At 70.9% G+C, this 54,801-nt stretch carries 51 protein-coding genes and 1 riboswitch; of the genes, 31 read left to right on the top strand and 20 right to left on the bottom strand.

The window, feature by feature from the left end:
- Positions 1-104: 104 nt before the first annotated feature.
- The 4 genes from metH to ABTU92_RS24670 form a co-directional block, all read right to left on the bottom strand.
- The gene (gene metH, locus ABTU92_RS24685) at positions 105-3,860 is read right to left on the bottom strand and encodes a methionine synthase (RefSeq protein WP_408094262.1); all 3,756 of its coding nucleotides are present in this window, start codon (positions 3,858-3,860) and stop codon (positions 105-107) included.
- A 67-nt stretch (positions 3,861-3,927) separates the two neighbouring features.
- A complete protein-coding gene (locus tag ABTU92_RS24680; protein WP_408094261.1) occupies positions 3,928-4,200 on the bottom strand; it encodes a hypothetical protein in 273 nt (90 codons plus the stop codon).
- Positions 4,201-4,255: 55 nt separating this feature from the next.
- A complete protein-coding gene (gene metF, locus ABTU92_RS24675) occupies positions 4,256-5,200 on the bottom strand; it encodes a methylenetetrahydrofolate reductase [NAD(P)H] (RefSeq protein ID WP_408094260.1) in 945 nt (314 codons plus the stop codon).
- Complete coding sequence (locus tag ABTU92_RS24670; RefSeq protein WP_408094259.1) at positions 5,200-6,195, bottom strand: ArsR/SmtB family transcription factor; 996 nt, start codon at positions 6,193-6,195, stop codon at positions 5,200-5,202. Before ABTU92_RS24670 ends, metF begins: the two co-directional genes overlap by 1 nt.
- Positions 6,196-6,481: 286 nt before the next feature.
- On the opposite strand from ABTU92_RS24670, the gene tsaA reads away from it, so the two are divergent.
- From tsaA to ABTU92_RS24640, 6 genes are all read left to right on the top strand, one after another.
- Positions 6,482-7,030: a tRNA (N6-threonylcarbamoyladenosine(37)-N6)-methyltransferase TrmO gene (tsaA, locus tag ABTU92_RS24665; protein ID WP_408094258.1), complete on the top strand. Its 549-nt coding sequence runs from the start codon at positions 6,482-6,484 to the stop codon at positions 7,028-7,030.
- Between the two features lie 437 nt (positions 7,031-7,467).
- Positions 7,468-8,181, top strand: a complete 714-nt coding sequence (locus tag ABTU92_RS24660; RefSeq protein WP_408094257.1) for a L,D-transpeptidase — start codon at positions 7,468-7,470, stop codon at positions 8,179-8,181.
- Between the two features lie 321 nt (positions 8,182-8,502).
- Positions 8,503-11,205, top strand: coding sequence for an EAL domain-containing protein (locus ABTU92_RS24655; RefSeq protein WP_408094265.1), 2,703 nt, complete (start codon positions 8,503-8,505; stop codon positions 11,203-11,205).
- A gap of 262 nt (positions 11,206-11,467) precedes the next feature.
- Positions 11,468-14,179, top strand: a complete 2,712-nt coding sequence (locus ABTU92_RS24650) for an EAL domain-containing protein (protein WP_408094256.1) — start codon at positions 11,468-11,470, stop codon at positions 14,177-14,179.
- A gap of 28 nt (positions 14,180-14,207) precedes the next feature.
- Positions 14,208-14,376, top strand: a riboswitch (TPP riboswitch).
- Between the two features lie 44 nt (positions 14,377-14,420).
- Positions 14,421-16,334: a phosphomethylpyrimidine synthase ThiC gene (gene thiC, locus ABTU92_RS24645; protein WP_408094255.1), complete on the top strand. Its 1,914-nt coding sequence runs from the start codon at positions 14,421-14,423 to the stop codon at positions 16,332-16,334.
- A 236-nt stretch (positions 16,335-16,570) separates the two neighbouring features.
- Positions 16,571-17,053 (top strand): DoxX family protein, encoded by a 483-nt coding sequence (locus ABTU92_RS24640; protein ID WP_408094254.1) that lies wholly within the window; start codon positions 16,571-16,573, stop codon positions 17,051-17,053.
- Here the strand turns inward: ABTU92_RS24640 and ABTU92_RS24635 are convergent.
- Positions 17,025-17,471, bottom strand: coding sequence for a hypothetical protein (locus ABTU92_RS24635; RefSeq protein ID WP_408094253.1), 447 nt, complete (start codon positions 17,469-17,471; stop codon positions 17,025-17,027). The two genes, ABTU92_RS24640 and ABTU92_RS24635, sit on opposite strands and share 29 nt — an antisense overlap.
- 364 nt (positions 17,472-17,835) lie before the next feature.
- Here ABTU92_RS24635 and ABTU92_RS24630 point away from each other — a divergent pair, with 364 nt between their 5' ends.
- From ABTU92_RS24630 to ABTU92_RS24590, 9 genes are all read left to right on the top strand, one after another.
- Complete coding sequence (locus ABTU92_RS24630) at positions 17,836-18,180, top strand: hypothetical protein (protein ID WP_408094252.1); 345 nt, start codon at positions 17,836-17,838, stop codon at positions 18,178-18,180.
- 121 nt (positions 18,181-18,301) lie between these two features.
- Positions 18,302-18,640, top strand: coding sequence for a hypothetical protein (locus ABTU92_RS24625; RefSeq protein ID WP_408094251.1), 339 nt, complete (start codon positions 18,302-18,304; stop codon positions 18,638-18,640).
- 183 nt (positions 18,641-18,823) lie between these two features.
- The gene (locus ABTU92_RS24620; RefSeq protein WP_408094250.1) at positions 18,824-19,363 is read left to right on the top strand and encodes a CvpA family protein; all 540 of its coding nucleotides are present in this window, start codon (positions 18,824-18,826) and stop codon (positions 19,361-19,363) included.
- 100 nt (positions 19,364-19,463) lie between these two features.
- Complete coding sequence (locus ABTU92_RS24615; protein ID WP_408094249.1) at positions 19,464-19,997, top strand: NUDIX hydrolase; 534 nt, start codon at positions 19,464-19,466, stop codon at positions 19,995-19,997.
- Positions 19,998-20,087: 90 nt separating this feature from the next.
- Positions 20,088-20,330: a hypothetical protein gene (locus tag ABTU92_RS24610; RefSeq protein ID WP_408094248.1), complete on the top strand. Its 243-nt coding sequence runs from the start codon at positions 20,088-20,090 to the stop codon at positions 20,328-20,330.
- A gap of 91 nt (positions 20,331-20,421) precedes the next feature.
- Positions 20,422-21,144 (top strand): phosphatase PAP2 family protein, encoded by a 723-nt coding sequence (locus tag ABTU92_RS24605; protein WP_408094264.1) that lies wholly within the window; start codon positions 20,422-20,424, stop codon positions 21,142-21,144.
- A gap of 22 nt (positions 21,145-21,166) precedes the next feature.
- Positions 21,167-21,757 (top strand): NAD(P)H-dependent oxidoreductase, encoded by a 591-nt coding sequence (locus tag ABTU92_RS24600; RefSeq protein ID WP_408094247.1) that lies wholly within the window; start codon positions 21,167-21,169, stop codon positions 21,755-21,757.
- Between the two features lie 69 nt (positions 21,758-21,826).
- On the top strand, positions 21,827-23,554 hold the full coding sequence (locus ABTU92_RS24595) for a thiamine pyrophosphate-binding protein (protein WP_408094246.1): 1,728 nt from the start codon (positions 21,827-21,829) through the stop codon (positions 23,552-23,554).
- An 8-nt stretch (positions 23,555-23,562) separates the two neighbouring features.
- On the top strand, positions 23,563-24,099 hold the full coding sequence (locus ABTU92_RS24590; RefSeq protein ID WP_408094245.1) for a carboxymuconolactone decarboxylase family protein: 537 nt from the start codon (positions 23,563-23,565) through the stop codon (positions 24,097-24,099).
- Between the two features lie 22 nt (positions 24,100-24,121).
- Here the strand turns inward: ABTU92_RS24590 and ABTU92_RS24585 are convergent, their stop codons facing one another.
- Positions 24,122-25,117, bottom strand: a complete 996-nt coding sequence (locus ABTU92_RS24585; RefSeq protein WP_408094244.1) for an NAD(P)/FAD-dependent oxidoreductase — start codon at positions 25,115-25,117, stop codon at positions 24,122-24,124.
- Positions 25,118-25,160: 43 nt separating this feature from the next.
- Positions 25,161-25,379, bottom strand: coding sequence for a DUF1328 family protein (locus ABTU92_RS24580; protein ID WP_111359315.1), 219 nt, complete (start codon positions 25,377-25,379; stop codon positions 25,161-25,163).
- A 213-nt stretch (positions 25,380-25,592) separates the two neighbouring features.
- On the opposite strand from ABTU92_RS24580, the gene ABTU92_RS24575 reads away from it, so the two are divergent.
- Positions 25,593-26,207 (top strand): hypothetical protein, encoded by a 615-nt coding sequence (locus ABTU92_RS24575; protein ID WP_408094243.1) that lies wholly within the window; start codon positions 25,593-25,595, stop codon positions 26,205-26,207.
- Positions 26,208-26,238: 31 nt separating this feature from the next.
- Complete coding sequence (locus ABTU92_RS24570; protein WP_408094242.1) at positions 26,239-26,715, top strand: hypothetical protein; 477 nt, start codon at positions 26,239-26,241, stop codon at positions 26,713-26,715.
- 24 nt (positions 26,716-26,739) lie between these two features.
- Here ABTU92_RS24570 and ABTU92_RS24565 read toward each other — a convergent pair whose 3' ends face one another.
- The gene (locus ABTU92_RS24565; RefSeq protein WP_408094241.1) at positions 26,740-27,135 is read right to left on the bottom strand and encodes a VOC family protein; all 396 of its coding nucleotides are present in this window, start codon (positions 27,133-27,135) and stop codon (positions 26,740-26,742) included.
- A gap of 254 nt (positions 27,136-27,389) precedes the next feature.
- Positions 27,390-28,118, bottom strand: a complete 729-nt coding sequence (locus ABTU92_RS24560; RefSeq protein ID WP_408094240.1) for a hypothetical protein — start codon at positions 28,116-28,118, stop codon at positions 27,390-27,392.
- Between the two features lie 247 nt (positions 28,119-28,365).
- On the opposite strand from ABTU92_RS24560, the gene ABTU92_RS24555 reads away from it, so the two are divergent.
- Entirely contained in the window at positions 28,366-29,112 is a 747-nt protein-coding gene (locus ABTU92_RS24555) for a hypothetical protein (protein WP_408094239.1), read from the top strand.
- A gap of 9 nt (positions 29,113-29,121) precedes the next feature.
- On the opposite strand, the gene ABTU92_RS24550 is transcribed toward ABTU92_RS24555, so the two are convergent.
- Positions 29,122-30,894 (bottom strand): diguanylate cyclase, encoded by a 1,773-nt coding sequence (locus tag ABTU92_RS24550; RefSeq protein WP_408094238.1) that lies wholly within the window; start codon positions 30,892-30,894, stop codon positions 29,122-29,124.
- Between the two features lie 133 nt (positions 30,895-31,027).
- Here ABTU92_RS24550 and ABTU92_RS24545 point away from each other — a divergent pair, with 133 nt between their 5' ends.
- Together ABTU92_RS24545 and ABTU92_RS24540 are read left to right on the top strand one after the other, a co-directional pair.
- Positions 31,028-32,146, top strand: a complete 1,119-nt coding sequence (locus tag ABTU92_RS24545) for an ATP-dependent RecD-like DNA helicase (RefSeq protein ID WP_408094237.1) — start codon at positions 31,028-31,030, stop codon at positions 32,144-32,146.
- A gap of 92 nt (positions 32,147-32,238) precedes the next feature.
- Positions 32,239-32,595 carry a hypothetical protein gene (locus ABTU92_RS24540; RefSeq protein WP_408094236.1) on the top strand — a complete coding sequence of 119 codons (357 nt, stop codon included), beginning with the start codon at positions 32,239-32,241 and terminating at the stop codon, positions 32,593-32,595.
- Positions 32,596-32,657: 62 nt separating this feature from the next.
- Here ABTU92_RS24540 and ABTU92_RS24535 read toward each other — a convergent pair whose 3' ends face one another.
- Both ABTU92_RS24535 and ABTU92_RS24530 read right to left on the bottom strand, forming a co-directional pair.
- On the bottom strand, positions 32,658-35,444 hold the full coding sequence (locus ABTU92_RS24535) for an ATP-binding protein (protein ID WP_408094235.1): 2,787 nt from the start codon (positions 35,442-35,444) through the stop codon (positions 32,658-32,660).
- Positions 35,441-35,770: a PepSY domain-containing protein gene (locus tag ABTU92_RS24530; RefSeq protein ID WP_408094234.1), complete on the bottom strand. Its 330-nt coding sequence runs from the start codon at positions 35,768-35,770 to the stop codon at positions 35,441-35,443. The genes ABTU92_RS24535 and ABTU92_RS24530 overlap by 4 nt, the downstream gene beginning before the upstream one ends.
- 191 nt (positions 35,771-35,961) lie before the next feature.
- On the opposite strand from ABTU92_RS24530, the gene ABTU92_RS24525 reads away from it, so the two are divergent.
- Both ABTU92_RS24525 and ABTU92_RS24520 read left to right on the top strand, forming a co-directional pair.
- A complete protein-coding gene (locus tag ABTU92_RS24525) occupies positions 35,962-36,258 on the top strand; it encodes a hypothetical protein (RefSeq protein WP_408094233.1) in 297 nt (98 codons plus the stop codon).
- Positions 36,259-36,445: 187 nt separating this feature from the next.
- On the top strand, positions 36,446-36,844 hold the full coding sequence (locus ABTU92_RS24520) for a hypothetical protein (protein WP_408094232.1): 399 nt from the start codon (positions 36,446-36,448) through the stop codon (positions 36,842-36,844).
- Between the two features lie 94 nt (positions 36,845-36,938).
- Here ABTU92_RS24520 and ABTU92_RS24515 read toward each other — a convergent pair whose 3' ends face one another.
- On the bottom strand, positions 36,939-38,168 hold the full coding sequence (locus ABTU92_RS24515; RefSeq protein WP_408094263.1) for a lytic murein transglycosylase: 1,230 nt from the start codon (positions 38,166-38,168) through the stop codon (positions 36,939-36,941).
- Positions 38,169-38,589: 421 nt separating this feature from the next.
- On the opposite strand from ABTU92_RS24515, the gene ABTU92_RS24510 reads away from it, so the two are divergent.
- Positions 38,590-39,372, top strand: coding sequence for a M15 family metallopeptidase (locus tag ABTU92_RS24510; protein WP_408094231.1), 783 nt, complete (start codon positions 38,590-38,592; stop codon positions 39,370-39,372).
- A gap of 215 nt (positions 39,373-39,587) precedes the next feature.
- Here ABTU92_RS24510 and ABTU92_RS24505 read toward each other — a convergent pair whose 3' ends face one another.
- A complete protein-coding gene (locus tag ABTU92_RS24505; protein ID WP_408094230.1) occupies positions 39,588-40,814 on the bottom strand; it encodes a CaiB/BaiF CoA transferase family protein in 1,227 nt (408 codons plus the stop codon).
- 266 nt (positions 40,815-41,080) lie between these two features.
- On the opposite strand from ABTU92_RS24505, the gene ABTU92_RS24500 reads away from it, so the two are divergent.
- From ABTU92_RS24500 to ABTU92_RS24475, 6 genes are all read left to right on the top strand, one after another.
- Positions 41,081-41,350 carry a hypothetical protein gene (locus ABTU92_RS24500; protein ID WP_408094229.1) on the top strand — a complete coding sequence of 90 codons (270 nt, stop codon included), beginning with the start codon at positions 41,081-41,083 and terminating at the stop codon, positions 41,348-41,350.
- Between the two features lie 140 nt (positions 41,351-41,490).
- Positions 41,491-41,928, top strand: a complete 438-nt coding sequence (locus ABTU92_RS24495; RefSeq protein WP_408094228.1) for a DUF305 domain-containing protein — start codon at positions 41,491-41,493, stop codon at positions 41,926-41,928.
- Positions 41,929-41,938: 10 nt separating this feature from the next.
- A complete protein-coding gene (locus tag ABTU92_RS24490; protein ID WP_408094227.1) occupies positions 41,939-43,420 on the top strand; it encodes a YncE family protein in 1,482 nt (493 codons plus the stop codon).
- 79 nt (positions 43,421-43,499) lie between these two features.
- Entirely contained in the window at positions 43,500-44,024 is a 525-nt protein-coding gene (locus ABTU92_RS24485; RefSeq protein WP_408094226.1) for a sigma-70 family RNA polymerase sigma factor, read from the top strand.
- Positions 44,021-44,797 carry an anti-sigma factor family protein gene (locus ABTU92_RS24480; RefSeq protein ID WP_408094225.1) on the top strand — a complete coding sequence of 259 codons (777 nt, stop codon included), beginning with the start codon at positions 44,021-44,023 and terminating at the stop codon, positions 44,795-44,797. Before ABTU92_RS24485 ends, ABTU92_RS24480 begins: the two co-directional genes overlap by 4 nt.
- Positions 44,798-45,015: 218 nt before the next feature.
- Positions 45,016-46,548 (top strand): MFS transporter, encoded by a 1,533-nt coding sequence (locus ABTU92_RS24475; RefSeq protein WP_408094224.1) that lies wholly within the window; start codon positions 45,016-45,018, stop codon positions 46,546-46,548.
- A gap of 124 nt (positions 46,549-46,672) precedes the next feature.
- On the opposite strand, the gene ABTU92_RS24470 is transcribed toward ABTU92_RS24475, so the two are convergent.
- Entirely contained in the window at positions 46,673-47,242 is a 570-nt protein-coding gene (locus ABTU92_RS24470) for a TIGR00645 family protein (RefSeq protein WP_408094223.1), read from the bottom strand.
- 331 nt (positions 47,243-47,573) lie between these two features.
- On the opposite strand from ABTU92_RS24470, the gene ABTU92_RS24465 reads away from it, so the two are divergent.
- Positions 47,574-48,680 carry a Rieske 2Fe-2S domain-containing protein gene (locus ABTU92_RS24465; protein WP_408094222.1) on the top strand — a complete coding sequence of 369 codons (1,107 nt, stop codon included), beginning with the start codon at positions 47,574-47,576 and terminating at the stop codon, positions 48,678-48,680.
- A gap of 4 nt (positions 48,681-48,684) precedes the next feature.
- Positions 48,685-49,656 (top strand): PDR/VanB family oxidoreductase, encoded by a 972-nt coding sequence (locus ABTU92_RS24460; protein WP_408094221.1) that lies wholly within the window; start codon positions 48,685-48,687, stop codon positions 49,654-49,656.
- A 179-nt stretch (positions 49,657-49,835) separates the two neighbouring features.
- Here ABTU92_RS24460 and ABTU92_RS24455 read toward each other — a convergent pair whose 3' ends face one another.
- The 5 genes from ABTU92_RS24455 to ABTU92_RS24435 form a co-directional block, all read right to left on the bottom strand.
- On the bottom strand, positions 49,836-50,726 hold the full coding sequence (locus ABTU92_RS24455) for a polysaccharide deacetylase family protein (protein ID WP_408094220.1): 891 nt from the start codon (positions 50,724-50,726) through the stop codon (positions 49,836-49,838).
- 252 nt (positions 50,727-50,978) lie between these two features.
- Positions 50,979-52,358 carry a sensor histidine kinase gene (locus ABTU92_RS24450; RefSeq protein ID WP_408094219.1) on the bottom strand — a complete coding sequence of 460 codons (1,380 nt, stop codon included), beginning with the start codon at positions 52,356-52,358 and terminating at the stop codon, positions 50,979-50,981.
- Positions 52,359-52,506: 148 nt separating this feature from the next.
- Positions 52,507-53,181 carry a response regulator transcription factor gene (locus ABTU92_RS24445; RefSeq protein ID WP_378476614.1) on the bottom strand — a complete coding sequence of 225 codons (675 nt, stop codon included), beginning with the start codon at positions 53,179-53,181 and terminating at the stop codon, positions 52,507-52,509.
- 150 nt (positions 53,182-53,331) lie between these two features.
- Complete coding sequence (locus ABTU92_RS24440) at positions 53,332-53,886, bottom strand: PepSY domain-containing protein (protein WP_408094218.1); 555 nt, start codon at positions 53,884-53,886, stop codon at positions 53,332-53,334.
- Between the two features lie 209 nt (positions 53,887-54,095).
- Positions 54,096-54,710: a 3TM-type holin gene (locus ABTU92_RS24435; protein WP_408094217.1), complete on the bottom strand. Its 615-nt coding sequence runs from the start codon at positions 54,708-54,710 to the stop codon at positions 54,096-54,098.
- Positions 54,711-54,801: the final 91 nt, after the last annotated feature.

The raw sequence follows: 54,801 nt of genomic DNA, 5'->3' as shown, positions 1-54,801 counted from the left end.
ACTCGCGGAGGCGCCCCCTCACCCGACGTCCGCGCCAAACGCGCGAACGTCGACCTCTCCGCGCGTGCGGGGAGAGGTGACGCGCTGCGTTCGCCGAGATCGCCCTACTCCGCCGCCACGGACGCCGCCTGCGCCTCGTCCGACAACGACCGCGGGTCGTAGTTGAGGATCGGGGCGAGCCAGCGCTCGGCCTCGCCGACACTCCACCCCTTGCGGGCCGCGTAGTCCTCCACCTGGTCGCGCTCGATCTTGCCGACCCCGAAGTAATGCGCCTCGGGGTGGCTGAAGTAGAGACCCGACACCGAGGCGCCCGGCCACATGGCGAAGCTCTCGGTGAGCCGGACGCCGATGTCCCCGCCGCCGAGCAGGCCGAACAGCGTGCCCTTCTCGGTGTGGTCGGGCTGCGCCGGATAGCCGGGCGCCGGCCGGATGCCGTGATACTTTTCCGCGATCAGATCCTCGGCGGAAAAATGCTCGTTCGCGGCGTAGCCCCACAGCTCGCGGCGCACGCGCTCGTGCATGCGCTCGGCGAAGGCCTCGGCCAGCCGGTCGGCCAGCGCCTTGACCATGATGGACGAGTAGTCGTCGTTGGCGCCCTTGAAGCGGTCGGCGATGGCGTCCTCGCCGAGCCCGGCCGTGACGATGAAGCCGCCGACGTGATCGGCCAGGTCGCTCGCGACCGGCGCGACGAAGTCGGCGAGCGCCACATTGGCGCGGCCCTCGCGGCGCGTGAGCTGCTGGCGCAGCGTGTGCAGCACGGCGAGCCGCTCGCGCCGCGTCTCGTCGGTGAAGAGGACGATGTCGTCGCCCTCGGACGCTGCCGGCCAGAAGCCGACCACGGCCGCCGCCTGGAACCAGTTCTCCCGCCGGATCGTCTCCAGCATCGTCTGGGCATCGGCGAACAGGGCGCGCGCCGCCTCGCCGACCACCTCGTCCTTGAGGATCGCCGGATACTTGCCGGTCAGCTCCCAGGTCGAGAAAAACGGCGACCAGTCGATGTAGGGGATCAGCTCGGCGATGTCGTAGGTCTCGAACACGCGCCGGCCGACGAAGCTCGGGCGCGGCGGCTGGTAGGCGCCCGACCAGTCGAGCGCCAGCGCGTTCTTGCGCGCCGCCGCCAACGTGAGCCGCTTCTTCTGCTCCTCGCCGCGCGCATGCGCGGCCGAGAGCTTGGCGTATTCGCGCCGGATCTCGTCGATATAGGCGACCTTGTCCTTGGACAGGAGCGACGCCATCACGCCGACGGCGCGGCTCGCGTCGTTGACGTAGACGGCCTGGCCGCGCCGGTAGTTCGGATCGATCTTCACGGCCGTGTGGACACGGCTCGTCGTCGCGCCGCCGATCAGCAGCGGCACGTCGAAGCCCTGGCGCTCCATCTCGGCGGCGACGTGGCACATTTCGTCGAGCGACGGCGTGATCAGGCCCGACAGGCCGACGATGTCGGCCTGCTCGGCCTTGGCGGCCTCGAGGATCTTCGCGGCCGGCACCATCACGCCGAGATCGACGACCTCGTAGTTGTTGCACTGGAGCACGACGCCGACGATGTTCTTGCCGATGTCGTGGACGTCGCCCTTCACGGTCGCGAGCACGATCTTGCCGGCGGCGCTCTTGCCCGTGTCGCCGCTCTTCGCCTTCTCCTCCTCCATGAACGGCATCAGATAGGCGACCGCCTGCTTCATCACGCGGGCCGACTTCACCACCTGCGGCAGGAACATTTTTCCGGCGCCGAACAGGTCGCCGACCACGTTCATGCCGGCCATCAGCGGGCCTTCGATCACGTCGAGCGGCCGCGTCGACGCGAGCCGCGCCTCCTCGACGTCCTGCGCGATGAAGTCCGTGATGCCGTGGACGAGCGCGTGGGACAGCCGCTTCTCGACCGGCCACGAGCGCCATTCGAGCACCGCCTCGCTCGTCTCGCGGGTCTGGCCACGATACCGCTCGGCGACGGCGAGCAGCCGTTCGCCGGCGTCCTTGCGGCGCGCCAGAATCACGTCCTCGCAAGCCTCGCGCAGCTCGGGATCGAGATCGTCGTAGACGGCCATCTGGCCGGCGTTGACGATGCCCATGTCCATGCCGGCCTGGATGGCGTGATAGAGGAAGACCGAATGCATCGCCTCGCGCACCGGCTCGTTGCCGCGAAACGAGAACGACAGGTTCGACACGCCGCCCGAGACGTGCGCGCCGGGCAGGTTCTGGCGGATCCACCGCGTCGCCTCGATGAAGGCGAGGCCGTAGCCGTCGTGCTCCTCGATGCCGGTCGCCACCGCGAAGACGTTCGGATCGAACACGATGTCCTCGGGCGGGAAGCCGACCTGATCGACGAGAATGTCGTAGGCGCGCTTGCAGATGGCGATCTTGCGCTCGACCGTGTCGGCCTGGCCCTGCTCGTCGAAGGCCATCACGACGGCGGCGGCGCCGTAGCGCCGCACCAGGCGGGCCTGGCGCACGAACGCCTCCTCGCCCTCCTTCATCGAGATCGAGTTGACGATGGGCTTGCCCTGGATGCACTTCAGGCCGGCCTCGATCACGTCGAACTTGGAGGAGTCGACCATCACCGGAACCTTGGCGATGTCGGGTTCCGAGGCGACCAGATTGAGGAAGGTCGTCATCGCCGCGACGGCGTCGAGCAGGCCCTCGTCCATGTTGACGTCGATGACCTGGGCGCCGTTCTCGACCTGATCACGTGCGACCGACAGCGCGGCCGCGTAGTCGCCGGCCTTGATCAGCTTGCGGAACTTGGCCGAGCCGGTAACGTTCGTCCGCTCGCCCACGTTGACGAACGGGATCTCCGGCGTCAGCGTGAACGGCTCGAGACCGGCGAGCCTCAGAAAGGGCTTCGGCTGCGCCACCTCCCGGGGCCGCTTGCCTGCGACGGCCTTCGCGATCGCGCGGATGTGGGCCGGCGTCGTGCCGCAGCAGCCGCCGACGACGTTGACGAGGCCGGCGTCGGCGAACTCGGCCAGCAGGCCGGCCATGAACTCCGGGCTCTCGTCGTAGAGTCCGAACTCGTTCGGCAGGCCGGCATTCGGATAGGCACACACGAGCGTGTCGGCGACGCGCGACAGCTCCGCGATGTGAGCGCGCATCTCCTTGGCGCCGAGCGCGCAGTTGAGGCCGATGGTGAGCGGCCGCGCGTGCCGCAGCGCGTTCCAGAACGCCTCCGGCGTCTGGCCCGAGAGGGTGCGGCCCGACATGTCCGTGATGGTGCCGGAGATCATCACCGGCACCAAGCGGCCGAGTTCCTCCAGCACCTCCTCGATGGCGAACACGGCCGCCTTGGCGTTGAGCGTGTCGAACACCGTCTCGATCAGCAGCAGGTCGGCGCCGCCGGCGAGGAGCCCCCGCACCTGCTCGGCGTAAGCGATGCGCAGCTCGTCGAACGTGATGGCGCGGAAGCTCGGGTTCGACACGTCCGGCGAGATCGAGGCGGTGCGGTTGGTCGGGCCGATCGCGCCGGCGACGAAGCGGCGGCGACCGTCCTCCTGCTCGGCGATCACGGCGGCCTCGCGGGCGAGCCGCGCGCCGGCCTCGTTCAACTCGAAGGCGATCGCCTCGAGCCCGTAATCGGCCTGCGCAATGGTGGTCGAGGAGAACGTGTTGGTCTCGACGATGTCGGCGCCGGCGCGAAAGTAGGCGAGGTGGATGTCGCGCACCGCGTCCGGCTTGGTCAGCACCAGGAGGTCGTTGTTGCCGCGCAGATCGTGCGGGAAGTCGGCGAAGCGCTCGCCACGGAAGGCGGCCTCGTCGAGCTTCAGCTCCTGGATCTGCGTCCCCATGGCGCCGTCGAGCACCAGGATTTTTTCACGCGCCAACGCCCGCAGGGCGATCTCGGTCTCGGACGGAGCAAGGGGCTTGGTCATCGTCGTCTTTCTCTCCCGCGCGGGAGCATTCTCGAAGGTTCGTGAGTTGGCGAGCAGACCGCGTCGATCAGGCGCGCTTTTCCAGCGCTGCGAGGCGCGCTTCCAGCTCGACGAGTCTCTGCTCGACGTCCACGACGGCGTACCGCCCCAGGATCGATTCAGCGAAGGCGGCTTGCTTGATAGTGTCGATCTTCTTCTCGAGCGCGGCGAAACGGGCATCGTGCTCGTCGAACCGCGTATCGTGCTCGCCGAGCTTTCGATCGATCGCGTCGAACCGCGTCTCCATGCGGCTCCGCAGTTCGCGGAGCAGGACCAAAGTCATATTCTCGGGCTCGGCCATGACGCTCTCCTGAAATCCGTCCCTCTATAAATAGGCATCGCGCGTCGGCACCGCCTCACGCCGCCGCCTCGGCGGCCGCGGCCGGCGTGGTCGCCGGCGGGCGCAGGCCGAGGAGATGGCAGACCGCGTAGACGAGGTCGGCGCGGTTCATCGTGTAGAAGTGGAACTCGGTGACGCCGCGGTCGACGAGATCGAGCACCTGCTCGGCCGCGACGGCGGCGGCGATCAGTTTTCGCGTCGCCGGATCGTCGTCGAGCCCGTCGAAGCGGTCGGCGAGCCAGCCCGGGATCGAGGCCCCGGCCTTGCCGGCGAACGCGCGGGCGAGCTTGAAGTTCTGAACGGGGAGGATGCCCGGCACGATCGGGATCGTGATGCCGCGGGCGCGGACACGATCGAGGTACCGAAGGTACAGGTCGTTGTCGAAGAAGAACTGGGTGATGGCGCGACTCGCCCCGGCGTCCACCTTGGCGGCCAGCATGTCGAGGTCGACAGCGTCCGACGGGCTCTCGGGATGACGCTCCGGATAAGCCGAGACCGACACCTCGATGTCGGTCTTCTCGGCTTCCGCCAGCCGCTTGATGCCGCCGACCAGATCGGCGGCGTTGACGTAGCCGCCGGGATGCGGCGCGTAGGCGGTGCCGATGCCGGCGACCGGATCGCCGCGCAACGCCACGATGTGGCGGACGCCGGCGGCCAGATACTCGCGCACCACGTCATCGACCTCGTCGCGGGTCGCGGCCACGCAGGTGAGATGCGCGGCCGGGGTCAGCGCCGTCTCGTCGAGGATGCGCTTGACGGTGGCGTGGGTGCGCTCGCGCGTCGACCCTCCCGCCCCGTATGTGACGGAGACGAAGTCGGGGCGCAGCGGCGCCAGCCGCTCGATCGACTCCCAAAGAGTCTTCTCCATCTCCTCGGTCTTCGGCGGGAAGAACTCGAAGGAGACGCGCAGGCTCTCACGGGGCTGCGGCACGCGGCTGGCGCGCGGCTCGGACGGCGACATCAGGCGACCTCGCGGGTTTGCTCGGCGACGACGATCCGCGGATCGCGGCCGAGCCAGAGGGTGACGGCGAGCCCCCCGTCCGGGCCGGGCCCGGGCGGCAGGACGCGGTGCAGGCCGGGCGCGAGGCCCGCCTGCTCCAGCCATTGGGTGATGGTCTCACGCGAGAAGCCGAGCCGCCGATGGGCGTGCTTCTCGCGCAGGAACTCGAGATCGTGCGGGGCGAAGTCGACGATCAGCAGCCGGCCCTGCGGCCGCAGCACGCGCGCCGCCTCGCGGATGGCGCGGCCGCCGTCGTCGAGGAAGTGCAGCACCTGGTGCAGGATCACGACGTCGAAGCTGTCGGGCGGCATCGCGAGGTCGAACAGGTCGCCGTGGCGCACCGAGCAGTGCTTCAGCCCGGCGCGGTCGAGCCGGGCGCGGGCGAGCGCCAGCATGTCGCGGGAGAGGTCGATGCCGAGCCCACGCTCGAGCTCCGGCCCGAACAGCTCCAGCATCCGCCCCGTGCCGGTGCCGAGATCGAGGAGCGAGCGGAACGGCCGGTCGGCGAGCGCCTCGACGATCGCCTGCTCGACCGCCTCGTCGCTCGCATGCAGGCGGCGGATGCGGTCCCATTCGGCGGCGTGGCGCGTGAAGTAGTCCTGGGCGGCCTGGTTGCGGGCGGCCCGCACGGCGACGAGCCGCTCGCGGTCGCGCCCGATGGTGCGGTCGGCCGGATCGAGCCGCGCCAGCAGCGCCCGCACCAGCGCGGCCGCCTCGCCCTGCTCGGCGGCGCGGAAGAAGGCCCACGATCCCTCGCGGAACCGCTCGACCAGCGAGGCCTCGGCCAACAATTTGAGATGGCGAGAGATTCTGGGCTGCGACTGGCGCAGTATGTCGGTCAGGTCCGATACGGTCAGCTCGGCTTCGGCCAGCAGCGCCAGGATGCGCAGGCGCGTCTCCTCGCCCGCCGCCTTCAGGGCGGCGTTGAGGGCGTCGAAGCTCAGGCGATCGTCCATGCGGACACGGTCCTCGGCAGGTCGGGGGTGGCCCCTCGGGGCTGGGCGGTCCTCTATGACACGTTTCGCTACAGACATAAAGATATCTTTATGCCTTGAAGCCAGTTGCGCGCCCTCGGTTCCACGCGCGAGCCCCGCCGTCTCCGAAAAGCCCCGGGCCCTGCTAAGAAACCGGCAACGCGACCCGCGACGCAGGCGTCCTCCGGGCCGCCCCTCCTCCGGTCCGGAGCCGCCGAGAGCCCTGCCCAAAAGCACTCCTCGAAAGCCCCCGCGAAAGATCAGGCCGATGAGCATCCCGCCCGACCGTCCCCTGCCCCCGCTCCCTGGCCGGCTGTCCGATCCCGGCGAGGACGACGCCCGCCCCGGCGAGGTCGCCGTGGCGCTGCCGGAGGCCTACGACGCCGGCGTCTTCTACATCGGCCGCATCGGAACGCCATGGACGCGGCGCGCCGACTGCCCGCGCAACGCCCGCGGCTCGGACGCGGTGTGCACCATCGTGGTCGACGACCGCTGGGCGGCGGCGCTGACCGGGGTCGAGACCTGCACGCATCTCCTGGTGCTCTATTGGATGGACCAGGCGCGGCGCGACCTCGTCGTCCAGGCACCACGCCACTCCAGCGGGCCGCGCGGCACCTTCGCGCTGCGCTCGCCGGTGCGCCCAAACCCGATCGCCGCCAGCGTGGTGCGGCTCGTCGGGATCGACCGCACGCGGCTGTCGGTCATCGGCCTCGATTGTCTCGACGGCACGCCGCTCGTCGACATCAAGCCCTACTTCGCCTCCACCGACGCGGTCGGCGACGCGGTGGTCGGCTGGCACGCGGGGCAAAAAAGCTGAGCAGGCTTCCGGTGCTGCAGGCCCGTCATTCCGGGGCGCTGCGCAGCAGCGAACCCGGAATCCAGCGGCAGGCACGACACATGGCTGGATTCCGGGTTCGAGTGCCTCCGGCACTCGCCCCGGAATGAACAAGCACCTCCAAGCGCCACGCGCCCGTCGCCCTCTTGCGTGATCCGGTTCACATACGATCGGCCGTGATCACGTGACGTGGTTGACGATTCGTCAGCGCGGCGGGCGCCGACACGCCGCCGAGGAAAACGACAAAAACCCCGAAAAATCGGCCATTTTCGCTCCTTCGTCCGGCCGCAGCAGCGCGCCGGGAGCGTCCGCCGGCGACTGGTCAGGAATGTCTTAAATTGCATTTAAAATGCGAAGCTCCCGGTTGAACCGCCCGAAGAGAGTTTTCGACACAAAGGCGGGGAACACGGGGGATGATCATGACAATCTTCGTTCCGGCTCGCTTCGTTCGGCCTCGGGCCCTCGTCGCCGCGGCGGCCATCGGCGTGTCGGTCCTCGGCGTGATGATGTCCGGCACGGCGTCGGCCAATCCGTTCGCGCTGTTCGCGCCGATGCTGGCGCCGCCCACCGAAGCGCCGCTCCAAGGGTCGCTCCATGCGCCGGTCGAGACCATGCTGCCGCGCGACGAGACGCCGGCCGCGCCGTCGGCCCGCTTTCGCCGCCAGATCGTCGACTACAAGACCGCCGAGCCCGCCGGCACCGTCGTCGTCGACACCCCGAACACCTATCTGTACTTCGTGCTCGGCAACGGCCGCGCCGTTCGCTACGGCATCGGCGTCGGCCGCGACGGCTTCCGCTGGTCCGGCACCCAGAACATCACCCGCAAGGCCGAGTGGCCGGACTGGACGCCGCCGACCGAGATGGTGCGCCGCCAGCCCTATCTGCCGCGCTTCGTGGCCGGCGGCCCCAACAACCCGCTCGGCGCCCGCGCCCTCTATCTCGGCGACACCATCTACCGCATCCACGGCACCAACGCGCCGGAGACGATCGGCGAGCGCGTGTCGTCGGGCTGCATCCGCATGGTCAACGAGGACGTGATGGACCTCTACGGCCGCGTCCATGTCGGCACCCGCGTGATCGTGCTCCCGGGCCGCGACCGCCGGGTCGACACCGCCGCCGACCGCCAGGGCTGACGCGCCCGCTTCTATCCCCCGCCTGCAACGCTTTCGCCTCGAAGCCTCCACTCGCCGGCCCCGGATGCCCCCGGGGCCGGTTTTTTCGTCGCGATCGACGGCGCGCCGGAGCGCACCGCGCAGCCCCGCGCCGGAGACCTGCGGCGGGCTCGTTATAACGACATCGGTCGAGTGGCATAGATCGCCGTCCGATGGGATTAATAATCAACGAAGCTTTAATCACCACATCAACTCCTAATCCTGATTACATCTCCGGCAGTTTTCGTCGTGTTCTATTTTTCGGTCGCCGCGTGGTGACCTGCACCTGACAGCTCCTTGCTCATGCTCTCGACCAAGCGAACCACCTTCCTGCTGCTCGCCGCCTGCGCCGGGCTCGTGATCGGCCTGTCCGCCCTGGCGATCGGCGTGACGGTCGAGTATCTGCGCAAGGACGCGCTTCGCGCGGCCGAGCGCGAAGGCACCAATGCGGCGCTCGGCGTGGCCGATCAGCTCGTGCGGATCGTCGGCCCGCGCGACGCGGTGCTGACCGAGTTGCGCGACGTCGTGCCTTCGCTCGGGCTGGCCACGCCGGCCGAGTTCGATGCGTTCTTTTCCGGCGATCGACATCGGCAGCTGCTGGAGGACCGCCGGCGGCGCGACGAGCCCGCCGCCGTGCTGGCGATCGTCGCGACCGACGGACAGGTGCTCCAGGCGGTGCCGGAGCAGCTCCGCGCCGAGCTGCCGGCGATCGTCGAGGAGCATCTTCGGCGTTCCGACCGGTCCAGCGGCTACGGCCTCCTCGTGAGCCCGCCGGTTCATTCACCCGTCGCGGGCGAGGCGATGATCTATTTCGGTCGGCGCATCGCCGGCACCCTCGGCACCCATGTCGGCACCGTCGTGGTCGGAATGCCGGCGGCGGCCATCGACCACCTCTACGAGACCTTCGAGGCGCTGCCCGGGCAGTCGTTCCTGGTGAGCCGCGACGACGGCGCGATGCTCGCCAACCGCAGCGCGATCACCGGTCTCGCCGGCCACCGCATGCCGGTCGGCGGACCGTGGCACGAGGTGGCGAGCCGGGGCGGCGGCACCTACATGGTGCCCACCGGGACGGACGGCGACGATCGGCGGATCGTCGCCGTCCACCGGATCCCGGACACCCCGCTGGTGGTCAGCAGCGCCATCCTGGAGAGCGCCGCGCTCGCCGAATGGCGCCGTCACGCGGTGCGGATCGGCGCCGGTGCGCTGCTCGCCTTCGTCTGCGCGATCGGGCTCCTGTGGGCCCTGAAGCGGCAGTTCGATCATCTGCTGGCGTCGAAGGCCTCGCTGCGGGAGCGCGAGGCGCGCCTCGCCGACAAGTCGCGCGAGCTCGCCGAGGTCGCCGGCCGGCTCGACGCCGCCGTCGACAACATGACGCTCGGGCTGAGCATGTACGACCGTGACGACCGGCTCGTCGTGTGCAACACGCCGTATCGTCAGATCTACAGGCTCACGGCCGACGACGCCCGGCCCGGCACGCCGATCGTCGATCTGTTCACGCGACGGCTGGCGGTCGGCACCTTTCAGGGCGACCCTGTGGCGCGCGTCGCCGGCATCCGAAGCACCATCGCGGCCGGGCAGACGGGCCGCCTCGTCGTCGAGCTGCCGGATGCGCGCATCATCGCCCTGACGATCAGCCCGGTCGACGCCGGCGGCTTCGTCGCGGTCCACGAGGACATCACCGAGCGCACGCTCGCCGAACGTAGGATCGCCCATCTCGCACACCACGATCCGCTCACCGATCTGCCCAACCGCCTGCTGTTCCGCGACCGCATGGAGCAGGCGCTCGCCCGGCTCGGCCGCGAGGACGCGGCGTTCGCGACCTTCGTGTTCGACATCGACCTGTTCAAGTCGGTCAACGACTCGCTCGGCCATTCGGGCGGCGACGCCCTGCTGGAGGCCGTGGCCGAGCGGGTGCGCTCCTGCATCGGGCCGGCCGACACGGTCGGCCGCATCGGCGGCGACGAGTTCGCCGTGATCCAGATCGTGGACGGCTCGCCCCGCGCCGCCGCGGCGGCGCTCGCCGAGCGGCTGCTCGAACGTATCCGCTCCCCCTACGAGATCGATGGCAAGCGGATCGTCATCGGCATCTCGATCGGCATCGCGGTCGCGCCGCAGGACGGTCGCACGCTGAGCGGCATCCTGCGCAGCGCCGATCTCGCGCTCTACCGCGCCAAGAAGGACGGCCGCGGCTGTTATCGCTTCTTCGCGCCCGAGATGGACACCGACGTGCGGCTGCAGCGCGCCTTCGAGCTGCAGCTGCGCGAGGCGTTGCCGCGGCGTGAGTTCGAGCTGCACTACCAGCCGATCGTCGATCTTTCGACCTGCCGCCCCTGCGCCGTCGAGGCGCTGGTGCGCTGGCGCCATCCCGAGCACGGCCTGATCCCGCCCGACAAGTTCATCCCCGTCGCCGAGGAGATCGGCCTGATCGGCCCGCTCGGCGAGTGGATCCTCGCCACCGCCTGCCGCACCGCCGTGGCCTGGCCGTCCGACATCCGCCTCGCCGTCAATCTCTCGGCCAAGCAGGTGGTCGGCGGCGATCTGGTCGAGGTCGTCCGCCGGGCGCTCGCGGACACCGGTCTTCCGGCGCGCCGGCTCGAGCTCGAGATCACCGAGTCGGTGCTGCTGCAGAAGGACCACGACAGCCTCGCCGTGCTGCACGGGCTCGCCGCGCTCGGCGTCCACGTCGTGCTCGACGACTTCGGCACCGGCTACTCGTCGCTGAGCTATCTGCAGCTCTTCCCGTTCAGCAAGATCAAGATCGACCGCACCTTCGTGGCCGAGCTGACGACGCGGGCCGATTGCGCCGCGATCGTCTCCAGCGTGACGACGCTCGCCAGGGCGCTCGCGATGGGCACCACGGCGGAGGGCGTCGAGACCTGGGACCAGGTCGCGCTCCTGCGCGTCGCCGGCTGCCGGGAAGCCCAGGGCTGGCTGTTCGGACGACCGGTCCCGGCCGCCGCCCTGTCGTTCGAGCCCGCCTCCGACTGCGCTCCCGCCGCGGCCTGAGCAGGAGGATACCGCGGCGTTCGGGCGGCCCGGACTGCCGGCGCAAGGCGGTCCGTCGCGACGGAATCGGACGCAGGCGCATCGGCTTGGAGGCCCGGATTAACCGACTGGTAGCGGCCGCATGGTACACGAATCGCCGCACGGCCGAGCCACCCGCTTTAGGTCTCACGGCCGGCGGATCGCCGGCACCGCGGTCCGGGCCGATCCGGCTCGGCGACGGACAGGTCACGACGTCAGTCCCACCGAGGTGCCACTGTCGCTCATGTCGCCAGCCTCGCCCCATCGACACTGGACCTCGTTCGGCACCCTCATCGCCGTCACCGGGTCCGTGATCGCCGCCTCGGTCCTGGCCATCGGGGTCGCCGTCTGGCAGTTGCGGTCCGACGCCATCGCGTCCGCCAACGAGGATTCGGCCAATCTGGCGACCGTGCTGGCCGACCAAGTCAACCGCGTCGTGCAGCCGATCGACGCGACGCTGATCGACCTCGCCCGCCATCGGCTGACCATCGACCAGGTGCGCGACATGCTCGGCACCGCGCACGTCCACGACGATCTGCGCGAGCGGCTCGGCGGCCTGCCGCAGGCCACCGCCATCGTGATCGCCGACGCGACGGGCGAGCTCGTCAACTGGTCGCTCGACTGGCCGGTGCGGCCGCTGAACTTCCGCGGCCGCGGGTTCCACAGAGATCTCCTCGGCGCGACCGACGACGGGCTGCGGGTCAGCGCCCCGTTCCACAGCCGGGTCAGCAGCACCCACATCGTCCTGTTCACCCGCCGCCTGACGGCGCCCGATGGCACCTTCACCGGCTTCGTCGGCATGGGCGTGCCGATCGACTATTTCCGCAACGTCTACGACTCGATCGCGCCGCTCGCCGACCGCTCCTTCGCGCTGCTGCGCGACGACGGGACCGTGCTGGCGCGCTTTCCCGCCGAGCTCGAGCCGACCGGCGCGCCGATCGCCGACCTGAGCTGGTTCGCGGCGGCGGCGCGTGGCGGCGGCTTCTACGTGACGCGCGACGCCCAGACCCGCGAGACGCGCCTCGTCGCGGTCCGCCCGGTGCCGGGACATCCGCTGTTCGTCAACGTCACCATCACCGAAAGTGCGGCGCTCGCCACCTGGGAGCATCGCGCGCTGTGGATCGGCCTCGGCAGCCTGCTGGCCTTCCTGTGCTGCGCCGCGCTGCTCAGCGGCCTGGTGCGCAAGTCGCGCCGGCTGGAGCAGACGACCAATCAGCTCGACGCCGCCCTCAACAACATGTCCTACGGGCTGTGCATGTTCGACCGCGACGGCCGTCTGGTCCTGCACAATGCCCGCTACCGTCAGATGTACGGCCTCGCCGCCGCGACGGTGCGGCCCGGCACCTCGCTGCGCGAGCTGCTGCGCCTGCGCACCGAGGCGGGCACGGAGTGCGCCGATCCGGAGTCCTACCTGGCCGAGCTGACCGGCGCGATCTCGCGCGACAGCGCCACCCATGTGATGACGCGGCTCGGCGACGGACGGGTGATCGCCGTGCTCAACGACCCGACCGGCGACGGCGGCTGGATCTCGGTGCACGAGGACATCACCGAGCGCACCCAGGCCGAGCAGCGGATCGCCCACATGGCGCGGCACGACGCCCTGACCGACCTCGCCAATCGCCTGATGTTCCGCGAGCGGATGGACGAGGCGATCGCCCGCATGGTGCGCACCGGCAAGAGCTTCGCGATCCTGATCTTCGACATCGACCTGTTCAAGTCGGTCAACGACTCGCTCGGCCATTCGGGCGGCGACGCGCTGCTCGAGGCGGTGGCCGAGCGCCTGCGCCGCACCGCCGCACCGGACGATACGCTCGGACGCATCGGCGGCGACGAGTTCGCCATCATCCAGCACTGCCACGACGAGCCGCGCGACGAGGCGGCTGCGCGGGCCGCGCGGCTGCTCGACGACCTGCGAGCGCCCTACGAGATCGAGGGCAAGCGGATCGTCATCGGCATCTCGATCGGCGTCGCCATCGCGCCCGACGACGGCACCGAGCCGAGCCAGATCCTGCGCAACGCCGACCTCGCGCTCTACCGCGCCAAGGGCGACGGCCGCGGCTGCTACCGCTTCTTCGAGCCGGCCATGGACGCCGACGCTCAACTTCAGCGCGAGTTCGAGTTCGAGCTGCGCGAGGCGCTGGTGCGCAAGGAGTTCGAGATCCACTTCCAGCCGATCGTCGACATCGCCACCTGCCGGCCCTGCGCCGTCGAGGCGCTGGTGCGCTGGCGCCATCCCGACCACGGCCTGATCCCGCCCGACAAGTTCATCCCCGTCGCCGAGGAGATCGGCCTGATCATCCCGCTCGGCGAGTGGATCCTCGACACGGCCTGCCGCATCGCCGCGGACTGGCCCGACGACGTGCGCCTCGCCGTCAACCTCTCGGCCGTGCAGTTCCGCTCCGGCAACCTGGTCGAGGCGGTGCGCGACGCGCTCGCCTGCAGCGGCCTGCCGGCGGCCCGGCTCGAGCTCGAGATCACCGAGTCGGTGCTGCTGCAGAAGGACCACGGCGGCCTCGCCGTGCTGCACGACCTCGCCGCGCTCGGCGTCCACATCGTGCTCGACGACTTCGGCACCGGCTACTCGTCGCTGAGCTACCTGCAGCTCTTCCCGTTCAGCAAGATCAAGATCGACAAGTCGTTCGTCGCCGACCTGCCGACTCGCTCCGACTGCGCCGCGATCGTCTGCACGGTCGTGAACCTCGCCAAGGCGCTGGACATGGGCACGACGGCGGAGGGCGTCGAGACCGTCGAGCAGCTCGAGCTCCTGCGCGCCGCCGGCTGTCGCGAGGCCCAGGGCTGGCTGTTCGGCCGGCCGGGCGCCGCCGGCGACCTCGTGCTCGACCAGCCCCTCGCGGCGCCGCGCGCGACGGCCGCCCCCGTGATCCGCCGCCGCAGCGCCGACGGCCGCGCCGGTGGTTCGATGCCGGGCCGGCGTGTCGTCGGACCGTCGCATTGACAGGTCCCCGATCTCCCGTAAATTGAGATTTCGTTCCGAGGGGTGCTCCGGAAGGAGCTGAGACACCGTCGGCCGCGCAGCACCGTCGTTCCTCCGAAGCTCGATCGCTCCGGTTCCGACGGGCCGCCAGGCACCACGGAAACCCTTTGAACCTGATCCGGGTCATGCCGGCGAAGGGACAGGGACCATTCCCATACCGACGCATGCTGTTTCCGGGACACCCATTCACGGGAGGCTCCGAATGAACAAGCACACCCCCAGAGACGCGCTCACCGTTCCGACCGTCACGACCGGGCCGATCGCCGGCTCGCGGAAGGCCTACACGACGCCCGACGCCGCGCCGGACCTGAAGGTGCCGGTGCGCGAGATCGTGCTGTCGGACGCCGCCGGCGAGCCGCCCGTGCCGGTCTACGACGCCTCCGGCCCCTACACGGACCCGACCACGACCATCGACGTGGAGAAGGGCCTGCCGCGCCATCGCACCGCCTGGGTGAGCGCGCGCGGCGGCACCGAGACCTATCAGGGCCGTCCGATCAAGCCGGTCGACAACGGCAACGTCACGGGCGCGCATCTCGCCCGCGCCTTCCCGACCGTGCATGCCCCTCTGAGAGCGCTCGACGGCAAGCCCGTCACCCAATACGAGTGGGCAAAAGCCGGCGTGATCACCAAGGAGATGATCTACGTCGCCGAGCGCGAGAATCTCGGGCGCAAGCAGATGCTGGACCGCGCCGAGAGCGCGCTCGCCGACGGCGAGAGCTTCGGCGCGTCGGTGCCGGCCTTCGTGACGCCGGAGTTCGTGAGAAGCGAAATTGCCCGGGGCCGCGCGATCATCCCGGCCAACGTCAATCACGCCGAGCTCGAGCCGATGATCATCGGCCGCAACTTCCTCACCAAGATCAACGCGAACATCGGCAACTCCGCCGTGACCTCGTCGGTCGAGGAGGAGATCGACAAGATGGTGTGGGCGATCCGCTGGGGCGCCGACACCGTGATGGACCTCTCCACCGGCCGCAACATCCACAACACGCGCGAGTGGATCATCCGCAATTCGCCGGTGCCGATCGGCACCGTGCCGATCTATCAGGCGCTCGAGAAGGTCGACGGTGATCCGGTCAAGCTCGACTGGGAGGTCTACAAGGACACGCTGATCGAGCAGTGCGAGCAGGGCGTCGACTACTTCACCATCCACGCCGGCGTGCGCCTCGCCTACGTGCCGCTCACCGCCAGCCGCGTCACCGGCATCGTGTCACGCGGTGGATCCATCATGGCGAAGTGGTGCCTCGCGCATCACCGCGAGTCGTTCCTCTACGAGCGGTTCGAGGAGATCTGCGAGATCATGCGGCGCTACGACGTGTCGTTCTCGCTCGGCGACGGCCTGCGGCCCGGCTCGATCGCCGACGCCAACGACCGCGCCCAGTTCGCCGAGCTGGAGACGCTCGGCGAGCTGACCAAGATCGCCTGGGCGAAGGGCTGCCAGGTGATGATCGAGGGCCCCGGCCACGTGCCGATGCACAAGATCAAGATCAACATGGACAAGCAGCTGAAGGAGTGCGGCGAGGCGCCGTTCTACACGCTCGGCCCGCTCACGACCGACATCGCGCCGGGCTACGACCATATCACGTCGGGCATCGGCGCCGCGATGATCGGCTGGTTCGGCTGCGCCATGCTCTGCTACGTGACGCCGAAGGAGCACCTCGGTCTGCCCGACCGCGACGACGTGAAGACCGGCGTGATCACCTACAAGATCGCGGCGCATGCCGCCGATCTGGCGAAGGGTCATCCGGCCGCGCAGATCCGCGACGACGCGCTGTCGCGCGCCCGCTTCGAGTTCCGCTGGGAGGATCAGTTCAATCTCGGCCTCGATCCCGACACGGCGCGCGACTTCCACGACGAGACGCTGCCCAAGGAGGCCCACAAGGTCGCGCATTTCTGCTCGATGTGCGGGCCGAAGTTCTGCTCGATGAAGATCACCCAGGACGTCCGCGACTACGCGGCCGGGCTGGGCGACAACGAGAAGGCGGCGCTCTATCCGGTCGACACGGCGCAGGCCGACGCCGCCGCCGGCATGAAGCAGATGTCCGACAAGTTCCTGAAGATGGGCGGCCGGGTCTATGTCGAGGCCGACGCCGTGAAGGACAGCAACAAGGCGCTGTGAGGCGAGGCCGCATCGACATCACGTAGAGTGGGCAAGGCGGGCCCCGCAGGCCCGCCTTGCCGATGCCGAAAAGCGGCACGAACAGCCAAACGTAGGGTGGGCAAAGCCGCGAAAGCGGCGTGCCCACGCGGGCTCGGACGAGAAGGCGCCGGCGATGTCGCGCTATCGCCGAATGACGATCGACGGCGGGGTCTTCTACGAGGCAACCGGGCGCGGCCCTCGCACGTTGACCTGCGATGTCCGCCGATGTGACGCCGCTCCCGACCCTTTCCGCCGAGCCCCACGCGCCGGCTCGGCGCGTGCGATTCGTGCTGCGGCTCGTCCTCGCTGCCGGTTACCTCATCGCGGGTCTCGCACATCTGACGCGGCCGGAGCCGTTCATGCTGATCACGCCGGGCTGGGTCCCGTTCCCGCGCGAGATCATCCTGGCGACTGGCGCCTGCGAGATCGCCGGCGCTCTCGCGCTGTTCGGCACGAGGCTTCGCAAGCTCGCCGGGGTGATGCTCGCGCTCTATGCGATTGGCGTGTTTCCAGCCAACATCAAGCACGCGGTCGATGGCGTTTCGATCCCGCCCATTCCGGATTCGTGGTGGTATCACGGCCCCCGGCTCGCGTTTCAGCCGGTTCTCGTGTGGGCTGCGCTGTTCGGCGGGGACGTGATCGACTGGCCACTCCGCCGGCGGCCGATCCCTACCTCAGCGACAGCGCCATGCCGCTGAGGTCGAGATTGGCGATGAGGCCGACCTGGCGGCCCTGGAGCTCGAGCACGGCGCCCTTCTGGTTGCGCAGGACGATCGCCTGGGCACCGGGGCCGAGCGCGCCGCCCGCCCCCGCCGCGCCGTAGACGCCGGCGACGTCGGAGGGCCGCGAGATGTTGCTCACCCGGCCGTAGAGGTTCGCCTTGGAGGCGCCGAAGACGAGGCCGGCCGAAAGGCCGCCGATCGACAGCCGGTACCGCTTGCCCTGGAAGGTCAGCGTGCCGCTGCCGCCGGAGCCGCCGATCACCCAGCCGCCCTTGTAGATGGTGAGCGACACGCTGCCGCTGTCGGCCTGCGCGGCCGAGCCGGCGGCCAGCACCCCGGCGGCGACCACGGCGGCGGCGACGGACGCGGCCCGGACTCGCGAAGCGATCGACATGAAGGTTCTCTCCCCTGCGGGCTTTTTGCCCGATACCCCGAATCAGCCGGCCACGACTGTTCGCCACGACTGCGGCGGCACCGCGGTGAGGGACGCACCGGCCGCCGTCTCGCCGGCCGGCGCGGAGCGGCGTCGCTCCGGTGAGGTGGATGAACCGCCCGCCGCGCCGACGTCACCAAGCGGCACGCCCGACCATCACACCGTGCCGCGACCGATGCCCAAATCACCTCCGAGACGCCATCCCAAGTCGGCGACCAAGTCGGCGAACAGGTCGACTTCCAAGTCGTCTCGCAACTCGCCCCGCGCGTCCCGTCGGGCGCGCGCGCCGGACTCCGATCCCGGGTCCCTGCCCCGCGCCCTGGCGGTGCTGGCCGCCAACGCGGTCGCGGCGGAGGGCACGTTCATGCACGCCCTGCACGATCGGTACCGCTTCGACGCGGCGCTGTTCGACGAGCTGCTCGCGCTGATGGCCGTGATCGCCGCGCAGCCGGCGCGGCGGCGCAGCACCGCGGTGCGACGCCAGGCGTCGCACGTCCATCGCGCCATCCTGACGCATTTCATCCATCACCTGCTGCCGGTCGACGGCTATCGGATGCGCCGGTTTCCGGGCCGCGGCCTGCAGGATCGCCTCGACCGACTCGACTGGGTGTTCGTGCCGGTGATCGACGGCACCCGCGGCTACGGCCCGTTTCCCGAGCCCCGCCGCTGAGGCCCATCCGTTCGGGTGGTTGTCGCGATGCGGCACCGGCGACTACCATCCCCCTGCGAATGCCGCCCGCACCCGCCGCGCCCCGGACGGCGCGGCGGACCTTCACCGATGCGAGGCTCACATGACGACCTGCACCGAGAAGCACCACGAGAACCATCCGCACCGGCACGGCGAGGGCTGCGGTCACACCGCCGTCAAGCACGACGGCCATGTCGACTATCTGCATGACGGCCATCTCCACCACATGCACGGCGACCACGTCGACGAGCACGTGATCGCCGTCAGCGACGCCAATCCGGACCACTGCACGCCGGAGGTGACGTGCGGCCACGTCCACGGCCCCGGCTGCGGCCACGAGGCGGTGCCGCACGGCGACCATGTCGACTATCTGGTCGACGGCCGCCTCCACCATCCGCACGGCGACCACTGCGACGATCACGGCCCGCTGGAGACCGTCTGACCCGGGCGGACGGCGCGCCGCCGGCATCGCGGCATCGTGCGCGTCGTGCGCGTCGTGAGGCGGCCGACGGGTGCCTGGACAGGCGCCCGTCAACCGTGTTGCGGGATCGTCCGGCGCGCCGGCGCCGGCCGGGCTATACAGTGCGGCACCGTCCCCCGAAGTGACCGCCGCGCGAGACCGCCCGTGACCGCCCCGTTCGACCCGTCCTCCGTCAACGCCTTCGATGCGATCGTCGCCGTGCTGGCGCTGCTCGCCGCCCTGATGGGGTACATGACGGGGCTGTTGCGCAGCCTCGCGACCATCCTGGGCTGGGTCGCCGCCGCGCCCGTCGCCATGTATGCGACGCCGCCCGTGATGGCGATGGCGGCCAGCCAGGCCGGCGCCGAGCTGCCGCAGGCGGCCGTGTTCTTCGGCGTGCTGGCGGCCGGCGGCATGGTGCTGGCGCGCCTGCTGCGCAGTGCCGTCGCGGCCTTCGTGGCGCCGGTCGTGTCGCTGCCGGACCGGCTCGCCGGCGCGACGCTCGGGGCCGGGCGCATCGGTCTCGTCGCCGTCCTGCTGGTGCTGGTGTTCGAGCGCATCGTTCCGGTCCACCTGCAGCCGCAGGCCTTCACCCAGTCGCGCCTGCGCCCGGTGCTGTCGCAGGCCGGCGCCGCCGGGCTGAAGACGCTGCCGCCCGAGATCGATGCCCTGATCGACACGCTCAAGCGCGAGTACCGGATCTGATCGCGGCGCCCTCCCCGGCCCGATCGCGACGCCGCCGCGGCATCGCCCCATTCTCGGCTATGGTGCCGCGGTCTCGACACGACGGATCAGGCGGCACGGCATGGCACGCAGACACATCGTGGCGGCGGGCGGCATCGTCGTCCGCCCCGGAGCAGCCCCGCTGGTCGCCGTGGTCCAGCGCCGCAAGGATCGCGTCTGGGTGCTGCCCAAGGGCAAGCTCGACGCAGGCGAGGCGCCGATCGACGGCGCCCGGCGCGAGGTGACCGAGGAGACCGGCCACGAGGTCGCCGTGCACGAGTTCCTCGGCGTGATCTCCTATCCGAACCGCGGCTCCGTGAAGGTCGCACAGTTCTGGCGCATGGTGCCACTCGACACGCCGCCGCGGCCGCTCATGCGCGATGTCCGCGCGGTGGACTGGCTGCCGATCGAGGAGGCCGTCGCGGTCCTGGCGTTGCCGTGGGAGCAGGCGTTCCTCGACGGCCTCGCCGGCCGCGGCCTCGCCGACGCGCCGCCCCCGCTCGCCCCGGCGGCCGAACCGGTGACGCCGCAGCCGATCGAAGCCGCCGCCGCGGCCCCGCTGGCGCGCGACACCGGGTTGTTGCTGCGCCTGTGGCGCGGCCTCACCTCGCCTTGAGAGAACAGCGCGTCGCGCGGCCGGCTCGCGGCATTCCGCCACCGCTGGAACCGCGGTACACTCGTGTGGTTCACGACACAGGAGGACGCGATGACCCGCACCGTGACTCTCCTCGCTGCGACGCTGCTCGCCGGGCTCGTGACGGCGGAGCCGGCGCACGCCGCGTATCGGGTGATCCGCTGGTCGACCGGCATCTGCCAGGTGTGGAACTACAGCCTGCCGACGCGACCGTTCCCCTACGACTACCGGGTCCTCACCGGGCCGCTGCCGAGCTTCTGGGCGGCGTCGCGGGCGAAGTCCCGGCTGTGGCGTGCCGGCCGCTGCCTGATCTGATCGGGCGCGCCGCCGCGCCGAAGCTCTCACGTCGTCGGCGCGATCCCGCGGCCGGCGCCACCACGCTGGAGGAATCGTGCTGCAACGTCTGATGCCGCGCGCGGCGAGCGCATTGCGGCCGCGTGCCCTGTCCGAGCTCGCGCCGCTCCTGACCCTGTTCCTGGTCGCGGCGGCACTGTTCGGCTTCGTCGAGATCGCCGAGGAGGTGGTCGAGGGTCATAACCACGCCTTCGACGAGGCGATCCTGACGTTTCTTCGCAATCCGGCCGACCTCGGCGATCCGGTCGGCCCGGCGTGGCTGGAGAAGGCGATCCGCGATCTCACCGCGCTCGGCAGCGTCACGGTGCTCACGTTGCTCACCGTGCTGGTGCTCGGCTATCTGGTGATCGACGGCAAGCGCGCCGCCGCGCTGTTCGTGCTCGTCTCGGTCGCCGGCGGGGCGCTGCTGATCGACGGCATCAAGCTGGTCATCGCCCGCCCGCGGCCCGATCTCGTCGCCCACATGGTCGATGTCTCGACCTACTCGTTCCCGAGTGGCCACGCGACCGCCTCGGCCGTCGTCTTCCTGACGCTCGGCGTGCTGCTGGCGCGGATCGGCCGACGCCGGCGCGTGAAAGCCTATGTGATCGGCACCGCGATCGCGCTGACGCTCGCGATCGGCGCGAGCCGCGTCTATCTCGGCGTCCACTGGCCGAGCGACGTGCTGGCCGGCTGGTGTCTCGGCGCCGCCTGGGCGATGCTGTGCTGGCAGATCGGCCTGTGGCTGCAGCGGCGCGGCCGCATCGAGCGGCCGGACGAGCCGGCCGCCGAGTGAGATCGCCCGGGGGGACGAACGCGTGAACTGCCTGGTCGTCGTCGCGCATCCGCTGGAGACGAGCCTGTGCGCCGCCCTCGCCCGCACCGCGGTCGAGACGCTGACGGCGCAGGGTCATGCCGTGACGGTGCGGGATCTCTACCGGCCGGCCTTCCCGCCCGCCCTGTCCGAGGCCGAGCGGGCGAGCTTCTACACGGGCGCCTACGACCGCAGCGCGGTCGCGGCCGAGATCGAGGCGCTCCTCGCCGCCGAGGCGCTGGTGCTGGTGTTCCCGACCTGGTGGTTCGGCTTTCCGGCCGCGCTGAAGGGCTGGTTCGACCGCGTCTGGGCGCCCGACGTCGCCTTCGTGCACACGCCGAACTACGGGCCGATCCGGCCGCATCTCGCGGGCCTTCGCCGCATGCTCGCCGTGACGACGCTCGGCTCGCCCTGGTGGGTCGACTTGTTGGTGATGCGGCGCCCGGTGCGGCGCGTGCTGAAGACCGCGATCCTGGGCGGTTGCGCGCCGAGTTGCCGGTTCGAGATGATGTCGCTCTATGGTGCCGAGCGCCCCGACCAGCCGCGCGCCGATGCCTTCGCAGCGCGCATCGCCGCGAAGCTGCGCGCCTGGTAGACGCGCGCCGCCGAACCGACCCGAGATCACGCGGCCGGGGGGATCCGGACCGTCAGCAGGAGACCCGGCATGGCGAAGGGGACGGACTTCATCCTGGCGGCGCTCGCCGCCGAGGGGCTCGACCATCTGTTCATGGTGCCGGGCGGGCTGATCGACCCGCTGCTGCCGGCGATCGGCCGGCAGACCGCGCTCACCCCGATCGTCGCCGCCCACGAGGGTGGCGCCGCCTACATGGCGGACGGCTACGCCCGGGCGAGCGGCCGGTTCGGCGCCGTCGTCGGCATCGGCGGGCCCGGCCTCGCCAACATGGCGACCGCGGTGGCGGCGGCGCGGACCGACTCGTCGCCCGTGCTGGTGCTGAGCGGCGAGGTCGCCCGCGTCATGGAGGGGCTCGGCGCCTTCCAGGACGCCAGCCAGGCGACCCTCGACGACACCGCCCTGATGCGGCCGCTGACCCGCCTGTCGGCGACCGTCACGGACGCGGCGGGCCTGAACCATTGGCTCCGTCACGGTCTCACGACGATGCTGGCGCGGCCGCGCGGGCCCGTGCACCTGTCGCTGTCGCGCGACGTGCTGACCGGCGACGTCGACGCCGCCTATGCGCCGGTGTCGCCCTTCTTCGCCGATGTCGCCCCGCTCAGCCTGACGCAGGCCGAGGCGGCGCTCACGACCGTCACAGAGGCACTGACCGGCGACCGGGCGCCCCGCGTCGTCATCCTGGCCGGTGCCGGCGTCGCGGACCCGGCCTCGGCGGCGCTGCTGAAGGCGATCGCCGAGCGCTGGGCGATCCCGGTCGCCACCACGCTGCGCGCCAAGGACGCCTTCCCGGAGGACCATCCGCTGTCGCTCGGCGTGTTCGGCTATGCCGGCACAAGGCACGCCACCGCGGCCGTGTTCGCCGACGATCTCGACCTGCTGCTCGTGCTCGGCTCCGGTCTCAACGAGCGCGACACCATGCATTGGACGCTGCGCAGCCGCAGCAAGGCCGCCGCCATCCACGTCAACACCGACATGGACGAGCTGACCGCGCATTGCGAGGCGACGCATGCGGTACCGGGCAGCGCCCGCGCCTTCCTGGATCTGATCAGGGACCGTCTCGACGGCGGCACGGCGGCCGACGCCGGCCGCGCCGCGCGGCGGGCGTGGCTCGACACGATCAAGGCCGGACCGCGGCTCTACGACACCGACACCTGCGCGCGCCCCGGCGCGCCGATCCATCCGGCGACTGCCGTGACGGCGCTGCGGCGCGCCTTCCCGCGCGACGGGATCGTGCTGGTCGACTCGGGCGCCCACCGCGCCTTCATGGGCCACCACTGGACGGCTTACGAGCCCGGCACCTATGTCTCGGCCACCAATCTCGGGCCGATGGGCTGGGCGATCCCGGCGGCGGTCGGCGTCCAGTGCGCCCGCCCGGACCGCCGCGTTGCGGTCGTCACCGGCGACGGCTGCATGCACATGCACGGCATCGAGGTGCAGACGGCGGCGCGGCACCGGCTGCCGATCGTCTACGTCGTGCTCAACAACGCCGCGCTCGGCAATGTCTGGCTGCGCGCCCACACCGAAGGCCCGGTGCCGGCGGCGCTGACTTCGCTGCCCGATCACGACTGGGCCGGCTTCGCCCGCGCGCTCGGCGCCCGCGGCTTCACGGTCGCGGATCCGGCACGCCTGGACGAGACCTTCGCGGAGGCGCTCGCCTGCGGCACCACGGCCGTCGTCGACGTCAAGACCGACAAGGCCTGCCCGACGCCGGTCTACGACTTCGCCGCCGGCGTCGCGGCGTGGTCCTATCACGAGTGAGGGACGCGATGACCGTGCTGACCATGGACCCGGCGGCGCTGCCGCCACCCGCCAAGGCCCTGTATGACGAGATGGCGGCGCGCCGGAACGCCCTCGGCGAGCATTTCGGCGGCCCCTACACGGCGCTCCTCAACCATCCGGAGCTGGCGCGCCGGATCGAGGCGCTCGGCTTCTTCCTGAAGTTCGAGGGCGTGCTGCCGCGCCAGGCCTATCAGTTCGTCGTGCTGTCGGTCGCCAAGGCGACAGGCGCCGCCTTCGAGTGGCAGGACCATGTCGCGCATGCCCGCGCCGCCGGCCTGCCCGAGCCGATCATCGCCGCGGTCGGCGCCGGCGACGCGAGCGCCCTGCCCGAGCCCTACGATCTCCTGCACGCGGTGCTGACCCGGACGCTCGCCTGGCAGGAGGTGCCCGACGACGTGCAGGCCCGGGTGGTGGAGCGGTTCGGCCGCGAGGGACTGGTCGAACTCGTCGTGCTGTCCGGCTTCTATCAGATGTTCGCGGCGATCAACCAGGGTTTCGGGATCGGCGTCCCGCCGCACACCTGATCAGGACCGTCCCGCGACCTGATCACGCCGCCGGCAGGTGCCGCCGGTTGGCGGCCCGCATCAGGCGCTGGGCGATGCCGGCGAGCGAGAACAACGTCACCTTCGCCTTGTCCCAGGTGCCGCGACTGAGAATCTCGTCGGCCGCCATCAGGCCGCTCTCGACCGCCGGGCCGATCCCCTCGCCCAGATCCATGGTGGCGAGGCCGGCCGAGTCGCCGATCAGCAGGCAGTGGTCGGCCCGCACGGCGCCGTCGCGGGTGAACAGATAATACGGGTGGCCGGTCTCGTTCAGGCCGGCCGCCGTCGCCGCGTCGAGCCGTCCTTCGGCGACCAGATCGTCGACGAAAGCGCGAAAGTGGGCGTGGATGTCGGTGCCGCTCTTGCGCAGATACTTCGCCTTGGCGCCGAGCCCGATGTTCACGTGACCGTCGCCCTTCGGCACCACCCAGGCATAGCCGACGAGGCCACGCTTGAAGTAGAGCCGGCAGGCGTCCTCGCGGGCCGGATAGGAAAACTCCTTCTCCAGCGTGACGATCTGGCGCGACTTCGGCCGCTGGTTGGGAAACACGGCGCGCCGCACCGGGCACATCGTCCCGCCGGCGCCGATCAGCCACCGGCACGCATAGGCGTCGTCGACGATCCAGCGATCGCCCTCCCGCCGGATCGACCGCACGTCGTGCCTGATCACCTCGGCGCCCGCGCGGGCGAGCAGCCAGGCGTCGAACTCGACGCGGCGGACGGAGAAGTTCTTGCCCGGCGTCGGGAACCAGCGCAGGCCGAACGGCAGCCCGCGAAAATGCGAGCGGATGTCGAGCGGCAGCATCGGGTGGGGATAGTCGCCGGGCGCGATCTCGAGGTCGCGCAGCACCTTCTCGGTGATCCAGCCGGCGCACAGCTTGAGGCGGGGGAACGTCGCCTTGTCGAGCACGACGACGTCGCGGCCGTGCTGGCGCAGGCGACGGGCGCAGGTGCTGCCGGCCGGCCCGCCGCCGACCACGATGGTCTCGATCTCGCGCATGGCCGGCAGCGATACGACGACGTCGGACCCCGACGCAAGCCGGTCAGGCGGTCAGCACGACCGCGGCCAGAGGCGCGGCCGCACGGCCGGCCTCGAACGCCTCGCCGAGCAGATAGGCGAAGCCGAGCAGCGCCAGGAAGCCGAGGAAGAACAGCCCGAACAGCACCAGCGACACGCGCTTGGCGATCCGCGACACATTGGTCAATCCGATCGCCCCGGCGATCAGCGACACGACCAGCAGCAGGATGGCGTATTTCAGCATCGAGGACTCCTCCGGCTCGGCTTGAACGAGCCGGGGTGGCACCCGGTTCCGGCCGTCTTTGGTGGAGCCGGTCGCACCGGAGCGTGAGACTACGTAACACCGCCGTGGTGCGTGACTCGTCGCATCACTGTCCGTAGGATGACACACCAATTGATTGCAAAGTCCGATTATAGTAGCAAAGAGCTATAGGTCGGCGCGGCGTCAGGAGCGCCCGTGGGAAGCAGACTCAGACCATGGCTGGCAGCCGTGCTGGCCGGCTCGGCGGCGGGCTGCATCGTACAGGACCGATCCTATGTGCAGGACCGGCCGAGCGAATCCGCGGGCAGCTGGCGCATCGAGCATCGCATCGACCGGATCACCGGCAAGCCCGCCCCGAGCGCCACGGTCATCACCACGTCGACCAGCAACAAGACAGCCGACATTCGCGACGCGGTGCTCCAGGTCACCTGCTTCGAGGCTCGCCCGGTGGTACGGTTCTCCTTCGACATCCGAGTCGGCGCGGACCGGAACTCGACCTTCGCCTACCGGGTCGACGACCGCCCCGGCGATGAAGTCGAGGCGACCTTCCTGCAGGACCACCGCACCGTGGTGATCGACGATCCGGCGACCGTAGCGAAGTTCATCGAGGACGTGTCCCGCGGCAGCCTGCTGATCGTGCGGACCGCCTCGCTGTTCGCCGGGCGCACGGTCGCCGAGTTCCGCGTCGTCGGCGCCTCGACGGCGGTCGCCCCGGTGCTCGCCGCGTGTCCGCTGGTCATGCCCACGTCGGCCCCCGCCTCGCCCCGCCGGAGGGCCGCAGCAGACGACCGCCGGTCGGGACTCGCGTGATGCGGTCCGGTGCCGGGAGGCGGACCGTGCGATGGTAATGCTGGTTGCGCTCTCGACGTCCCACACATCACTCTCGGCCGAGGGCGTGCGGGCCGCGCTCAAGACGATCTATCCGCGACACTTCCTGAGCACCGGCGACGACGGCAGCTTCGTCACCGAGGGTCCGCAGCTCCACATGGACGCGATCGTCAAGTCACTGGTCCCGGGAGCCTCCGGCTTCTTCATGATCCACAGCCTGCCTTTCCCCTACGCCGACCAGTCGAAGCTGCCCGGCCGGATCCCGGATCCGGCGCTGCGGCAGCTCGCCTGCAAGCAGACGAGCTGGATGTCGGTCGAGCTCGTCCACACCTGGGCCGGCGCGGACGACGCCAGACGCTTCGTCGCACGGGCGATGGCGTGCCTCGCGCCGCCCGACACGGCCGTGCTGATCTGCCCCGGGAGCGGCACGGCGGTCGCCTTCGACGCGGCGGTGCGCACGCGTCTCGCGGCCGGCGACATGGTCTGCTGACCGCTGACCGCCGCGGTCGGGCGGTCAAGCCTGGACCGGGCTGCGCTCCAAAAGCTCGATGGAGATGTTCTCGGGCCCCTGGATGAAGCAGAGGCGGATACCGGGCCGCGGCGAGTGCGGCTCCTTGGTGAACACGACGCCCTTCTGCTTCAGCTCGGCCGCGACGGCGTCGAGCCCCTCGACGAACAGGCCGAAATGATCGAGGCCGCGGCACGGCAGCGCCGGCGGCGGGGCGACGCCGTCGCCGTCCGTGACGGGCGCGACGAAGATCTTCATGCCGCCGAGCTTCAGGTCGATGCGCGGCTTGCCCTGCTCGACGCTGCGCAGGACCTCGGCGCCGAGCACGCGCTCGAACCACTGCGCCATCGCCTCGGGATCGACGGTGCGCAGGTGGACGTGGTCGAACGCGATGGCGGCCATGGGATGCTCCGGGGAACGACGGGAGAGACGAGTCGGGCCGCCACATTACGGCGGCCGCGCCGCGGCGTCACGTTCGAGGAGGCCGTCCGGGGGATGGGGCTTTCTGTCCGCACACTCGGTTCTCCGTCATTCCGGGGCGCAGCGAAGCTGCGAGCCCGGAATCCAGCGGCAGGTTCTGCCGTCGCGGATGGATTCCGGGTTCGGCGCTGCGCGCCGGCCCGGAATGACGACTAAACTGATCGGAGGACACCCTCTCAGGCAGCCTGGGCGGCGGACGGCTCGGCACTCGCCGACGGTTCCGACACGGGCGGCCAGGCCGTCCCGTTCGCCGTCACCGACACGGCACCGCCGTCATAGACGAACTTCATCGAGACGGAGCGCTGCGCCTCCATCATCGCGAGGAAGCGGTCGATGGCGGCGCGCGGATCGCCGACGTTGCGATACGAGTCCTCGGGCTTCGTCTGCTCGAGCGCGTAGGCCTGCGCCGTGATCGAGTGCGCCACCTTGATGCTGCGCCGGAGGTCGACGTCGGACGCCAGCAGCGCCTCCACGGTGGCGAGATCGTCGCGCTCGCCCGCGCCATCGACGGCCGACACATGGAGTCCGGTGTCGTCGACGGCGATCGACACGGGCGGCGTGGTCGGCAGGCCCGCCTTCGCGAAGGCGGCGTCGAGCCTTTGCGACAGCTCGGCGGCGAGCGTCGCGACGCCCTCCCGGGTCGGCGGGGCGAGCCGATGCACCCGACTGGGGTCGATCCGATAGGCGACCGTGCCGTCCGACCGCAACGTCGCGACGGCGGGCGACTCCGGGGTCACGGCCGAGCGCGCGGAGGCGGAGCTTCCGGCGGCCGTGGATGCTGCCGCCGCCGCATCGGCCGCGACGGCGGCCTCGAATCGGTCGGCCGGATCGGCCGCCACTGCGCGGGTACGGGAGGGACTGGTGGAATACGGGTAGGGCGAGGACGACGAGACGGACGCGACCATGACGCTCTCACGACAAATGAGTCCGGGTCGGGAGGAGCAAGCGGCGTGCCTCGCCGTGCCGTCGCGAAAAACGCGATGCGCCAAGGGTTCTCGCGATTCGCCGGCGGGTCGGCCGCGGGCATGATCTGCCGTGCCGGCAAAGCCTGCCGGTCCGCTTTTGGCACGCGGCGCCACGGGGCGGCCGGAGCCGAATCGTTTACGGTCGGCGGCTACGATTCGTCCTGAGAGTCAGGGGGAGGTTTTCGGAATGGGGGCGGCATCGGCGTGGCGCGAGGAGCGCAACCGCAGCGCCCTCGCGCGCCTGAACAAGGCGCTGCCCGAGATCTTTCCGGTGCCGGTGCTGAACCGCGCACTGGCGCGACCGCTGATCCCGCCGCTGCCCCGCATGGCGATCGACGGCTACTGGCGGGCGCATCCGTTGCGCGCCGACCGGCTCGCCCGCGCGCTGGCGGCGAGGAGCGGCGCGCCGGAGGGCTGGACCTGGCGGATCGCCGACACCGGCACCAGGCGGCCCGACCGGGCGCGCGGCCTGCCGGCGAGCTTCCGGACTCCGCCGGCGCCCTATCGGGAGCCGGAGCACGCCCCCGGCGGTGGGCGCTGCTGCGTCTGCGGCCAGCCGGTCTACCGGTTCGGCTGGCATGTCGACCTGTGGGAGCGCGGCGCGAACCGCAACGCCGAGTGGCACGCCGCCTGCGTGGTCGCCTGGCAGCTGTGGACGGCGCCGACCGAGCACGTCGTGCTGCTTCGAAAGCTCCAGCAGCGGCGCTGCGCGGCGCGCGGCAAGCGCCTGTGGCGCACCGCCGAGATCGATCACAAGGTGCCGCTGTTCGAGGTCTGGCGCGACCGCCGCGACACGCCATGGCCGGACCTGCTCGCCTTTTGGGGCCTGCCCAACCTGCAGGTGATCAACCGCGACGTCCATGTCGAGAAGTGCGCGCACGAGGCGCGCGGCCGCTCGCAGCGCCGCCGCGGCGAGGCCGACCTCACGCGCTGAGCGGCATCGTCACGCGCTGAGCGGCACGTCGCCGCGCGGATCGTGCACCACCACGGTATCGCGGCCGGCCCGCTTGGCAGCGTAGAGGGCGGCGTCGGCGCGGGCGAGTGCGGCGTCCAGCGGCTCGCCGGCGGCGATCCGGCACGCCCCGATGCTGATCGAGACGCGCGCCTCCGTCCCGCCCTCGAAGGCGACCGGCGTGCCGGCGATCGCCGCGATCAGCCGCTCGCCGAGCCGGCGCAGCGCCGTCTCGGAGGCCTCGCCCGCCACCACGATGAACTCGTCGCCGCCCCAGCGGCCGTAGACGTCGCCGGCCCGCAGCACCGTCTCGAGCCGCCGCGCCGCCTCCGCCAGCACGCGGTCACCGGCGTTGTGGCCGTGCTGATCGTTGATCGTCTTGAACAGGTCGAAATCGATCAGCAGGAGACCGAGCGGGTCGCCGTCGCGGGCGCCCGGGGCGCGGCGCTCCTCGACCGCGGCGATCACGCCGCGCCGATTGTAGATGCCGGTGAGCGGGTCGCGCTCGGCGAGCCGGCGCAGCTGCGCGGTGCGCTCGGCGACCGTCGTCTCCAGCGTCGCCGTGTGCTCGCCGACCTTGCGGGCCATGCGGGCGAACGCGCGAGACAGCCGGCCGATCTCGTCGGGGCGCGGGTCGGGCTCGGCGGCGAAGTCGCCCGCCTCCATGCGGTTGATCCCGGCCTCCAGACGATCGAGCCGGTCGAGCACGACGCGGCGGAAGAACAGCATCATCAGCGCCACGGCCGCGCCGGCGATCAGCGCCAGCAAAGCCGCGATCGGCGCGAACAGCTCGCGGTCGATGATCGCGTCGACATCCATCAGCGTCACGTTGAACCAGCCGACCCGGTCGAGCCAGCCGACGCCGACCAGATAGTCCTTGCCGCCGAGGCGGATGAAACGCGACTCGACCGTGTTCCGGCCGGCGACGAGGCGCTCCATCATGGCCGAGAGCGCGGCGCGATCGTCGTCGCCGTCGATCTGCGCGAAGATCGTCTTCTTCGCCTTGGTGTCCTTGGTGAGGCTGTGGAAGTCGACCATGCCCGGATCGCGATGCGCCTGGATGGCGCCGGCGCGGTCGACGAACATGCTCTGCACCCCGACCTGCGGGATGGCGACCACCTCGCGGATGAAGGCGGTGAGGTCGACGCCGGTGCCGAGCACGCCGAGCACGCGGCCCGTGCCGGCATCGGCGACGACGCAGTTGATCCACACCTTGGTGACGGCGAGGTTGTCGTCGCGGTCGACGTTGAGGCGGCAGCCCGGCCCGTTCGCGACCGTGGTGAAGTACCAGCCGTCGCGCGGGTTGTCGGACCGCACCGTGTAGCGGAACTCGCGGCCCGCATAGGCGCCGTCGTGGTCGTTGAAGTAGTAGTTGCCGGAGGCGTGGACGACGAAGAACCAGCTGTGGTCCTGGAACGATTGGCGGTAGCGCTCGAGTTCGGCGAGCGCGACCGCGGCCTTGCCGGGGCCGGTCTCGTCGGCCGCCCAGGCGAGCACGACGGGCGAGCGCGTCAACGTCTCGGCGAGCGACACCTCGCGCATCAGCGCCTCGAGGCCGCGATAGCGGTCGAACAGCACCTGCTTCTCGGCGAACAGCGTGCCGAGCTTGACGACCGTGCCGCGGACGATCCACTCGAAGGCCACATAGGCCGGCACCGAGACGACGACGAAGACGGCCACGGTGAGCAGCAGCACGCGCGTCTGGAGGCTCGCCGTCACCCGCGCACGGGCCACGCGCAGGGGCGCCCAAAAGTTCTTCGGCATCGGCACCGTCCCCACCCGTCCCGCCGGCGATTCCAAAATCTCGCCACGCGACAAAACCGGTCGATTCGTCTGTACCGCAAACCTTCCACCGACTGATTAACGCTTCTACGCCCGCCGTGCTAGAAGCGCCGCCATGCCGGTCTTCACGCCCCATCAGAACAAGGCGCTCGCCGCCGTCGCGCGCTGGCTCGACGACGCGCCGGGCACGCGCGGCACGCCGCCGGTCTTCCGCCTGTTCGGCTTCGCCGGCACCGGCAAGACGACGCTCGCCCGCCACATCGCCGAGGGGGTCGACGGCGAGGTGAAGTTCGCCGCCTTCACGGGCAAGGCCGCGCAGGTGATGCGCTCGAAGGGGTGCCACGGCGCCTCGACGCTGCACAGCCTGATCTACAAGCCGATCGACACCGAGAGCGAGCAGCCGAGCTTCACGCTGTGGGACGAGGCGCCGGCCTCCAAGGCGAAACTGATCATCGTCGACGAGTGCTCGATGGTCGACGCCGAGCTGGGGCGCGATCTGATGTCGTTCGGGGTGCCGATCCTGGTGCTCGGCGATCCGGCGCAGCTGCCACCGATCCAGGGCGGCGGCTTCTTCACCGAGCACGAACCGGACGCGATGCTGACCGAGGTGCATCGCCAGGCGCAGGACGATCCGATCGTGCGGCTGTCCATGCAGGTGCGCGAGGGCGCCCGCCTCGCGCCGGGCGACTACGGCGTCAGCCAGGTGGTGCGCAAGAGCGATCTCGATCCGACCCGCGTCATCGACGCCGACCAGGTGCTGGTCGGCCGCAACGCGACGCGGCGCGCCTACAACGGCCGCCTGCGCCAGCGCCGCGGCCTCGAGGACCCTCTGCCGGTCGCCGGCGACAAGCTCGTCTGCCTGCGCAACAATCGCCGCAAGGCGCTGTTCAACGGCGGCCTGTGGACCGTCAAGGAGCGCGCCACCGGCCGCTCCAAGGCGCTCGTCACGATGCGGATCGCGCCCGACGAGGAGCTGTCGGCCCGCAGCAAGCTCGTCAAGGTGACGGCACGCTCCGAGTGCTTCCTCGGCAACATCGAGGAGATCGACTGGGCGCAGCGCAAGGTCTACGACGAGTTCGACTACGGCTACGTGCTCACCGTTCACAAGGCGCAGGGCTCGCAGTGGGACGACGTCGTGCTGTTCGACGAGAGCTTCGCGTTCCAGGAGACGCGCGAGCGGTGGCTCTACACCGGCATCACACGAGCGGCGAAGCGCCTCACCGTGGTGGTGTGACACCGAGCCGAGTCGACACCCGGAACTCCGTGCCCGCGTGCGGCATTGGGGTGCGGGCGCCTGTCCGGGCGCCGGTTTCCGGGAGACGCGCCATGCCCCTGCCCCGCCTCGCGCTGCCGTGCCTCGCGCCGTCACGCCTCGCGCTGTCGTCTCTGATCGCCGCGCCGCTGCTGATCGGCAGTCTCGCACTCGCCGCCGCCCAGACCACGACACAAACTCCGCAAGGAGGCGTCGAGCAGCCCGACACCCCGACGAACGCTCCGAAGACCGGCCCGTCGTCCGGCACGGCGCCGGGCAACGAGGGCTCGACCGGCTGGACCGGCGGCACCGGCGGCGCCTTCACGGGCACGTCCAATCACGCCCCGACGCCGGGCTCGCCGACCGCGCAGCCCGAGACGGTCGAAGGCGTGAACCCGAAGCCGGGAAGCAGCTCGTCGTCGACGCGCTGACGGGCCGCCGGCACGGTGAGCTCACAACGAGCGGAAACTCACGTCGCGCAACGTCGAGGCAGTCAGGCGGCGCGCTCGGCGTCGAGCCGGCGGCCGACCGCGTCGGCCTCGGCGAAGGCGTGATCGAGCGTCGCGGTCAGCTCCCGGGCCCGGGCCGGCGTGATCGCCGCCGCCTCCCGCTCCAGCGCCAGCGCGATCTCGGCGAGCCGCCGGAAGCCGAGCGCGCTCGCGGCGCCCTTGAGGGTGTGGGCCTCGACGCCGAGCATCTTGCGCTCGGGCGTCACGGCCAGCGCGCGCAGGACGTCGAGCCGGCGCCGCGAGTCGGCGATGAAGCAGGCGAGCGTCTCGGCGAAGCCGTCGTCGCCGATCTCCGCGCGCAACGCGGCGGCGACCGCCGCGTCGTGCACGGGCGGCGCGGGGACGTCGCCGCGGCGGCGTCGCCGCGACCCGTCCGCGGCGCCCGCGCGTCCGTCGGCAGGCTGCCCCTGGTGGCAGTCGGGCGCCGGCGCGGTGTCGTCGTTCGGCGCGTCCTCGACGCCGGCACCGCCATAGGCGACCGCCTGCACGGCCTGGGCCAGCGTCTCGATCAGCATGGCCTTGCGCACCGGCTTCGCCATGAAGCTGGTCATCCCGGCCTCGCGGCAGGCCTGCACGTCGTCCGGAAACGCATTGGCCGTCAGCGCCACGATCGGCAGCGTCGCCCAGCGGCCGCCGCGGGCGCGGATGCGGCGGGTCGCCTCGAGCCCGTCCATGCCGGGCATGCGCACGTCCATCAGGATCAGATCGCACGGATACTCGGCGACGGCCGCGAGCGCCTGCAGGCCGTCCTCGGCGATCCGGATCACGATGTCGAACGATCGCAGCATTCGGGTGACGACGAGCTGATTGGTGGCGTTGTCCTCGACCAGCAGGATGCGCAGCGGGCGCCCGAGGCGCCCAAGCGCCGCCGTGAAGGCGGCGTGCGACACCGGGCCGGCGAGGCCGGGCCGGCGCGCCACGTCGGTGACCGGCAAGGCGAGCGAGAACGCGAACACCGAGCCGCGACCGAGCTCGGAGCGGACGCCGATCTCGCCGCCCATCTGCTCGACCAGCCGCTTGCAGATGGCGAGTCCGAGCCCGGTGCCGCCGAACCGGCGGTTGATCGAGGAATCGGCCTGGACGTAGTCCGAGAACAGCGTGCCGATGCGCTCCGACGCGATGCCGATGCCGGTGTCGCGCACCGACCATTCGAGCCGCGCCGTCGTCGCGTCGCGGGTCGCGCAGCCGAGCGACAGCGCGACCTCGCCGCCCGCCGCCGTGAACTTCAGCGCGTTGCCGGCGAGATTGAGCAGCACCTGGCGGATGCGCCCCGGATCGCCGAGCATCAGCGCCGGCACCTCGCCGCCGACCGACAGGAAGAGCGAGACGCCGCGCGCGCGCGCCTGCGGTCCGAGCATGCCGACGACGTCGTCGGCGAGCTCGCGCGGCGAGAACGCCACCGACTCGAACTGCACCCGTCCGGCCTCGAGCTTGGACAGGTCGAGAATGTCGTTGAGGATGGCGAGCAGGCTCTCACCCGACTGGTTGATCGCCTCGAGCGTCTTGCGCTGGTCGGTGTCGAGGCTTGTCTCCAGCAAGGTGGCGGCGAGACCGAGCAGCCCGTTGAGCGGCGTGCGGATCTCGTGGCTCATCACGGCGAAGAAGCCCGACTTGGCGCGGCAGGCGGCCTCGGCGGCGCGCTCCTGCTCGCGCGCCTTGACCGACTCGGCCTCGGCCTCGGCCCGCAGCTGCTGGGCGCGGGCGAGCTCGGTGATGTCCTCGTGGGTGCCGACCCAGCCGCCCGACGGCCGCATGCGCCGGCTGACCGCCACGACGCGACCGTTGCCGAGCGTCTCGATCCAGGACTGGTCCTCCTCGGGGATGATGTCGAGCCGGCTCGCCGGGTCGACGATCATCCCGCTCCGGCGCAGCCCGCGGGCGAAATCCTCGAACGCCATGCCCGGCTCGATGGCCATCCCGGCGCCGCCGTACATCTCGACGAAGCGCGTATTGCAGACGATCAGGCGGCCCGCGTCGTCGCACATCGAAAGGCCCTGGCTCATGCTCTCGAGCGCGTCCTTGAACAACCGGTTCTGACGCGCCAGCGCGGTCCGGCTCCCCTCCAGGGCGCGCTGGACGCGGCGCTGCCGGCGGATCGCCCGCGACATGAACACCAGCACTGCGACCGCGATCAGCGCCCCGGCGACGCTGATCAGCCACAATGTCGGCACCGCCGTCTCGACGAGCGCCAGCGACGGCCCGAGCCGCGACATGATCTGCTCGTCGAGCCGGTCGTCCATGCGGTCGAGGATGGCCCGCGCCGCGGCAACGTCGCGGTAGAGCGCCAGCACATGGAACGACCGCTCCTCGTCGGCGGGCGGAACCCGCCGCCACGCGGCGATGTGGTCGAAGACGTCGACGATGTCGCGGGTGAGAGTCCACAGCGCAATCTGATCGGCGGCCGGCACGACACCCGCCGTCACCGAGATGAGGCGGTCGAGCGGGGAGTCGACCTCGAGCAGCCCACGCATCACCGCGTGTGCCGCGCCGGACAGCTCCGTCCGCTCGGCCGGATCGATGCCGGCCGCGAGGCTCGCGACCGTGCCGAACACGCGGCTGTAGTCGTCGTCGAGCCGACGGATCAGATCGTGTCGCTTCACGTCCGTCTCGATGGTGGTCAGCAGCGAAGGACCGTCGGCGATCTGATAAGCGTGCCAGGCCGCCGGACCGACGATCGCGGCGAGCATCAGGAGGATGGCGACGGCGAACGGACCGATCTCCCGCGCGCTCGTCCGGACCGGCGTGGCGGAAGGCTCGGTCGGGTGCATCATCGCACGCTCGACTTGACGACGGCGCCCGACACCGGATCGAAATAGATCTCGACACGGCGGCCGTCCTTGTCGCGGCCGTAGATCTCGTAGCAGCGTCCCTCGGTCGTCTTGAACAGGCCGATCCGGTAGCCTTGCGCCGCGATGCGTTGCCGCATCGTTTCGGCCGGGATCCACCGGTCGACCGGCTCGGTCGTGCAGTCCGGTCCGGCCCATGCCGGTCCGGCCCATGCCGGCGCGCCCCATGCCGGCGCGCCCCATGCCGACCCGATCAGCGCGAGCGGCGCGGCCGACACGATCGAAAGGACGAGGCTCGCACGACGGATCATGGTGGACGACGCTCGCGAGATCGATTCAATTTGAAATGACAGTACCGGGAGGCGATTAAATGATCTTTACGCGGCGATCCGACTCTCGGACCTTTCGGACCCGTCCGACGACCCGGCGAGGACCCATGCAGACGATCGTTCGACTGACAGCGCGGCTCCGCGTCTCCGGGAGCGCAGGGATCGTCGTGGGCGTGGGGATGGGCGTTGCCGTGCTGATCGCGACGCCGGTGCTCGCCGACGGATCGGGCGGCCGCCGGGCGGCGCCGCGCCCGGTCGCCGGGCCGATCGTCGGCGGGCTCGCGGCCAACAATGGATACTATGCCTACGGACCCTATGCGACGCCCGGCAGCCCGGTCGCCTGGCGCGCCCTGCCGTGGAGCGACCTGTACGGCCCGGCAGTGCCGGTGACTCCGGGGTGTTACATGCAGCGCCAGCGGGTGTGGACCGAATACGGCTGGCGATGGCGGACCGGGCCGATCTGCTATTAATGAATGTTCATCGGGCTCAACGCGTTAGCACAAAAGGGCGAAGACACCGCCCAACTAACGACAAATTGAAACGCTCTCCTGAGGGCCTGCCGTCAGCCGCACGGGGCTGATCGTCGGAACGCCCGGACCGAGCCTTCCCGCACGAGAATCCGGCGCGACCACATATCGGAGCCTCACGAGGGGGATCATGACCAGAAGCCTGACTGCTGTCTCGGCGGCGGCGCTCGCTGTCGTGCTCGCGCTGCCGGCGAGCCAGGCGGACGCCCAGTACTACTACCGGCGCGGCCCGAGCGGCGGCGCGGTCGCGGCGGGCGTGCTCGGCGGGCTCGCCGCCGGCGCCATCATCGGCGGCGCCATCGCGAGCTCGCGTCCCGGCTACGCGGCGCCGGCCCCGGCCTATGGGCCCCCGCCGCCTCCGCCGCCGCCCTATGCGGGCTATGCGCCGGTCGCCGGCTATGCGCCCTATCCGGCCTATGCGGGCCCGATGCCCGTCGCCTGCCCGGGCGGCTATTGGGCGCGGCGGCCGCTCTACGACGATTACGGCCAGTTCGTCCGCTACTCGCGGCCGCGCTGGTTCTGCCCCTGAGGCACCCACATCGGCACGAGGCTTCGAGACGGCCGGCACCACGCCGGCCGTTTTCGTTTCTGGAGGTCGCTTGCGCTGCGCCCGGCCGCGCGCGTCAGCGCCCCGCCCGCGCCCGCATATGGTCGAGCACGGCGGCGTCCGGCCAGCAGTCGAGCGGCAGGCCGTTCTGCTTCTCGTAGGCGCCGAGCGCGAGGCGCGTGCGCATCCCCGCCTTGCCGTCGATCTTGTCGCGATAGAGCCCGAGCGCCGCGAGGCGCTTCTGCATGTCCTCCAGATCCTTGGTGCGCAGCTGCACGACCGGATCCCAGGCGCGCGCGAACGGCCCGCCGCCGGCGATGCGGTCGGAGACGTTGCCGACGAACAGCACGTACAGATCCGAGAAATTGTAGTCCTTGATCACGTAGTAGTTCTTCATGATCAGGAACGACGGCCCGTGCGTGCCGGCCGGCTGGAGGAGCGAGGCGGGCTCGTCGAGATCGGCGGCGGCCGGGCGCTTGCCGCCCGCCGGCGCGTAACCGGCGGCGAGCCACTCGCGCAGCGGCTTGAGGTTCTCCGGATCGGCGATCGTGCAGTCGAATCCGCGCGCCGGCGGCGTCACCTCGTAGGCCCAGTGCTTGCCCGGCTGCCACCCCTTGGCGTGGAGCTGCTGGGCCGCCGAGGCGAGCGCGTCGGGGACCGAGCGGAAGATGTCGCGGCGGCCGTCGCCGTCGAAGTCGACGCCGTGCTTGTAGAGCTCGGACGGCAGAAACTGGGTGAGCCCCATGGCGCCGCCCCAGGAGGCGCGCATGTCGGCGCGCGGCGTGCCGTCCTGCAGCATCTTCATGGCGTAGAGGAGCTCGCCGCGGAACATGTCCTTGCGACGGCCGTAATAGCCCTGCGTCGCCAGCACCCGCAGCGCGTCGTGCGGCAGCTTGTAGGAGCCGAACGCCGTCTCGCGGCCCCAGATCGCCAGCACGACCGAGGCCGGCACGCCGAAGCGCTGCTCGATGCCGGCCAGCGTCGCGCGATGCTCGCCGTAGAGCTTGCGGCCCGTGGCGGCGAGGTTGGCGAGGTTCTTGTCGCGCAGATACTCGGCCGGGGTCTGGACGAACTCGGCCTGGCCCCGCGGCGGCGCCTCGGCGCGGCCCGGGATCACCAGATCGGGCAGCGAGAGGTCCGGCTCGAGGCCGCGGATCGCCTGGTCGAAGACGGGGCGCGAGACGCCGAGCGCCTGCGCGTCCGGCCACAGCGACTGCAGCCATTTCTGGAAGTCCGCATCGGCGGCGGCGGCCGGCCGCGGCGCCAGCCCCGGCAGGGCGCCGGCCAGCGTCGCGACGGCCAGCATCACGACCGGGAGCAGCGCCGCGAGCGAGCGCCTTGCGGCGGACAGGAGGGTCATCGGGTTCTCCACGACGTTCCGCGAAAGAGACGAATCGGAAACGGAGAGAGGCCGGTAAACAAGGTTTTAATTTGGAGAGCCGCGACCGTCCCGAAATCCCGCGCTGCCGCGACGAAAAGAACAATCCGTGAAGCCGGACGAATCGGAAACGGAGCGGGGGCGATTAACAAGGGATTACGCGACGTCGAACACGCTGGAGCGGGCATTTCCGCCGCGCACTCGAAAACGTTCCCGCTCCGGTCCGGCGACACGAATCGGAAACGGAGCGTGGCCGGTTAAGACTTCGTTGCAGCGCCGCGCGTGCGGCGCGTTAGGAGTTCGTTTACCATGATCGCATCGCCCCGCGTCGCCGTCAGGAGGACGCCCGATGCTTCGATCCTTCGCCCGTTCCGGATTCATCTCGCTACTGTTCACGCTCGCGGCCCTGCAGGCCGCGCCGGCCGCCTCGCCGAGCGAGCTGCTCGACGCCCTCGTCGCCGCCTATCCGGACGCGCTCGCGCGCCACGACGGAGACAAGCTCACCTGGCGCGACGGCACCGTGATGGCGGTGTCGGACGGCCGCCCCGACAAGCCGTTCAAGGAGCTGCTGTCGAACCCCTCGATCCTCGACCAGATGAAGCTGCCCTATCGCACCGGCCGGCTCGCCGCCCCGCCGGCGCTCAACGACGATCCGGGCCGCTTCCGCAACGAGGCCTTCTTCAAGAAGATGTACGGCGACTGCACCAAGGGCGAGGTGCAGGCCCGCATGGTGCCGATCGTCTGGCTGCCGAAGAGCTGGGGCAAGAAAATCTCGGTCACCCGCGTCAACGGCGTCGCCGAGAAGTTGAAGGCGGTGTCGGACGAGATCGAGACGCTGCCGCCGGCGATCCGCAAGGCCGCCTTCCCGATCGCCGGCGTGCTCGCCTGCCGCCCGGTCGCCGACACGGGCCGGATGAGCATGCACGGCTACGGCGCGGCCATCGACCTCAACCTCGAGGTCTCGGACTACTGGTTCTGGACCAAGAAGACCGACCCGATCCCCTACAAGAACCGCATGCCGCAGGAGATCGTCGACATCTTCGAGCGCCACGGCTTCGTCTGGGGCGGCAAGTGGTATCACTACGACACCATGCACTTCGAGTACCGGCCGGAGCTGATCAGGACGAAGTGAGATCGATATCCTCGCCCGATGGGGCGCACTGAACCGGCAACGTGACGGTGCCTCGTGTCCCGGGCGCGGCGCAACGCGCCGTGACCCGGGACCCAGAGCGACAGCATGAGGAATTGCGGGGGCGCCAACCGTGCCGCCCCTGGGCCCCGGATCTGCGACGTATCAGGCCCGTGGCCTGATACGTCTTGTCCGGGACACGCCGCCGAGACTCGACGTCACCCCACCACGCCGGCCGCGCGGAGCGCCGCGATCTCCTCGTCGCTCGTGCCCAGCACGCCGCGCAGAATCTCGTCGGTGTGCTGGCCGAGACGCGGGGGGGCGCGGTCGTAGCGCGGCGGCGTGCCGGAAAGCCGCAGCGGCGACGCGATGGTGGCGACCGCGCTGCCGTCGTCGCGCGGCAGGTCGATGCGCAGGCCGCGATGCTTGACCTGCGGCTCCTCGAACACCTGCGCATAGTCGTTGATGGCGCCGCACGGCACGCCCTGCGCCTCCAGCGCGGCGACCCACCCGGCCGTGGTCCTCGTCTTCAGCGTCGCGGCGAGATCGGGTATCAGCTCGTCGCGGCCGACGATGCGGCCCGACATGGTGCTCCAGCGCGGATCGGCGGCGAGATCGGCACGGCCCAGCACGTCGCAGCAGCGCCGCCACTGGGCGTCGTTGCCGACCGCGATCACCACGTGCCCGTCGGCGGTCGCGAACGACCCATAGGGAACGAGGCTCGCATGGGCGTTGCCGTAGCGATGCGGCACCTTGCCGGAAGCGAAGAAGCCGGTCACCTGGTTGCCGCCGAGCGCGACGATGCAGTCGAGCAGCGCCATGTCGATGTATTGGCCGCGCCCAGAGACGCTGCGGTGGTTGAGCGCCGCCAGGATCGCGATCGTCGCGTACATGCCGGTGAGCACGTCGGCGATGGCGATGCCGACCTTCTGGGGTCCGCCGCCGGGAAGGTCGTCACGCTCGCCCGTGATGCTCATCAGCCCCCCCTGCGCCTGGAAGACGAAGTCGTAGCCGGGCTTGTGGGCCGCCGGGCCGTCCTGGCCGTAGCCCGTGATCGAGCAGTAGACGAGCCCCGGATTCTTGGGCGCGAGGCTCGCATAGTCGAGCGCGTAGCGGGCGAGATCGCCGACCTTGAAGTTCTCGATCACGACGTCGCTTTCCGCCGCGAGCGCGCGCACCAGCGCCTGCCCCTCGGGCCGCGCGATGTCGATCGCGATCGACCGCTTGCCGCGATTGGCGGCGGCGTAATAGGTCGAGTCGCCGCTCGACGCGCCGTCGGCGTCCGCCACGAAGGGCGGCCCCCAGGCGCGTGTGTCGTCGCCCGTGCCGGGCCGCTCGACCTTGATCACGTCGGCGCCGAGATCGGCGAGGTTCTGGGTGCACCAGGGACCGGCGAGCACGCGCGAGAGGTCGAGCACCCGGATGTGAGAAAGAGCCGTGGTCATGAGACGAGACGATCCGAAAGAAGCATCGATCGATGCTGAATATCACGGATTCTCTCGGATTCATGGTGAGGAGCGCTCCCGGGAAGCGCGTCTCGACCATCCCGGGCGGCGCCGGCCGCCAGCCGCGCGGCCCTCCGAGGTTCACCGCGCCGCGACACGATCCGCACCGGCCGGAATAACCGGCCGGAATAAAAGCGCCCGCCGCTTGTCTACCTGATCGAGATCGCTTCGACCCGAAGCGATCCACCCCGACAGGAGACGGAACCATGAACAAGCTCATCGGACGCACGCTGGTCGCCACCATGACGCTCGCGGCAGCCCTCGCCTCCCCGGCGCTGGCCCGGACCTTCGAAGGCGATGTCGCCACCGCCGACATCGTGCCGGCGCGGTACGGCCATGCCCAGTCGCCGCAGCACGGCATGGCCACGGTGCAGAGCCCCTCGGACGCGGTCGTCTACAACGGCCGGATCGTCGGCCGTGACCCCGATCCGAGCGTGCGGCAGCAGATCCTGAGGGACGCCCCCGACCTCCGCTGATCGCGCGCCCACGGCGGGAGAGACCGGCCCGGCTCTCTCCCGCCGTGCCGCACCATCGCCGAAGTTTTCGCGCGAGCCCGGGAATAATTCCGCTCCCCGCGTGTCTGCATCGACGACACCCTCTGCCAAGGAGCAGTCGTATGGATCGAAACACGATCGTGGTCGCCCTCGCCGTCGTGGTGATGTCCACGACCGGCATAGCCGCACACGAGGCGCATCACGCGCCCCACGCTTCGGCCGCGCCGGCCGACGCGACGAGCCCCGTCTCCGACGAGGAAGCCGCGTTCCTGCGCGAGAACCATGCCGCCATGGACAAGATGATGGCCGACATGGCCGTGCGTCCGTCCGGCGACGTGGACCGCGACTTCGTCGCCATGATGGTGCCGCATCACCAGGGCGGCATCGACATGGCGGTGGCGGTGCTGCGTTACGGTCGTAACGAGCAGCTCAGGCGGCTGGCGCAGGAGATCATCGTCACCCAGCAGCAGGAGATCGCGGCCATGCGGCTCGCCATCGGCGATCCACTCCCTGCGTCGGCGGCGGCGCCGACCCAGACCTGCGGCTCGACGACGCGATGAGGATCAGGACATGCCCCGCAACGCCTCGACGACGGGACTGCTCGCGACCACGGGCCTCGCGACTGCGGTCCTCGTGACCACCTGCCTCGCCGGCACGCCTGCGGCATGGGCCGGCCAGGCCCCGGATGCGGCGGCTGCCCGGGACATTCCGGTGAGCCGGCACGACCGCGTCTATGCGGCCGAGCAGTTCTCCAACACGGTGTCGGTGACCGACCCGTCCGACAACACGCTGCTCGGGGTCATCCGGCTCGGCGATCCGCAACCGGGCAATCTGAGTCCGCTCTATCGCGGCCAGGTGCTGGTGCACGGCCTGGGCTTTTCGCCGGACCACAAGACGCTCGCGGTCGTGTCGATCGGCACCAACTCGGTGTCGTTCATCGACACCGCGACCAATGCGGTGAAGCACGTGACCTATGTGGGCCGCGCACCGCACGAGGCCTTCTTCACACCGGACGGCAAGGAAGTCTGGGTCACGGTGCGGGGCGAGGACCATGTCGCCGTGCTGGACGCCACCACCTTCGCAGAGAAGACGCGCATCGAGGTCCCGGCCGGCCCCGGCATGCAGATCTTCTCGCCGGACGGCACCTACGGCTATGTTTGCTCGTCCTTCAATCCCGAAACCGTGGTGATCTCGGTGGCCGACCATCGGATCGTCGGGCGGGTGAAGCAGGAGAGCCCGTTCTGCCCCAACATCGCGGCGACGCCGGACGGCAAGCAGGTCTGGCTCACGCTCAAGGATGTGGGCAAGACGATGGTGTTCGACGCACGGCCGCCGTTCTCGGTGCTGAAGACGCTCGACACCGGGCCGATCACCAACCACGTCAATTTCGCACGCACCACCGCCGGCATGTTCGCCTATGTCACGGTCGGCGGTCTGAACGAGGTCAGGGTTTTCGACACCGACGACTTCTCGCAGGTCGCGACCATCCCGGTCGGCAGGCTGCCGCACGGTCTTTGGCCGTCCGGCGACGGCAGCCGGATCTATGTCGGCCTGGAGAACGCCGACGGCCTCACGGTCATCGACACGGCGTCCAACACCGTGGTGGCGACCGTTCCGATCGGCCAGGCGCCGCAGGCGGTCGTGTATGTTCCGAACGCCGTGCCCTCCGGCGACGGAAAGCAGGGGCTGCAGCCGCTCGCGACGTCCGGAGCGGCAGCCCAGTTCACGCTTTCGGCGAGGCCCCATCAGACCGACGCGGCGCCGACCAGCGTCTCGCTGTTCGACCAGGGCCTGACGCAGGTGCTGCAGGCATCGGTGACCGGCCTCGAACCGAAGAAGCCCTATGTGCTGGCTCTGGCGCCGAACCCGGACGGCGGCGGAACGCTCCAGCCGCTCTCCGGTTTCACCACCAATCCGGCCGGCGCGGCCATCGTCAATGCGGTCGGCCCGATCCGCCAGATCATACAAGGCGTGGAATCGCCGCCGCGATATCTCGTCATCGCTCCGGGCGTGCCCGGCCGGACCGGCGCGCCCGTGCAGGTGCAGATGTGATGACGACACGCCGAGGGGCGGCCCACATTCCGCCCTCCTGGACGGGCGGTCCGTCCGGGAAGGCCATGCGGGTTTCGCCATGAGCACGATGACGTCGCTGATCGAGCCGCTCATTCCCGCGCTGCGGCGCTATGCGCGGGCTCTGCTGCGGGACCGCTCCGCCGCCGACGATCTCGTCCAGGACTGCCTCGAGCGGGCGATCGGACGTTGGCATCAGCGCCGCCAGGACGGCGACGCCCGGACCTGGCTCTTCACGATCCTGCACAACCTCGCCGTCAACCGCCTCCGCCAGGCGCAGCGCCGCGGCCGGCACGTGGCGATCGAGGACGCCGACGAGGATTCGGTCTCGCATCCACCCGCACAGGAGGATCGGATCCTGCATCACGACGTCGTTCAGGCGCTCGCCGATTTGCCCGAAGATCAGCGCGCCGTGCTCCTCCTGGTCGCCGTCGAAGACCTGTCCTATGCCGAGGCCGCCGACGTCCTCGACGTACCGATCGGAACCGTGATGTCCCGCCTGGCCCGCGGCCGCGAACGGCTCCGGCGCGCCCTGGGAGAGCCGGACAGGATCGCCAAAGCCTCGAATCTGCGGAGAATCAAATGAGCATCCGTCCGATCTCCGAAGACGACCTGCACGCCTTTGTCGATCAGGCGCTCGATCCTGCACGTCGCACCGAAGTCGCCGAGTATCTGAAGAGCCACCCCGATGTCGCCGGACGCGTCGAAGACTATCGCCGGCAGCGCGAGGCGCTGCGCGCCGCCCTGGCGCCGATCGCCGAGGAGCCGGTGCCGTCGCGGCTCGACCTGAGGCGCCTGATCGAGGCGCGGCAGACCTCGCGCGGATGGCGAGCGGCGGCAGTCGCCGCAGCCGCCGCGATCGTGCTGCTGTGCGGCGGCGCGACCGGCTGGATGCTGCGCGATCTGTCGCAGCCGCCGGTCGGCGGCATCGCTGCGCTGGCGTCGCAGGCGACGGAGAGCTTCGAGGTCTACGCATCCGACCATGTCCGTCCGGTGGAACTCCGCGCGGAGGACCGCACGTTGCTGGTCGACTGGGCCTCGCAGCGTCTCGGCCGGGCCGTCACGGCGCCGGACCTGTCGCGCTCCGGCTATCGTTTCATGGGCGGACGCTTGGTCGCGACGCCGCAGGGGCCGGCCGTGCTGTTCATGTACGACGACGATCGCGGCACGCGTCTCGCCCTCCTGAGCCGCCGAATGGTGATCGACCAGGACGCGCCGATGCGCCCGCACGCGCGCGGATCGACGGCTGGGTTCGCGTGGGCCGAGAACGGCATCGGCTTCAGCCTGGTGGGGCCGCTGTCGGCCGAGGCGCTGCATCCGATCGCTAACGAGATTCGCCGGCAAGAGCACGGCATCTGATGAACAGCGGCGTCGCGGCGCGCGTCGGCGCGATGCCGTCGCGCCGGCCGTCGACGGGCCCTCCGTCTCCGGCGTCATCCCGGGTGAGCACGCCGCACGGCTTGCGGATTCGGCCGGACCGCGACTATGTGGGACGGTAGCGCTCCCGCGCCAATGCGGCACTGGTGTTCGCCACATGCGAACACCAGTGCCCGCTTCCGGACTACAGGACCAGGCCGTTGTCGAGTTCCCCCGAACAGCCCTCGCCGCCATCGTCCCCCTCGCCCAACCCGTCCTCCCCTCCCCCTTCCACATCGCCCGCCGGCACCCCGTTCAAGCTGATCTTCCCGTCGATCATGCTGCCGATGTTCCTGGCCGTGGTCGACCAGACCATCGTGGCGACGGCGCTGCCGGCGATCGCCGCCTCGACCGGGCAGATCGAGCGCGCCCCTTGGGTGGTGGTCGCCTATCTGATCGCCGCCACGGTCGCGGCGCCCGTGTACGGGCGGCTCGGCGACGCCTTCGGCCGGCGACGGCTCCTGCTGGTGGCGCTCGGCGTGTTCCTGGTGACGTCGCTCCTGTGCGCCGCCGCGCCGACCATCGAGACGCTGGCGCTCGCCCGCGTCCTCCAGGGCCTCGGTGGCGGCGGGCTGATGACGCTATCGCAGGCGCTGGTCGGCGAGGCGGTGCCGCCGCGCGAGCGCGCCCGCTACCAGGGCTGGCTGGCCGGCGTCGCCGTCACGGCGAACTCGTTCGGCCCGGTGGTCGGCGGCGTCCTCACCGAGCATTTCGGCTGGCGCTCGATCTTCCTGGTCAACCTGCCGATCGCCGTGCTGGCGATGGGGCTCGTGCTGCGCCTGCCGGTCCGCAAGGTCGAGCGGACCGCGTGGGCGTCCGATCCGCTCGGGCTGATCCTGTTCGCCGCCTTCGTGACGACGACGCTGTTGTCGCTCGAGCAGGTGCAGCGGGCGAACTTCTCCGCCCTGCCGTTCGCGGCCGCGCTGCTCGCCGCCGCGGCGCTGAGCCTCGTGCTGCTGATCCTGCAGGAGCGCCGCACGCCCTCGCCGCTGATCCCGCTCGGCCTCCTCAAGCAGCCGGCGATCTGGCGCGCCGACGCGATGGCGGCCTTCCACGGTGGCGCGCTGGTCTCGCTGATCACCTTCCTGCCGGTCTATCTCGGGGTGGTGCGCGGCGCCTCGCCCTCCACCATGGGCCTCGTGCTGGTGCCGCTCACCATCGGGATCGGCACCGGCTCGCTGCTCACCGGCCGGCTGATGGCGAGCACCGGCTACACGACCGTGTTCCCCTCGGTCGGGCTCGGGCTCGCCGCCGTCAACCTGGTCGTGCTGGCGATCTTCGCCAACGACCTGTCGATCACGGCGCTCGGCGGCATGATGTTCTGGAACGGCGCCTGCATGGGCACCGTGATGGCGGTCGTGCAGGTGACGGTGCAGAGCGCCGCCGGCCCCGGCCGGCTCGGCGAGGCGGCGGGCTCGGTGCAGTTCTCGCGCTCGATCGGCGCCGGGCTCGGCACCGCCGTGATCGCGACGCTGCTGTTCGGCTGGCTGGCGCTCCACAGTCCGGAGGCGCTGGCGGTCTTCTCGGGGCTCGCGCAGCGCGGCCGCGACGCCGCCGCGAGCCTGCCGCCCGAGCGGCTCGCCGCCGTGCAGGGCGACATCCGCGACGCCTTCCGGGTCGTCTTCCTCGGCATCGCCGGCTTCACGCTCGGCGGCCTCGCGCTGGCGCTGACCAACCCGCTGCGGCGGATCTGATCGTCGCCGAATTCGTCATTCCGGGGCGCCGCGCAGCGGCGAACCCGGAATCCAGCCAAAAACTCCGAACTTGCCGCTGGATTCCGGGTTCGCGGCTTCGCCGCGCCCCGGAATGACCGGCTCATCAGTGATGCACGCCGTTCGGAAGCTGGCTGAGGCGGTCCACCCAGGCGATGCCGATCGCCGACAGGATGAAGACGCAGTGGATGATGGTCTGCCACATCACGCCGGTCGCGGTCAGGGTGCCGCGCCCGGAGTCGAGCGCGCCGGCCTCGATGAAGGTGCGCAGCAGGTGGATCGACGAGATGCCGATGATCGCCATCGCGAGCTTGATCTTCAGCACGCTCGCATTGACGTGGCTGAGCCACTCCGGCTGGTCGGGATGGCCCTCGAGGCCGAGCCGCGACACGAAGGTCTCGTAGCCGCCGACGATCACCATGATCAGCAGGTTCGAGATCATCACCACGTCGATCAGGCCGAGCACCACTAGCATGATCTGCAGCTCGCTGAAGTCGAACGAGTGGGTGACGAGGTGCCACAGCTCCTTGAGGAACAGCACGACGTAGACGCCCTGGGCGACGATCAGGCCCACATAGAGCGGCAGCTGCAGCCAGCGCGAGCTGAAGATCAGCATCGGCAGGGGGCGCAGCGCCTTCGGCAGCGGCTTCGAAGGGTGCGGGGTCGTCTCGGTCATCCGGAGGGTCTCGCTGAAGCCTTGGCAAGGCAGTGGGTCATGGGAATCGGCGGGTGATACGACCGGGGCGGCCGTCCGGTCCACCGCCGCGCATCCTCCAGCACACCAAATCGTCGGCGGCATGACGCCGAAAGGCCGCTTCGACCGCGGCTTTCGCCCCGCCCCGCGACAGGCGGTCGCAGTGGGCGATTGCCCACCTTCCCCGACCTCGCAAGGCCTTGGTGGGCCGACCGGGCGCTCCCACCGGAATCGTGGGCATCTTTCCGCTGGCCTCGGCCGCGCCCCGCCGCCTAGCATTAGTCCAAACAACGAAACCGCCAGGAAACGCCCAATGACGCCCCACGCCACCCCCGGCTCCGCCGCGACCCGACACCCCTTCCCGCTCGATGCCTGGTACGCCGCCGCCTGGACCCACGAGATCGGCCGCGCACTGTCGGCCCGCACCGTCTGCGGCAAGGACATGGTGCTGTACCGTCGCTCCGATGGCCGCGTCGCCGCCCTCGAGGACGCCTGCTGGCACCGGCTGCTGCCGCTCTCGCTCGGCCGCCTCGACGGCGACCAGGTGGTGTGCGGCTATCACGGCCTCGTCTTCGACGGCGACGGCCGCTGCACCTTCATGCCGGCCCAGAAGACCATCAACCCCTCGGCCTGCGTGCACGCCTATCCGGTCGCCGAGCGGCACCGGCTGGTGTGGGTGTGGCCGGGCGACCCGGCGCTCGCCGATCCGGCGACGATTCCCGACTTCCACTGGAACGACGGCACCGACTGGGTCGGCGAAGGCGGCACCTTCTACTCGCTGAAATGCGACTACCGGCTGGTCATCGACAACCTGATGGACCTGACCCACGAGACCTATGTGCACGCCGGCAGCATCGGCCACGACGCCATCCTGGAGAGCCCGTTCGACGTCACCCATTCGGACCGCCGCGCCACCGTGACGCGCTGGATGATCGACATCGAGGCGCCGCCCTTCTGGGCCAGGCTGCTCGGCAAGCAAGGCAACGTCGATCGCTGGCAGATCATCCACTTCCAGGCGCCCTCGGTGATCGCCGGCGACGTCGGCGTGGCGCCGACCGGGACGGGGGCGCGCGAGGGCGACCGCTCGCAGGGCGTCAACGGCTGCTTCCTCGCCGCGATCACGCCGGAGACCGAGACGAGCTGCCACTACCACTGGAACTTCGTGCGCAACTTCCGCCGCGACGACGAGGAACTGACGCGCGCGATCCAGAAGGGCCACGTCAACGACGGCAAGGGCGTCTACGACCAGGATCACGTCGTGCTGGAGGCGCAGCAGAAGGCGATCGACCGCAATCCGCGCATGCCGTTCTACAATCTCAACATCGACGCCGGCGCGCTGTGGGCCCGCCAGCTGATCGACCGCATGCTCGACGCCGAGCAGGCCGGCCCGCGGGCGGTCCCGAGCCAGGCGGCGGAGTGATGTGATGCTCGCGCGAACCGACCAGCAGACCGGCGTGCTCCGCGCCACCCGCGATCTCACGTCCGACATTCGCCTGTTCGAGATCGAGCCGGCGGTCTTCGCGCCGCCGCCGCCCGGCAGCCATCTCGACGTGACGGTGCGGATCGACGAGCGCCCGGACACCCGCTCCTACTCGATCGTCGGCGCGTGTGCGGACGGCCTCTACCGGATCGCCGTGAAGCGGCTGCCGCAGTCGCGCGGCGGCTCGGCCTGGATGTGGTCGCTCGCGCCCGGCGCGCGGCTCTCCTTCACCGGGCCGCACGACACCTTCCCGCTCGGCGCCGGGCGGCCCGACTATCTGCTCGTCGCCGGCGGCATCGGCATCACGCCGATCTACACGATGGCGACCGCGCTGGCCCGCGCCGGCGCGCGCCTGCGGCTCGTCTATGCGGCGCGCCGCGCCGCCGACCTCGCCCTCGTCGACGAGCTGCGCGAGGCGCTCGGCGAACGCCTGACCGTGATCACCAGCGAGACCGGCGGCCGGGTCGACCTCGCCGCCGCGATCGCCGGGCTCGCGCCCGACGGCGAGCTCTATGTCTGTGGCCCGATCGGCATGCTGGAGGCGGCCAAGCACGCCTGGCAGGCGAGCGGCCGGCGGCCCGAGAATCTGCGCTTCGAGACCTTCGGCTGCAGCGGCCGCTTCCCGACCGTGCCGTTCACGGTGGCGATCCCGCGGCTCGGCAAGGAGATCGTCGTGCCGGCGAACCGCACGATGCTCGACGCGCTCGAGGCCGCCGGCGTCGCCATGATCTCCGACTGCCGCAAGGGCGAATGCGGCCTGTGCGCCTTGCCGATCCTCGCGGTCGACGGCACCGTCGACCACCGCGACGTGTTCTTCAGCGACCAGGAGAAGGCGGCGAACGCCAAGCTGTGCACCTGCGTCTCCCGCGTCGCCGGCGGCCGCATCACGATCGACACGGCCGACCGGCCGGAGTGAGGGCGACCGGCGTTCTTCGCCGGCAAGAGCGGGGCGATCCGGGGCCTTTCCGTCAGCGTCGATCGTCCCGATGTCCGCTCGTCCCCGCGAAGGCGGGACCCAGGGGCGACCCGAGGTGTGGCCCTGGATGCCCGCCTGCGCGGGCATGAGCGGAGGATGGGGCAGCGTCCGCGCAACCGCTACGCCGGCACCTGGGTCTTGTACCAGTCGAGAATCTCCGCCCCCGTCCACATCGCCACGTTGCCGTGGCCGAGGATGTAGTCGTAGAGCGCCTCGAGATACTTGATCCGGTGCGGCACGCCGGTGAGGTAAGGGTGGATGGCGATCGCCATCACGCGCGGCGTCGTCGCGCCCTCCTGATAGAGCCGGTCGAACTGATCACGTCCGCGGCGGAAGATCTCGTCGGAGGGCTGCTGCTGCACGGCGCTGATGACGACGTCGTTGACCTCGACCGTGTAGGGCACCGACACCACCCGGCCGGCCCGCGTCGCGATCGGCACCGGCTGATCGTCCAGCACCCAGTCGGCGACGTACTCGATCCCCTCCTCGGCCAGGATGTCGATCGTCTCGTCGGTCTCGGTGAGGCCGGGGCTCTCCCAGCCGCGCGGCGGCTTGCCGGTGAACGCCTTGATCGCCTCGACGGTCTTGCGGATGGCGGCGCGCTGGTCGTCGAGCTTGTGCATGGGGCGCTGCACGAAGCCGTGGCCCATGAAGTCCCAGCCGGCGTCGCGCGCCGCCGCGCAGACCTCCGGATAGGTCTCGCAGGCGATGCCGTTCACGGCGAAGGTCGCCTTCAGGCCGCGCGCGTTCAGGGCGTCGAGGAAGCGCCAGAAGCCGACCCGGTTGCCGTACTCGTGCCAGGCCCAGTTGGGCACGTCGGGCAGCAGCGGCTGCCCCATCGGCGGCGGCAGCACGGCGCGCGGCATCGCTCCTTCGGTGAGCCAGTTCTCGACATTGACGATCGTCCACACGGCGACCCGGGCGCCGTCGGGAAGCTTCAACGCGGGCCGCCGATGGATCGGCTGATACGGGATGCGGCCGCGCAGGCTGTGGCCGAGGGTCTCGCTCATGGCGCGTCTCTCCGTGTTTCTTTTCTTGCAGGCAGCGAAGCGGGAGGGCGCAGCCTAGCAGGCCGCGACGCCGGCGAGGCCGCACGCCGCCGCATCGAAGCGATGCGGGAACGGCGGGGCACCCCACATGGTCATTCCAGGGCGCCGCGCAGCGGCGAACCCGGAATCCACCTCCGGATTCGGAGCCAGTCGCTGGATCCCGGGCTCGCGGACCTGCGGTCCACGCCCCGGGATGACTGGACCATCCCAGGATCACCCGGCCGGCAACAGAAGCTCGGCGCGCAGGCCGCCGATCGGGGCGGCCGAGAGGGTGAGCTTGCCGCCGTAGAGGCCGGCCAGCTCGGTGACGATCGACAGGCCGAGGCCGGAGCCCGGCTTGGACTCGTCGAGCCGCTTGCCGCGCCGCGCGACCTGCTCGCGCTCGGCCTCCGAGAGGCCCGGTCCGTCGTCGTCGACGACGATGCGCAGGCCGGCGCCGGCGCGCCGGTCGGGCGCGGGCGCCGGGATCGCCTCGATGGCGACGCGGCCCTGCGCCCACTTGCAGGCATTGTCGACCAGGTTGCCGACCATCTCCTCGAGGTCCTGCCGCTCGCCGACGAAACGCAGCGTCTCCGGCACGTCGGCGTCGATGACGAGGCCGCGGTCGTGATGCAGCTTCTCCATGGTGCGGGCGAGCGCCGTGACCACCGGCTTCACCTCGGTCACGGTGCCGACCACGGTGAGGCGGGCCGACAGGCGCGCCCGCTCGAGATGGCGGGCCACCTGGTCGCGCATGATCGCCGCCTGCTCGCGCACCTTGCGGGCGAGCGGGTCGTCGTCGCCGCGCGTCGCCGCCTCGTTGACGACAACCGACAGCGGCGTCTTCAGCGCATGGGCGAGATTGCCGACATGGGTGCGGGCGCGCTCCACGATCTCCCGGTTGGCTTCGATCAGCGCGTTGGTCTCGCGCGCGAGCGGCGCGATCTCGTCCGGGAACTCGCCCTCCAGCCGCTCGCTGCGGCCGGCCCGGATGGCGGCGAGGCTCTCCGAGATGCGCTTGAGCGGGGCGAGGCCGAACCGTACCTGGAACATCGTGATCAGCAGGAGCACGGCGGCCAGCATCACGAACGTGATGGCGAGCGCGTTGTCGAAGGAGCGGGTCTCCTCGTCGATCTCCTGCGGGTCGCCGGCGACCGAGACCAGGAAGCGCCCCTCGTCGCCGAGATCGACGGTGCGCTCGACCAGCCGCAGCCGCTGGTCCTCGGGCCCCGGCACATAGGAGCGCCGGCTGCCGTCGGCGCCCGGCTGGACGCCCTGCTCGGCCAGATGCGGCAGCGTCTGGTCCCACAGCGAGCGCGACGAGCGGGTCTCGGGCTTTTGCGCGCCGAGCCGGGTGATCTGCCAGTACCAGCCCGACAGCGGCAGCTCGAACAGCGGCTCGCCGAGCGACAGCGGCCCGCGTTCGGCCCCCTCCTCGGGCGCCGCCACCTCGGCCACCAGAGTGCGCAGATAGACGCCGAGCCGGCGATCGAACGAGCGCTCCACGGCCTGCCGATACAGCGACGACAGGCTGATGCCGGTCGCGAGCAGGATGATCACGGTCCACGCCGTGGCCGACAGGAAGAGGCGCAGCGCGAGCGAGTTGGCGCGCATCTAGTTCGGATCCCCGTACCCCGGCGTCGTCATGCCCGGCCTTGTGCCGGGCATCCACGGCGCGACCGCAGGTCGCGTGACGACGTGGATGGCCGCGACGAGCCCGGCCATGACGGGCTGACCGTCATGCCCCGCTTGATGACAGATGTCACGACCGGCTCTCCTCGGGCGGCGTGAGCAGATAGCCCAGCCCGCGCACCGTCTGGATCACGTCGACGCCGAGCTTCTTGCGGATGCGCCCGACGAACACCTCGATGGTGTTGGAGTCGCGGTCGAAGTCCTGATCGTAGAGGTGCTCGACCAGCTCGGTGCGCGACACCACCCGGCCCGAGTGGTGCATCAGATAGGAGAGCAGCCGGTACTCGTGCGAGGTGAGTTTTACAGGCGCGCCGTCGACCGTCACCCGACCGGTGCGCGAGTCGAGCCGCACCGGCCCGCACAGGAACTCGGACTTCGCGTGGCCGACCGAGCGGCGCAGCAGCGCCCGGATGCGGGCCAGCACCTCCTCGAGATGGAACGGCTTCGCCACGTAGTCGTCGGCGCCGGCGTCGAAGGCCTGCACCTTGTCGCTCCAGCGGTCGCGCGCGGTGAGCATCAGCACCGGCATGACGCGGCCGGCGCGGCGCCAGCTCTCCAGCACCGAGAGCCCGTCCATCTTGGGCAGGCCGATGTCGAGGATGACGGCGTCGTAGGGCTCGGTCTCGCCGAGGTAATGCCCCTCCTCGCCGTCGGCGGCGCGGTCCACCACGTAGCCGGCGTCGGTCAGGGCGGTGGCGAGCTGGCGATTGAGGTCGGGATCGTCCTCGACGACCAGGAGCCGCATGGTCTCGGTCCTCTGGATGCCGGTGCCGGCGGGAGCGGGCCGGACGGCGGCGGCAGCGTGTTGCTCGATTTGGTGGAAGGACGGGGCTCGGGGGTTCGGAACATCGTCGGTGCGCACCGGCGCGATCGACGGCAGCGGCAGCCGGCGCGGTCACGGTCCGGAGATCAGCGCTCCCGTCCCGGCATCGACGGTGGCGCGGACCACCTTGCCGCCCCGCGGCAGCACCGTGAGCATGTAGACGAGACGGCCGTTCTGCTCGCACAGGCGGGCGCGCAGCAGCTCGCCGTGGCGCGCCTTGACGGCGCTCGCTGCCTTGGCGAGCGGCACCACCTGCTTGGCGGCCGTGCGGGCGCGCTGCTCCGCCCGGGTGAGGCAGCGCGGGCCGGCGGGCGCGGTGGCGGCTCCGGCCGGTGCCGTCGTGGCGGTCGCGCCGGTGACGCCGCCGTTGCCGTTGCCCCCGGCGGCGCCCTCGGTCCGGGTCGGCACCACGAGCCCGTGCGGCCGCGCCGCCGGCCTGGTCTCGGCGGCGGCCGGCTCGGGCCCGCGTGGCTCGGACGCACCCGACACGGGGGCACCCGACACGGGGGCACGCGGGTCGAGGGTACGCGGGTCGGGATCGGCGGCGATGCAGGGCCAGGCCCACGCGACCAGGCCGGCGGACAGGACCGCCGTGACGACCGCAACCGTCGGTGCTCGCGTCCTCATGCCTCGCCTCGCCGAATTCGGGCCGCCGCTCCCCGCGTCGCGCCGGACCGCGCCGCGACTCCGGAGCCTCGTAGTGTAGCCCCCCGGCCGGGGCGACGACAGGGCCGACCGGCGGCAGCCGGTCGGGACACGTCAGCGTCATCTAGGAAGGGCGCGACGGTTCTCAATGCCCGACGACCAAGGCCCGGCCATGTCGCGCGATCGGCCGCTCAGCGCCGCCCCTTGACGGTGCGGACCACCGTCTCGACGAGGCTCGGCGCCGGCTGGCCGGTCGTGGCCGCCTCCTTCTCGCGGGTTCGGCCGTTGACGTAGACGCCGAGCACGGCGAAGCGGGCGCCCCAGTAGAGGCCGAGGAGCCCGGTCGCATGCGTCGCCGCGTTCAGCGGCCCGGCGTCGCCGCGCCCGAGCGACCAGATCAGCACGCCGAAGAACGCCGCGCACTCGATCGTCAGCTCGAACGCATAGGCGGGCCGCCACCAGCGCTGCAGCGGATCGCCGGCGGTCGCCTCGGCCCGCATGGTCGCGGTGGTCTCGGCGAGCGCCCGCGCCTGCAACTCGGCCTCGACCCTGGCGATCTCGGCGAGCGCCGGCCATCGGGCCATGGCCTCGCTTTCGGCGGCGGAGAGCTTCGCCTGCATGTCGGGCGCCGGCGTCGTGGCGATCGCCCGGCCGACCGCCTCCGGGGTCGGCGCGGTGCCGAGCGCCTCGGCGACGACGGTGCCGAGGGCGCCGCCGACGAGGCCGCCGAGCGGACCGCCCAGCGCGGTGCCGATGATCGGGGCACCCGCCTGCGCGAGGCGGCCGCCGAGAGAGGCCCAGTCCATCAGATCACCTCCGCGTTCCGGTCGCCCGCGGCCCGGACCGCGGCCAGCATCGTATCGAGCGACGTCTCGAGCCGGCCGGCGAGCGCCGCCG

The sequence above is a fragment of the Rhodoplanes sp. SY1 genome (assembly GCF_046000175.1).
Taxonomy (GTDB): domain Bacteria; phylum Pseudomonadota; class Alphaproteobacteria; order Rhizobiales; family Xanthobacteraceae; genus Rhodoplanes.
This window is presented reverse-complemented; position numbering and strand designations above follow the sequence as displayed.

Excerpts from the sequence above, each read along its gene's own strand:
- ABTU92_RS24605 (WP_408094264.1), top strand. The coding sequence starts at position 20,422 with ATGCCGCGCGCGGCGAGCGCATTGCGGCCGCGTGCCCTGTCCGAGCTC.
- ABTU92_RS24545 (WP_408094237.1), top strand. The coding sequence starts at position 31,028 with ATGCCGGTCTTCACGCCCCATCAGAACAAGGCGCTCGCCGCCGTCGCG.
- ABTU92_RS24560 (WP_408094240.1), bottom strand. The coding sequence starts at position 28,118 with ATGGTCGCGTCCGTCTCGTCGTCCTCGCCCTACCCGTATTCCACCAGT.
- ABTU92_RS24455 (WP_408094220.1), bottom strand. The coding sequence starts at position 50,726 with ATGAGCGAGACCCTCGGCCACAGCCTGCGCGGCCGCATCCCGTATCAG.
- ABTU92_RS24540 (WP_408094236.1), top strand. The coding sequence starts at position 32,239 with ATGCCCCTGCCCCGCCTCGCGCTGCCGTGCCTCGCGCCGTCACGCCTC.
- ABTU92_RS24445 (WP_378476614.1), bottom strand. The coding sequence starts at position 53,181 with ATGCGGCTCCTGGTCGTCGAGGACGATCCCGACCTCAATCGCCAGCTC.
- thiC (WP_408094255.1), top strand. The coding sequence starts at position 14,421 with ATGAACAAGCACACCCCCAGAGACGCGCTCACCGTTCCGACCGTCACG.
- ABTU92_RS24590 (WP_408094245.1), top strand. The coding sequence starts at position 23,563 with ATGACCGTGCTGACCATGGACCCGGCGGCGCTGCCGCCACCCGCCAAG.
- ABTU92_RS24460 (WP_408094221.1), top strand. The coding sequence starts at position 48,685 with ATGCTCGCGCGAACCGACCAGCAGACCGGCGTGCTCCGCGCCACCCGC.
- ABTU92_RS24435 (WP_408094217.1), bottom strand. The coding sequence starts at position 54,710 with ATGGACTGGGCCTCTCTCGGCGGCCGCCTCGCGCAGGCGGGTGCCCCG.
- ABTU92_RS24495 (WP_408094228.1), top strand. The coding sequence starts at position 41,491 with ATGGATCGAAACACGATCGTGGTCGCCCTCGCCGTCGTGGTGATGTCC.
- ABTU92_RS24535 (WP_408094235.1), bottom strand. The coding sequence starts at position 35,444 with ATGATGCACCCGACCGAGCCTTCCGCCACGCCGGTCCGGACGAGCGCG.
- ABTU92_RS24520 (WP_408094232.1), top strand. The coding sequence starts at position 36,446 with ATGACCAGAAGCCTGACTGCTGTCTCGGCGGCGGCGCTCGCTGTCGTG.
- ABTU92_RS24610 (WP_408094248.1), top strand. The coding sequence starts at position 20,088 with ATGACCCGCACCGTGACTCTCCTCGCTGCGACGCTGCTCGCCGGGCTC.
- ABTU92_RS24655 (WP_408094265.1), top strand. The coding sequence starts at position 8,503 with ATGCTCTCGACCAAGCGAACCACCTTCCTGCTGCTCGCCGCCTGCGCC.
- ABTU92_RS24490 (WP_408094227.1), top strand. The coding sequence starts at position 41,939 with ATGCCCCGCAACGCCTCGACGACGGGACTGCTCGCGACCACGGGCCTC.
- ABTU92_RS24530 (WP_408094234.1), bottom strand. The coding sequence starts at position 35,770 with ATGATCCGTCGTGCGAGCCTCGTCCTTTCGATCGTGTCGGCCGCGCCG.
- ABTU92_RS24510 (WP_408094231.1), top strand. The coding sequence starts at position 38,590 with ATGCTTCGATCCTTCGCCCGTTCCGGATTCATCTCGCTACTGTTCACG.
- metF (WP_408094260.1), bottom strand. The coding sequence starts at position 5,200 with ATGTCGCCGTCCGAGCCGCGCGCCAGCCGCGTGCCGCAGCCCCGTGAG.
- ABTU92_RS24640 (WP_408094254.1), top strand. The coding sequence starts at position 16,571 with ATGTCCGCCGATGTGACGCCGCTCCCGACCCTTTCCGCCGAGCCCCAC.
- ABTU92_RS24550 (WP_408094238.1), bottom strand. The coding sequence starts at position 30,894 with ATGCCGAAGAACTTTTGGGCGCCCCTGCGCGTGGCCCGTGCGCGGGTG.
- ABTU92_RS24635 (WP_408094253.1), bottom strand. The coding sequence starts at position 17,471 with ATGTCGATCGCTTCGCGAGTCCGGGCCGCGTCCGTCGCCGCCGCCGTG.
- ABTU92_RS24515 (WP_408094263.1), bottom strand. The coding sequence starts at position 38,168 with ATGCTGGCCGTCGCGACGCTGGCCGGCGCCCTGCCGGGGCTGGCGCCG.
- ABTU92_RS24595 (WP_408094246.1), top strand. The coding sequence starts at position 21,827 with ATGGCGAAGGGGACGGACTTCATCCTGGCGGCGCTCGCCGCCGAGGGG.
- ABTU92_RS24500 (WP_408094229.1), top strand. The coding sequence starts at position 41,081 with ATGAACAAGCTCATCGGACGCACGCTGGTCGCCACCATGACGCTCGCG.
- ABTU92_RS24440 (WP_408094218.1), bottom strand. The coding sequence starts at position 53,886 with ATGAGGACGCGAGCACCGACGGTTGCGGTCGTCACGGCGGTCCTGTCC.
- ABTU92_RS24660 (WP_408094257.1), top strand. The coding sequence starts at position 7,468 with ATGACAATCTTCGTTCCGGCTCGCTTCGTTCGGCCTCGGGCCCTCGTC.
- ABTU92_RS24470 (WP_408094223.1), bottom strand. The coding sequence starts at position 47,242 with ATGACCGAGACGACCCCGCACCCTTCGAAGCCGCTGCCGAAGGCGCTG.
- ABTU92_RS24485 (WP_408094226.1), top strand. The coding sequence starts at position 43,500 with ATGAGCACGATGACGTCGCTGATCGAGCCGCTCATTCCCGCGCTGCGG.
- ABTU92_RS24625 (WP_408094251.1), top strand. The coding sequence starts at position 18,302 with ATGACGACCTGCACCGAGAAGCACCACGAGAACCATCCGCACCGGCAC.
- ABTU92_RS24450 (WP_408094219.1), bottom strand. The coding sequence starts at position 52,358 with ATGCGCGCCAACTCGCTCGCGCTGCGCCTCTTCCTGTCGGCCACGGCG.
- ABTU92_RS24480 (WP_408094225.1), top strand. The coding sequence starts at position 44,021 with ATGAGCATCCGTCCGATCTCCGAAGACGACCTGCACGCCTTTGTCGAT.
- ABTU92_RS24570 (WP_408094242.1), top strand. The coding sequence starts at position 26,239 with ATGGTAATGCTGGTTGCGCTCTCGACGTCCCACACATCACTCTCGGCC.
- ABTU92_RS24580 (WP_111359315.1), bottom strand. The coding sequence starts at position 25,379 with ATGCTGAAATACGCCATCCTGCTGCTGGTCGTGTCGCTGATCGCCGGG.
- ABTU92_RS24680 (WP_408094261.1), bottom strand. The coding sequence starts at position 4,200 with ATGGCCGAGCCCGAGAATATGACTTTGGTCCTGCTCCGCGAACTGCGG.
- ABTU92_RS24650 (WP_408094256.1), top strand. The coding sequence starts at position 11,468 with ATGTCGCCAGCCTCGCCCCATCGACACTGGACCTCGTTCGGCACCCTC.
- ABTU92_RS24585 (WP_408094244.1), bottom strand. The coding sequence starts at position 25,117 with ATGCGCGAGATCGAGACCATCGTGGTCGGCGGCGGGCCGGCCGGCAGC.
- ABTU92_RS24555 (WP_408094239.1), top strand. The coding sequence starts at position 28,366 with ATGGGGGCGGCATCGGCGTGGCGCGAGGAGCGCAACCGCAGCGCCCTC.
- tsaA (WP_408094258.1), top strand. The coding sequence starts at position 6,482 with ATGAGCATCCCGCCCGACCGTCCCCTGCCCCCGCTCCCTGGCCGGCTG.
- ABTU92_RS24565 (WP_408094241.1), bottom strand. The coding sequence starts at position 27,135 with ATGGCCGCCATCGCGTTCGACCACGTCCACCTGCGCACCGTCGATCCC.
- ABTU92_RS24465 (WP_408094222.1), top strand. The coding sequence starts at position 47,574 with ATGACGCCCCACGCCACCCCCGGCTCCGCCGCGACCCGACACCCCTTC.
- ABTU92_RS24505 (WP_408094230.1), bottom strand. The coding sequence starts at position 40,814 with ATGACCACGGCTCTTTCTCACATCCGGGTGCTCGACCTCTCGCGCGTG.
- metH (WP_408094262.1), bottom strand. The coding sequence starts at position 3,860 with ATGACCAAGCCCCTTGCTCCGTCCGAGACCGAGATCGCCCTGCGGGCG.
- ABTU92_RS24670 (WP_408094259.1), bottom strand. The coding sequence starts at position 6,195 with ATGGACGATCGCCTGAGCTTCGACGCCCTCAACGCCGCCCTGAAGGCG.
- ABTU92_RS24615 (WP_408094249.1), top strand. The coding sequence starts at position 19,464 with ATGGCACGCAGACACATCGTGGCGGCGGGCGGCATCGTCGTCCGCCCC.